At 66.7% G+C, this 56,033-nt stretch carries 56 protein-coding genes and 1 tRNA gene (2 of these 57 running past the window's edge); 36 read left to right on the forward strand and 21 right to left on the reverse strand.

What is annotated here, in order from left to right:
• The 6 genes from rsfS to upp form a co-directional block, all read right to left on the reverse strand.
• Window positions 1-440: the 5' portion of a ribosome silencing factor gene (gene rsfS / locus LGN17_RS23565; RefSeq protein ID WP_175951104.1), read on the reverse strand. It extends 13 nt beyond the left edge of the window; only the first 440 of its 453 coding nucleotides appear in the window; it begins with the start codon at window positions 438-440; its stop codon lies beyond the left edge, outside the window.
• 4 nt (window positions 441-444) lie between these two features.
• Entirely contained in the window at window positions 445-1,173 is a 729-nt protein-coding gene (locus LGN17_RS23570) for a nicotinate-nucleotide adenylyltransferase (RefSeq protein WP_226198825.1), read from the reverse strand.
• Between the two features lie 9 nt (window positions 1,174-1,182).
• Window positions 1,183-2,106 carry an oxygen-dependent coproporphyrinogen oxidase gene (hemF, locus tag LGN17_RS23575; RefSeq protein WP_175034434.1) on the reverse strand — a complete coding sequence of 308 codons (924 nt, stop codon included), beginning with the start codon at window positions 2,104-2,106 and terminating at the stop codon, window positions 1,183-1,185.
• A gap of 118 nt (window positions 2,107-2,224) precedes the next feature.
• A complete protein-coding gene (gene purD, locus LGN17_RS23580) occupies window positions 2,225-3,502 on the reverse strand; it encodes a phosphoribosylamine--glycine ligase (protein ID WP_226198826.1) in 1,278 nt (425 codons plus the stop codon).
• Window positions 3,503-3,606: 104 nt separating this feature from the next.
• Entirely contained in the window at window positions 3,607-4,335 is a 729-nt protein-coding gene (locus LGN17_RS23585) for a YebC/PmpR family DNA-binding transcriptional regulator (RefSeq protein WP_175951107.1), read from the reverse strand.
• Window positions 4,336-4,552: 217 nt separating this feature from the next.
• The gene (upp, locus tag LGN17_RS23590) at window positions 4,553-5,203 is read right to left on the reverse strand and encodes a uracil phosphoribosyltransferase (protein WP_011352740.1); all 651 of its coding nucleotides are present in this window, start codon (window positions 5,201-5,203) and stop codon (window positions 4,553-4,555) included.
• 230 nt (window positions 5,204-5,433) lie between these two features.
• On the opposite strand from upp, the gene LGN17_RS23595 reads away from it, so the two are divergent.
• The gene (locus LGN17_RS23595) at window positions 5,434-6,213 is read left to right on the forward strand and encodes an SDR family oxidoreductase (protein ID WP_175951108.1); all 780 of its coding nucleotides are present in this window, start codon (window positions 5,434-5,436) and stop codon (window positions 6,211-6,213) included.
• Window positions 6,214-6,267: 54 nt separating this feature from the next.
• Window positions 6,268-6,660: a methylglyoxal synthase gene (locus LGN17_RS23600; protein WP_226198827.1), complete on the forward strand. Its 393-nt coding sequence runs from the start codon at window positions 6,268-6,270 to the stop codon at window positions 6,658-6,660.
• A 94-nt stretch (window positions 6,661-6,754) separates the two neighbouring features.
• On the opposite strand, the gene LGN17_RS23605 is transcribed toward LGN17_RS23600, so the two are convergent.
• Entirely contained in the window at window positions 6,755-7,162 is a 408-nt protein-coding gene (locus tag LGN17_RS23605) for a hypothetical protein (protein WP_226198828.1), read from the reverse strand.
• 267 nt (window positions 7,163-7,429) lie between these two features.
• On the opposite strand from LGN17_RS23605, the gene LGN17_RS23610 reads away from it, so the two are divergent.
• From LGN17_RS23610 to LGN17_RS23675, 14 genes are all read left to right on the forward strand, one after another.
• Window positions 7,430-8,404: a quinone oxidoreductase family protein gene (locus LGN17_RS23610; protein WP_226198829.1), complete on the forward strand. Its 975-nt coding sequence runs from the start codon at window positions 7,430-7,432 to the stop codon at window positions 8,402-8,404.
• Between the two features lie 311 nt (window positions 8,405-8,715).
• The gene (gene kdpF / locus LGN17_RS23615; RefSeq protein ID WP_006752209.1) at window positions 8,716-8,808 is read left to right on the forward strand and encodes a K(+)-transporting ATPase subunit F; all 93 of its coding nucleotides are present in this window, start codon (window positions 8,716-8,718) and stop codon (window positions 8,806-8,808) included.
• On the forward strand, window positions 8,805-10,610 hold the full coding sequence (kdpA, locus tag LGN17_RS23620; RefSeq protein ID WP_226198830.1) for a potassium-transporting ATPase subunit KdpA: 1,806 nt from the start codon (window positions 8,805-8,807) through the stop codon (window positions 10,608-10,610). The genes kdpF and kdpA overlap by 4 nt, the downstream gene beginning before the upstream one ends.
• A 54-nt stretch (window positions 10,611-10,664) precedes the next feature.
• Window positions 10,665-12,749: a potassium-transporting ATPase subunit KdpB gene (kdpB, locus tag LGN17_RS23625; RefSeq protein WP_226198831.1), complete on the forward strand. Its 2,085-nt coding sequence runs from the start codon at window positions 10,665-10,667 to the stop codon at window positions 12,747-12,749.
• Window positions 12,750-12,774: 25 nt separating this feature from the next.
• Window positions 12,775-13,356 carry a potassium-transporting ATPase subunit KdpC gene (gene kdpC, locus LGN17_RS23630; RefSeq protein WP_175951112.1) on the forward strand — a complete coding sequence of 194 codons (582 nt, stop codon included), beginning with the start codon at window positions 12,775-12,777 and terminating at the stop codon, window positions 13,354-13,356.
• 162 nt (window positions 13,357-13,518) lie between these two features.
• On the forward strand, window positions 13,519-16,362 hold the full coding sequence (locus tag LGN17_RS23635; protein ID WP_175951113.1) for a DUF4118 domain-containing protein: 2,844 nt from the start codon (window positions 13,519-13,521) through the stop codon (window positions 16,360-16,362).
• Window positions 16,355-17,053 (forward strand): two-component system response regulator KdpE, encoded by a 699-nt coding sequence (kdpE, locus tag LGN17_RS23640; RefSeq protein ID WP_175951114.1) that lies wholly within the window; start codon window positions 16,355-16,357, stop codon window positions 17,051-17,053. The genes LGN17_RS23635 and kdpE overlap by 8 nt, the downstream gene beginning before the upstream one ends.
• Before the next feature lie 158 nt (window positions 17,054-17,211).
• A complete protein-coding gene (locus LGN17_RS23645) occupies window positions 17,212-17,496 on the forward strand; it encodes a DUF333 domain-containing protein (protein WP_226198832.1) in 285 nt (94 codons plus the stop codon).
• Between the two features lie 145 nt (window positions 17,497-17,641).
• Entirely contained in the window at window positions 17,642-17,962 is a 321-nt protein-coding gene (sugE, locus tag LGN17_RS23650) for a quaternary ammonium compound efflux SMR transporter SugE (RefSeq protein ID WP_226198833.1), read from the forward strand.
• A 211-nt stretch (window positions 17,963-18,173) separates the two neighbouring features.
• Window positions 18,174-18,791 (forward strand): DUF4126 domain-containing protein, encoded by a 618-nt coding sequence (locus LGN17_RS23655; protein ID WP_175971471.1) that lies wholly within the window; start codon window positions 18,174-18,176, stop codon window positions 18,789-18,791.
• Complete coding sequence (locus tag LGN17_RS23660; protein ID WP_226198834.1) at window positions 18,788-21,403, forward strand: ABC transporter permease; 2,616 nt, start codon at window positions 18,788-18,790, stop codon at window positions 21,401-21,403. Before LGN17_RS23655 ends, LGN17_RS23660 begins: the two co-directional genes overlap by 4 nt.
• A 43-nt stretch (window positions 21,404-21,446) precedes the next feature.
• Entirely contained in the window at window positions 21,447-21,857 is a 411-nt protein-coding gene (locus tag LGN17_RS23665) for a group II truncated hemoglobin (protein ID WP_175971469.1), read from the forward strand.
• 106 nt (window positions 21,858-21,963) lie between these two features.
• Window positions 21,964-22,695: an alanyl-tRNA editing protein gene (locus tag LGN17_RS23670; protein WP_226198835.1), complete on the forward strand. Its 732-nt coding sequence runs from the start codon at window positions 21,964-21,966 to the stop codon at window positions 22,693-22,695.
• Window positions 22,692-23,309, forward strand: coding sequence for a DUF924 family protein (locus tag LGN17_RS23675; RefSeq protein WP_226198836.1), 618 nt, complete (start codon window positions 22,692-22,694; stop codon window positions 23,307-23,309). Before LGN17_RS23670 ends, LGN17_RS23675 begins: the two co-directional genes overlap by 4 nt.
• A 181-nt stretch (window positions 23,310-23,490) precedes the next feature.
• On the opposite strand, the gene LGN17_RS23680 is transcribed toward LGN17_RS23675, so the two are convergent.
• The 11 genes from LGN17_RS23680 to LGN17_RS23730 all read right to left on the reverse strand — a co-directional run bounded on the left by LGN17_RS23680 (window position 23,491) and on the right by LGN17_RS23730 (window position 32,982).
• A complete protein-coding gene (locus LGN17_RS23680; RefSeq protein ID WP_226198837.1) occupies window positions 23,491-25,383 on the reverse strand; it encodes an ArnT family glycosyltransferase in 1,893 nt (630 codons plus the stop codon).
• A 230-nt stretch (window positions 25,384-25,613) separates the two neighbouring features.
• Window positions 25,614-26,375 (reverse strand): SDR family oxidoreductase, encoded by a 762-nt coding sequence (locus LGN17_RS23685; protein ID WP_226198838.1) that lies wholly within the window; start codon window positions 26,373-26,375, stop codon window positions 25,614-25,616.
• A 22-nt stretch (window positions 26,376-26,397) separates the two neighbouring features.
• Window positions 26,398-26,979 (reverse strand): TIGR00730 family Rossman fold protein, encoded by a 582-nt coding sequence (locus tag LGN17_RS23690; RefSeq protein WP_175951124.1) that lies wholly within the window; start codon window positions 26,977-26,979, stop codon window positions 26,398-26,400.
• Complete coding sequence (locus LGN17_RS23695; RefSeq protein ID WP_226198839.1) at window positions 26,976-27,734, reverse strand: TetR/AcrR family transcriptional regulator; 759 nt, start codon at window positions 27,732-27,734, stop codon at window positions 26,976-26,978. The genes LGN17_RS23690 and LGN17_RS23695 overlap by 4 nt, the downstream gene beginning before the upstream one ends.
• 204 nt (window positions 27,735-27,938) lie before the next feature.
• Window positions 27,939-28,475 (reverse strand): diacylglycerol kinase, encoded by a 537-nt coding sequence (locus tag LGN17_RS23700; protein WP_226198840.1) that lies wholly within the window; start codon window positions 28,473-28,475, stop codon window positions 27,939-27,941.
• A complete protein-coding gene (locus LGN17_RS23705) occupies window positions 28,472-29,506 on the reverse strand; it encodes a glycosyltransferase family 4 protein (RefSeq protein WP_226198841.1) in 1,035 nt (344 codons plus the stop codon). Before LGN17_RS23705 ends, LGN17_RS23700 begins: the two co-directional genes overlap by 4 nt.
• Window positions 29,507-29,534: 28 nt before the next feature.
• Window positions 29,535-30,473: a UDP-2,3-diacylglucosamine diphosphatase gene (locus tag LGN17_RS23710; RefSeq protein WP_226198842.1), complete on the reverse strand. Its 939-nt coding sequence runs from the start codon at window positions 30,471-30,473 to the stop codon at window positions 29,535-29,537.
• Between the two features lie 225 nt (window positions 30,474-30,698).
• The gene (locus LGN17_RS23715; protein ID WP_226198843.1) at window positions 30,699-31,205 is read right to left on the reverse strand and encodes an RDD family protein; all 507 of its coding nucleotides are present in this window, start codon (window positions 31,203-31,205) and stop codon (window positions 30,699-30,701) included.
• Window positions 31,206-31,211: 6 nt separating this feature from the next.
• Window positions 31,212-31,970, reverse strand: a complete 759-nt coding sequence (locus tag LGN17_RS23720) for a DUF3106 domain-containing protein (protein ID WP_226198844.1) — start codon at window positions 31,968-31,970, stop codon at window positions 31,212-31,214.
• 26 nt (window positions 31,971-31,996) lie between these two features.
• Window positions 31,997-32,422, reverse strand: a complete 426-nt coding sequence (locus LGN17_RS23725; RefSeq protein ID WP_226198845.1) for a DUF3619 family protein — start codon at window positions 32,420-32,422, stop codon at window positions 31,997-31,999.
• Window positions 32,419-32,982, reverse strand: a complete 564-nt coding sequence (locus LGN17_RS23730; RefSeq protein ID WP_226198873.1) for an RNA polymerase sigma factor — start codon at window positions 32,980-32,982, stop codon at window positions 32,419-32,421. Before LGN17_RS23730 ends, LGN17_RS23725 begins: the two co-directional genes overlap by 4 nt.
• A gap of 355 nt (window positions 32,983-33,337) precedes the next feature.
• Between LGN17_RS23730 and LGN17_RS23735 the strand changes: the two genes are divergently transcribed.
• From LGN17_RS23735 to LGN17_RS23760, 6 genes are all read left to right on the forward strand, one after another.
• Window positions 33,338-35,101, forward strand: coding sequence for an acetolactate synthase 3 catalytic subunit (locus LGN17_RS23735; protein WP_226198846.1), 1,764 nt, complete (start codon window positions 33,338-33,340; stop codon window positions 35,099-35,101).
• 112 nt (window positions 35,102-35,213) lie between these two features.
• Complete coding sequence (gene ilvN / locus LGN17_RS23740) at window positions 35,214-35,705, forward strand: acetolactate synthase small subunit (RefSeq protein WP_011352712.1); 492 nt, start codon at window positions 35,214-35,216, stop codon at window positions 35,703-35,705.
• Between the two features lie 95 nt (window positions 35,706-35,800).
• Window positions 35,801-36,817 (forward strand): ketol-acid reductoisomerase, encoded by a 1,017-nt coding sequence (gene ilvC / locus LGN17_RS23745; protein ID WP_174942625.1) that lies wholly within the window; start codon window positions 35,801-35,803, stop codon window positions 36,815-36,817.
• A gap of 127 nt (window positions 36,818-36,944) precedes the next feature.
• Window positions 36,945-37,589, forward strand: a complete 645-nt coding sequence (locus tag LGN17_RS23750) for a phosphatidylserine decarboxylase (protein WP_011352710.1) — start codon at window positions 36,945-36,947, stop codon at window positions 37,587-37,589.
• Between the two features lie 15 nt (window positions 37,590-37,604).
• Complete coding sequence (gene pssA, locus LGN17_RS23755) at window positions 37,605-38,477, forward strand: CDP-diacylglycerol--serine O-phosphatidyltransferase (protein WP_069747452.1); 873 nt, start codon at window positions 37,605-37,607, stop codon at window positions 38,475-38,477.
• Between the two features lie 315 nt (window positions 38,478-38,792).
• A complete protein-coding gene (locus LGN17_RS23760; RefSeq protein WP_226198847.1) occupies window positions 38,793-40,337 on the forward strand; it encodes a 2-isopropylmalate synthase in 1,545 nt (514 codons plus the stop codon).
• 71 nt (window positions 40,338-40,408) lie between these two features.
• On the opposite strand, the gene LGN17_RS23765 is transcribed toward LGN17_RS23760, so the two are convergent.
• From LGN17_RS23765 to LGN17_RS23775, 3 genes are all read right to left on the reverse strand, one after another.
• Window positions 40,409-41,959 carry a SulP family inorganic anion transporter gene (locus LGN17_RS23765; RefSeq protein WP_226198848.1) on the reverse strand — a complete coding sequence of 517 codons (1,551 nt, stop codon included), beginning with the start codon at window positions 41,957-41,959 and terminating at the stop codon, window positions 40,409-40,411.
• 36 nt (window positions 41,960-41,995) lie between these two features.
• Window positions 41,996-42,637 carry a carbonic anhydrase gene (locus tag LGN17_RS23770; RefSeq protein WP_175951132.1) on the reverse strand — a complete coding sequence of 214 codons (642 nt, stop codon included), beginning with the start codon at window positions 42,635-42,637 and terminating at the stop codon, window positions 41,996-41,998.
• 382 nt (window positions 42,638-43,019) lie between these two features.
• Window positions 43,020-43,532, reverse strand: a complete 513-nt coding sequence (locus LGN17_RS23775) for a hypothetical protein (RefSeq protein ID WP_226198849.1) — start codon at window positions 43,530-43,532, stop codon at window positions 43,020-43,022.
• Window positions 43,533-43,705: 173 nt separating this feature from the next.
• Between LGN17_RS23775 and LGN17_RS23780 the strand changes: the two genes are divergently transcribed.
• The 14 genes from LGN17_RS23780 to nuoG form a co-directional block, all read left to right on the forward strand.
• Window positions 43,706-44,965, forward strand: coding sequence for a branched-chain amino acid ABC transporter substrate-binding protein (locus tag LGN17_RS23780; RefSeq protein WP_226198850.1), 1,260 nt, complete (start codon window positions 43,706-43,708; stop codon window positions 44,963-44,965).
• Between the two features lie 107 nt (window positions 44,966-45,072).
• The gene (rpsO, locus tag LGN17_RS23785) at window positions 45,073-45,342 is read left to right on the forward strand and encodes a 30S ribosomal protein S15 (protein WP_006398792.1); all 270 of its coding nucleotides are present in this window, start codon (window positions 45,073-45,075) and stop codon (window positions 45,340-45,342) included.
• A gap of 290 nt (window positions 45,343-45,632) precedes the next feature.
• Window positions 45,633-47,780 carry a polyribonucleotide nucleotidyltransferase gene (gene pnp, locus LGN17_RS23790; protein ID WP_226198851.1) on the forward strand — a complete coding sequence of 716 codons (2,148 nt, stop codon included), beginning with the start codon at window positions 45,633-45,635 and terminating at the stop codon, window positions 47,778-47,780.
• Window positions 47,781-47,931: 151 nt separating this feature from the next.
• Window positions 47,932-48,951, forward strand: a complete 1,020-nt coding sequence (locus LGN17_RS23795; protein WP_175951135.1) for an NAD(P)H-quinone oxidoreductase — start codon at window positions 47,932-47,934, stop codon at window positions 48,949-48,951.
• 141 nt (window positions 48,952-49,092) lie between these two features.
• Window positions 49,093-49,848, forward strand: coding sequence for a triose-phosphate isomerase (gene tpiA, locus LGN17_RS23800; RefSeq protein ID WP_226198852.1), 756 nt, complete (start codon window positions 49,093-49,095; stop codon window positions 49,846-49,848).
• 72 nt (window positions 49,849-49,920) lie between these two features.
• A complete protein-coding gene (secG, locus tag LGN17_RS23805; protein ID WP_011352700.1) occupies window positions 49,921-50,298 on the forward strand; it encodes a preprotein translocase subunit SecG in 378 nt (125 codons plus the stop codon).
• A 112-nt stretch (window positions 50,299-50,410) separates the two neighbouring features.
• Window positions 50,411-50,495: transfer RNA gene (locus LGN17_RS23810), tRNA-Leu, on the forward strand.
• A 154-nt stretch (window positions 50,496-50,649) separates the two neighbouring features.
• The gene (locus LGN17_RS23815; RefSeq protein WP_006398798.1) at window positions 50,650-51,009 is read left to right on the forward strand and encodes an NADH-quinone oxidoreductase subunit A; all 360 of its coding nucleotides are present in this window, start codon (window positions 50,650-50,652) and stop codon (window positions 51,007-51,009) included.
• A gap of 62 nt (window positions 51,010-51,071) precedes the next feature.
• Window positions 51,072-51,551, forward strand: coding sequence for a NuoB/complex I 20 kDa subunit family protein (locus LGN17_RS23820; protein WP_006398799.1), 480 nt, complete (start codon window positions 51,072-51,074; stop codon window positions 51,549-51,551).
• Between the two features lie 21 nt (window positions 51,552-51,572).
• A complete protein-coding gene (locus LGN17_RS23825) occupies window positions 51,573-52,175 on the forward strand; it encodes an NADH-quinone oxidoreductase subunit C (protein ID WP_006478264.1) in 603 nt (200 codons plus the stop codon).
• Window positions 52,176-52,184: 9 nt separating this feature from the next.
• Window positions 52,185-53,438: an NADH-quinone oxidoreductase subunit D gene (locus LGN17_RS23830; protein WP_009694120.1), complete on the forward strand. Its 1,254-nt coding sequence runs from the start codon at window positions 52,185-52,187 to the stop codon at window positions 53,436-53,438.
• Window positions 53,439-53,610: 172 nt separating this feature from the next.
• Window positions 53,611-54,096, forward strand: a complete 486-nt coding sequence (gene nuoE / locus LGN17_RS23835; protein ID WP_175951137.1) for an NADH-quinone oxidoreductase subunit NuoE — start codon at window positions 53,611-53,613, stop codon at window positions 54,094-54,096.
• Complete coding sequence (nuoF, locus tag LGN17_RS23840; RefSeq protein ID WP_006478267.1) at window positions 54,093-55,403, forward strand: NADH-quinone oxidoreductase subunit NuoF; 1,311 nt, start codon at window positions 54,093-54,095, stop codon at window positions 55,401-55,403. The genes nuoE and nuoF overlap by 4 nt, the downstream gene beginning before the upstream one ends.
• 82 nt (window positions 55,404-55,485) lie before the next feature.
• Window positions 55,486-56,033, forward strand: the 5' portion of a protein-coding gene (gene nuoG, locus LGN17_RS23845; RefSeq protein ID WP_226198853.1) for an NADH-quinone oxidoreductase subunit NuoG. It continues 1,783 nt past the right edge of the window; 548 of the gene's 2,331 nt are visible here — the first part of the coding sequence; the start codon lies at window positions 55,486-55,488; its stop codon lies beyond the right edge, outside the window.

Raw genomic sequence — 56,033 nt, forward strand, 5'->3', positions numbered from 1 at the left:
GCGGCCGTCTTGCGCGCCGGGCGTGCGGGCGCGGCTTCCTCTTCCTCTTCGTCTTCGCCGCCTTCGCTGGCCGTGGCGAAGCCGTTCCCCTTGCCGCCGCCGAGCTTCATCCGCACGGGCTTGTCGCCCCAGATTTCCTCGAGGTTGTAGTACTGGCGCAGGGCCGGTTGCAGGATGTGCACGACCGCGTCGCCGCAGTCGACGAGCACCCATTCGCCGGTGTCTTCGCCTTCGGAGCTGACGATGTCGCCGCCGGCTTCCTTGACCTTGTCACGCACGCTCGACGCGAGCGCCTTGGTCTGGCGGTTGGAGGTGCCCGAAGCGACGACCACGCGGTCGAACAGTTCGGTCAGGTGGCTGGTGTTGAACACCTTGATGTCTTGCGCCTTGACGTCTTCGAGGGCGTCGACGATCACGCGCTGCAGTTTGCGAATATCCATGGATTCAGGAATGGTAGAGGCGATGTTGAAGAATATAGGCCCATACGGCGGCCGGTACATGCTCGGCCGATGCGTCGGGCATTTGCGCGTGGCGCGCGATGCATTCGCGCAGGTGGGCGCGGATGTCGGTCGCGGCAATGTCGAACGAAAGGGTCGTATCGATCAGCAGACGGCCTGCCGGCGTGGCCTTCAGCACGTCGGCGCCGGCCTGCCGCGCGGCGATTTCCTGCGCGACGTCCGGCGGCGCCGCGCCGAGGTCGAAACCCGGGCGCGTCGACACGCAGATGTGCGCGTAGTCGAACAGCTTGCGCCAGTCGCGCCACGTGTCGAGGCGCACGAGCTGGTCGGCGCCGATCAGCAGCGACAGCGACGCGTCCGGGCCGATCCGCTCGCGCCAGCGCGCGAGCGTCTCGACCGTGTAGGTCGGGCCGGCGTGCTCGATCTCGTCGGTGGCGACGGTCACGCTCACGCCCGGCACGGACAGCGAGCCGGCGGCCGCGCGCGTCATCGCGAGCCGATGCTCGGCGGCCGACACGTCGCGCTTCTGGTACGGCTGCCCGGCGGGCAGCAGTACGAGTTCGGTCAGGCCGAGCAGTTCGGCGAACCGGCGCGCGAGCGCGAGATGGCCGTCGTGGATCGGGTCGAAAGTGCCGCCCAGCAAGCCGATACGACGCGGCAGCGGGGCGGGGCGGGCGGTGGTGTCCAGAAACGCGTCCTTTTCTTGAAGCAGCACGCGTGCGGGTCAGACCCAGTCGCGCGGCACGATGAAGTCGCTGTACAGGCGCGCTTCAGGCGTTCCCGGCTCGGGCTGCCAGTTGTAGCGCCAGTTCGCGACCGGCGGCATCGACATCAGGATCGACTCGGTCCGGCCGCCGCTTTGCAGGCCGAACAGCGTGCCGCGGTCGAACACGAGGTTGAATTCGACGTAGCGGCCGCGGCGGTAGGCCTGGAAGTCGCGCTCGCGCTCGCCGTACGGCAGCTCGGCGCGCCGTTCGACGATCGGCAGGTAGGCCTGCAGGAACGCGTCGCCGACGCTTTGCATCATGTCAAACGAGCGTTCGAAACCGGGCTCCGAGAAATCGTCGAAGAAGATCCCGCCGATGCCGCGCATCTCGTTGCGGTGCTTCAGGAAGAAATACTCGTCGCACCATTTCTTGAAGCGCGGATAGAGTTCGACGCCGAACGGGTCGAGCGCATCCTTGCAGGTCTGGTGGAAATGCCGGGCGTCGTCCTCGAAACCGTAAACCGGTGTCAGATCCATGCCGCCGCCGAACCAGAACACGGGCTCCTCGCCCGGTTTCGTCGCGATCAGCATCCGCACGTTCATGTGCACGGTCGGGCAATACGGATTGCGCGGGTGCAGCACCAGCGACACGCCGAGCGCCTCGAAGCCGCGGCCCGCGAGCTGCGGGCGCGCCGCGCTCGCCGACGGCGGCAGCGCATCGCCCGCGACGTCGGAAAAGCCGATCCCCGCGCGTTCGAACACGCGGCCGCCTTCGAGAATCCGCGTGCAGCCGCCGCCGCGCAGGCGTTCGGCCGGCCCGCGCTGCCATGCGTCGGTCGCGAGCGGCGTGCCGTCGAGCGCGCCGAGCGCGTCGGCGATGCGTGTCTGCAGGCCCTGGAGGTACGTGCGCACGCGCGCTACGTCGTAGGTCGAATCGGTCATGTCTGGACTGGGTGCCCCCACCCGAAGCGGGGGCCGTAAAAAAGGCCCCTGCCGGGCATTCTAACGAACCCCGGCAGAGGAGCCGCCGCCGCACGAGGGCGGGGCGGCGATCGCGACGTCAAGCGTTCTTGCGGTTGAGCGCGCGGAAGCCGATGTCGCGGCGGTACTGCATGCCTTCGAAATTGATCTGGTTGATCGTCTCGTACGCATGCTGCTGCGCTTCGCGCACCGAATCGGCGAGACCGACCACGCACAGCACGCGGCCGCCGGACGTCGTCAGCTTGTCGCCGTCGAGCGTCGTGCCTGCATGGAACGTGACGGCCTGTTCGGTCTCGGCCGGGATCCCGTTGATGCGGTCGCCCTTGCGCGGCGCGTCCGGATAACCGTGCGCGGCCAGCACGACGCCCAGCGCGGTGCGGCGGTCCCAATCGAGCTCGACCGTGTCGAGCGTGCCCGCGATCGCCTGCTCGACGACCTTCGAGAAATCGCTCTTCAGGCGCGCCATGATCGGCTGCGTTTCCGGGTCGCCCATCCGGCAGTTGAACTCGAGCGTGCGCGGATTGCCTTCCTTGTCGATCATCAGGCCCGCATACAGGAAGCCCGTGAAGCGGATGCCGTCCTTCTCCATCCCGCGCACGGTCGGCATGATGATCTCGCGCATCACGCGTGCATGCATCTGCGGCGTGACGATCGGCGCGGGCGAATACGCACCCATGCCGCCGGTGTTCGGGCCGCGATCCTCGTCGAGCAGGCGCTTGTGGTCCTGGCTGGAAGCCAGCGCCAGCGCGTGCTTGCCGTCGACCATCACGATGAAGCTCGCTTCCTCGCCATCGAGGAATTCCTCGATCACGACGCGCGCGCCGGCGTCGCCGAGCTTGTTGCCCGACAGCATCATGTCGACGGCTTCGTGCGCTTCTTCCAGCGTCATCGCGACGACGACACCCTTGCCGGCCGCGAGGCCGTCGGCCTTCACGACGATCGGCGCACCCTTCGCGTCGATGTACGCATGTGCGGCGGCCACGTCGGAGAACGTTTCGTACTCGGCGGTCGGGATGCCGTGGCGCTTCATGAACGCCTTCGCGAAATCCTTCGAGCTCTCGAGCTGCGCGGCTTCGCGGGTCGGGCCGAAGACCTTCAGGCCGCGCGCGCGGAACAGGTTGACGATGCCGGCCGCGAGCGGCGCTTCCGGCCCGACGAGCGTGAACGCGACGCCTTCGCGTTCCGCGAAATCGGCGAGTTCGTCGAGCGCCGTGATGTCGACGTTCTTCAGGCGCTCGTCCTGCGCCGTGCCGCCATTGCCGGGTGCGACGTAGACCATCTGGACGCGCGGCGACTGCGCGAGCTTCCACGCCAGCGCATGTTCGCGGCCGCCGGAACCGACGACGAGTAGTTTCATGGGATTCCCCGCAGACTAGAAAACAGGGCGGCCGGCACGCTCAGGCGCGCCGGCCGCGGATTCGGTCGGGCCGCCGCCGCGACAGGAGCACGGCGGCCGGCACATCATTCCTCGACGATGACGGCGTTCGTATACACGTCCTGCACGTCGTCGAGGTTCTCGAGCGCGTCCAGGAGCTTCTGCATCTTCGCCGCGTCGTCGCCGGTGAATTCGACTTCGTTCTGCGGCTTCATCGTCACTTCGGCGAGTTCGGCCTTGAAGCCGGCGGCTTCGAGCGCGTCCTTCACCGCCGAGAATGCCTGCCAGTCGCACAGCACTTCGATCGAACCGTCGTCGTTCGTGTTCACGTCGTTCGCGCCGGCTTCGAGCGCGGCTTCCATCAGCGCGTCTTCCGACGTGCCCGGTGCGAACAGGAACTGGCCGACGTGATCGAACATGAACGCGACCGAGCCGTCGGTGCCCATGTTGCCGCCGAACTTCGAGAACGCATGGCGGACTTCCGCGACCGTGCGGGTGCGGTTGTCGGTCAGCGTGTCGACGATGACAGCCGCGCCGCTGATGCCGTAGCCTTCGTAACGGATTTCCTCGTAGTTCGCGCCATCCGCGCCGCCAACGCCGCGATCGATCGCGCGCTTGACGTTGTCCTTCGGCATGTTCGCGTCGGCCGCCTTGTCGACCGCGAGACGCAGGCGCGGGTTCGAGCTGACGTCGCCGCCGCCGAGGCGCGCCGCGACCTGGATTTCCTTGATGAGGCGGGTCCAGATCTTGCCGCGCTTCGCGTCGGCCGCTGCCTTCTTATGCTTGATGTTGGCCCATTTCGAATGACCAGCCATACCTTTCTCCGTGCCCGGGCGCGCTGCGCGGGCGATTGTTTCAATGTGTCGTTGAATCGGCGGCCGTTTCGGCGGGCATGAAGCCGCGGGGCCGCGCGTGTCGAGTGGATCGAGATTTTATCACGCGGCGACCGCCTGATCGGGGCCGCCGCGCATGGCCGGACGGCCAGGCAGGCCGCCGCGAGCCGGGCCGCGCGCCGCGCGGCCGTGCCGGTGCTCAGTTCTTGGTGCCGAACAGGCGGTCGCCCGCGTCGCCGAGGCCCGGCACGATGTACGCATGCTCGTTCAGGTGCGAATCGAGCGACGCGACGAACAGCTTCACGTCCGGGTGCGCGTCCTGGAACACCTGCACGCCCTCGGGGGCGGCGACCAGCGCGACGAACATGATGTTCGCGGCCGGCACGTTGCGGCGCTTGAGCACGTCGACCGCGTGCACGGCCGAGTAGCCGGTCGCGACCATCGGGTCGCACAGGATGAAGATGCGGTCTTCCAGGTCCGGCAGGCGCACCAGGTATTCGACCGGGCGGTGGTCGTCGGCGCGGTACACGCCGATGTGGCCGACGCGCGCCGACGGAACCAGGTCGAGCAGGCCGTCCGACATCCCGATGCCCGCGCGCAGCACCGGCACGATCGCCAGTTTCTTGCCCGCGATCACCGGCGCGTCGACCTCGACGAGCGGGGTTTCGACCCGCTTGGTCGTGATCGGCAGGTTGCGGGTGATCTCGTAACCCATCAGCAGCGTGATTTCGCGCAGCAGTTCGCGGAACGTGCGCGTGGACGTGTCCTTGTCGCGCATGTGCGTGAGCTTGTGCTGGATCAGCGGGTGATCGGTGATGAAGAGATTCGGGAAACGGCTGTCCTGTTTCATGGCGGGGGCGCCTTGGCGGCAAAAGAGGATCGGGGGCGGCGGCGGGCGCAAGCCGGCCGCGCGCTTATGCCCGCAATTTTACCAAGGCGCGCCGCACGATCCGGATAATATCGACGTCTCACGACAATCCGCGCACCCGTGCCCGCCCGATTGCCCGCCTGACCCGCCCGGGGTCCATGCGCCGGCGCGACGGGGCCGAGCCGGCGTGTGTCGCCACCAAGGAGTCGACGATGGATCTCGGTATCGAAGGAAAGACCGCGCTCGTGTGCGCGGCAAGCAAGGGGCTCGGCCGTGGCTGCGCGCAAGCGCTGGCCGCCGAGGGCGTGAACCTCGTGATCGTCGCGCGCACGCGCGCCACGCTGGAGGAAACCGCGGAGGAGATCCGCGCCGGCGCGAACGTGTCGGTGACCGCGGTCGCCTGCGACATCACGACGCCGGACGGGCGCGCGGCCGCGCTCGCCGCGTGCCCGCAGCCGGACATTCTCGTGACGAATGCCGGCGGCCCGCCGCCCGGCGACTTCCGCGACTTCTCGCACGACGACTGGATCCGCGCGCTCGAATCGAACATGCTGACGCCGATCGAGCTGATCCGCGCGACCCTCGACGGGATGATCGCGCGCGGTTTCGGCCGGATCGTCAACATCACGAGCTCGGCCGTGAAGGCGCCGATCGACGTGCTCGCGCTGTCGAACGGCGCGCGCTCGGGGCTGACCGGCTTCGTCGCGGGGCTGTCGCGCAAGGTCGCGGGGCAGGGCGTGACGATCAACAACCTGCTGCCGGGCCTGTTCGACACCGACCGGATCGCGACCACGCTCGCCGCGTCGGCGAAGGCGCAGGGCGTGAGCGTCGACGAGATGCGTGCGCGGCGCACGAAGGACATCCCGGCCGGCCGCCTCGGCACGCGCGAAGAGTTCGGCGCGGCGTGCGCGTTCCTGTGCAGCGTGCATGCCGGCTACATCACCGGGCAGAACTGGCTGCTCGACGGCGGCGCGTATCCGGGCACGTTCTGACGCGCCCCCTCGCATCACGATCACGACCACAACCGAACGACGAAGGAACCGGAGATGAGCAAACCCCGCATCGCACTGATTGCGCACGACGCGAAGAAGGACGAGATCGTCGCGCTCGTGGGTCAATTTCGCGCGACGCTCGCGCAATGCCGGCTGGTCGCGACGGGCACGACGGGCGGCCGCATCGCGGCCGCGCATGGGCTGGAGGTCGAGCGCAAGCTGTCGGGGCCGCTCGGCGGCGACCTGCAGATCGGCGCCGAGCTGGCCGAAGGCCGCGTCGACATCGTCGTGTTCCTGCGCGACCCGATGACCGCTCAGCCGCACGATCCCGACATCACCGCGCTCGTGCGCGCGTGCGACGTGCACGACGTGCCGATCGCGACCAACGTCGCGACCGCGCGGATGCTGCTCGACGATCTGGCTCGGAACATGGAGGACGTTTGCTAGGCGCCGGCCTCGCCGCCCGCTGCTCGAACGATCGCGACGATGCGGTCGTCGGCTGCCGTTCGTACGTTTTCAGGGTTGAATCGCCGCGGGTGAATCAGTTGACCGTCTGGATCAGCAGGGTGGCTTGCCCGGTATTGTCAGAGCAGGCGTCGTCGGTAACGAAGCCCCAAAGGGTGAGGACGCTCGCTACGGGGGGCACGTCGACGATGATCGGCTGCTTCGTCACCGACACGCCCCATCGCGAAGTGCCCATGCCGCCGACCACATGCAGGCTGTCGATCAGGCAACCGCTTCCGCCTGTGCAACTCATGGTGTTCGCCGACAGCGACATTACGTAGCGGCCGGGGGCGAGCTGAAAGGCAGCTGAATTTCCGTATGACGGGCCTGGCGTGATCGCGTTTTGAAGGCAGTTCTGCTTCGCGTCGATCATGACCGAAGTGGCGGCTTGCGCGGTGTTGGAGACCAGGGCAAGCAAGATGGATGCAACGACGGGAATGCGCATGACTCGGATCCTCGATTTGATTGTGATTGAAGTTGGACGGCACATTTGCACATCGGCGTGATTGGCCGATCTCTTTCTTTACGGCATACATAAGCCTGTCTTTATGCTTTCATGCGGATTTTTTGGGCGGGCCTGTTTGATGGATCGCAGCTAGCCGCCTCGCTGCCTTTCCGACGCGAGCAAGGAATTCGCCGACGCGCGACAATCATGTGTTCCGTCCTCAGACGGTCGACTCTCCCTTGAACATCCCATCCAGGAGTACGACGCATGCCGAAAGCAATCCGTTACGCCCAGCCGGGCGGCCCCGACGTGATGAAGTGGGTCGATGTCGAGGTCGGCGAACCGAAGGCGGGTGAAGTCCGTATCCGGCAGCACGCGGTCGGCCTCAACTACATCGACGTCTATTTCCGCACCGGCCTTTACCCGCAAGCGCTGCCCGGCGGCCTCGGGATGGAGGCGGCGGGCGAGGTGACGGCCGTCGGCGAAGGCGTGACCGCGCTCAAGGCGGGCGACCGCGTCGCGTACGTCGGGCAGCCGCCGGGCGCGTATGCGCAGGAGCGCGTGATGCCGGCCGAGCGGCTCGTGAAGCTGCCCGACGGCATCAGCTACGACGACGCGGCGTCGGTGATGCTGCAGGGCCTGACCGCGCACTACCTGCTGCGCCGCACGTATCCGGTGAAAGCCGGCGACGCGATCCTGATCCACGCGGCGGCCGGCGGCGTCGGCCTGCTCGTGTGCCAGTGGGCGAAGGCGCTCGGCGCGACCGTGATCGGGACGGTCGGCTCCGACGAGAAAGCCGCGCTCGCGAAGGCGCACGGTTGCGACCATCCGATCGTGTACACGCGCGAGAACTTCACGCAGCGCGTGAAGGCGATCACGAACGGCGCGGGCGTGCCGGTCGTCTACGACTCGATCGGCAAGGACACCTACATCGGCTCGCTCGACAGCCTCGCGCCGCTCGGGATGTTCGTCAGCTTCGGCAATGCGTCGGGCCCGCTGCCGCCGATCGATTCGAAGGAATTCTCGTCGCGCGGCTCGCTGTTCTTTACGCGGCCCACGCTGTTCTCGTACATCGCGAAGCGCGCCGATCTCGAATCCGCCGCCGCCGAGCTGTTCGACGTGCTGCTGTCGGGCAAGGTGAAGACGAGCATCAACCAGCGCTATCCGCTCGCGGAAGTCGGCCGCGCGCATGAGGATCTCGAAGCGCGCAAGACCACCGGCTCGACGATCCTCGTTCCCTGAGCTGCCTTTTCGTGCCGGCGCCCCGCCGGCACGCGCTTCTCCGGACGGCGCCACGGCGCCGTCCGTCCTGCCTCACGGTTCCTGCCGTTCTCCCCTGGATTCCGCGTTTACGCGTTTTTTATACGCGCCCCGATACCTTTGACCCGTCCTTTACGTGCGTTCCCATAAGGTTCTAGTCGTCTGACTTCGACGACGGAGAACACAAAAATGGATGGGGTTTTTATCGGCGCCCTGGTGCTTTTCACCGCGCTGATCCTCGGTTTGATTGCCGGTTGCGAGAAGCTCGTGCAATACGGTCGCGGGGGGCGAGCATGACCTGGATGCTTTGGCTGGCGGGCGCCTCGACGGCCCTGCTGTTCGCGTACCTCGTCTTTGCGCTGCTGCGCGCGGAGGACATCGAATGAACGCGAACAACCTGTTGCAATCGCTGCTGTTCATCGTCGTGCTGCTGGCGGCGGCCGTTCCGGTCTCCCGCTACCTGACGGCGGTGATGGATGGCAGTTCGCGCGTCGTGCGCGTGTTCGGGCCGCTCGAACGCGCGCTGTACCGCATCGCCGGTGTCGATGCCGGCAGCGAGATGAACTGGAAGCAGTACGCGGTCGCGACGATCGCGTTCAACGCGCTCGGCGCGTTGTTCCTCTATGGCTTGCTGCGCCTGCAGGGCTTCCTGCCCGGCAACCCGCAGCAATTCGGCGCGATGACGGTCGATGGCGCGTTCAACACGGCCATCAGCTTCGTCACCAACACGAACTGGCAGGACTACACGCCGGAGCAGACCGTCAGCTATCTGGCGCAGATGCTCGGCTTCACCGTGCAGAACTTCCTGTCGGCAGCGACTGCCATCGCGGTCGTGGTTGCACTGATCCGCGGCTTCGCGCGACATACGTCGCAGACCATCGGCAACTTCTGGGTCGACCTCACGCGCGTGACGATGTACGTGCTCGTGCCGATGTCGATGATCATCGCCGCGCTGCTGATGAGCCAGGGCGTGATCCAGAACATGAAGGCGTACCAGGACGTGCCGGTGCTGCAGGCGAGCACCTATGCGGCGCCGAAGCTCGACGCGCAGGGCAACCCGGTGAAGGACGACAAGGGCAACCCGGTGACGGTGCCGACCCCGCTCACGAAGCAGACGCTCGCGATGGGCCCGGTCGCGTCGCAGGAAGCGATCAAGATGCTCGGCACCAACGGTGGCGGCTTCTTCAACGCGAACTCCGCGCACCCGTACGAGAACCCGACGCCGTTCGCGAACTTCCTGCAGATCTTCTCGATCCTGATCATCCCGGCCGCGCTGTGCCTCGTGTTCGGCCGCGTGATCGGCGACCGCCGGCAGGGCATCGCGGTGCTCGCGGCGATGACGGTTGCGTTCGCGGTCGCGGTCGGCGTCGAGGTCAACGCCGAGCAGGGCGGCAACCCGACGCTCGCCGCGCTGCACGTCGACCAGTCGGCGAGCGCGCTGCAGCCGGGCGGCAACATGGAAGGCAAGGAAACGCGTTTCGGGATCGCGCAGAGCGGCATCTTCACGGTCGCGACGACGGCCGCGTCGTGCGGCGCGGTCGACACGATGCACGATTCGCTGACGCCGCTCGGCGGCCTCGTGCCGATGCTGCTGATGCAGCTCGGCGAGGTGGTCTACGGCGGGGTCGGCTCGGGGCTCTACGGGATGCTCGTGTTCGCGCTGCTCGCGGTGTTCGTCGCCGGCCTGATGATCGGCCGCACGCCGGAATACGTCGGCAAGAAGATCGAGTCCTACGAGATGAAGATGGTGTCGATCGTCGTGCTGCTCACGCCGCTGCTGGTGCTGGTCGGCACGTCGGTCGCCGTGCTCGCCGATGCGGGCAAGGCCGGCATCGCGAACCCGGGGCCGCACGGCTTCTCGGAAATCCTGTACGCGTTCAGCTCGGCCGCCAACAACAACGGCAGCGCGTTCGCGGGCCTGACGGTCGGCACGCCGTTCTACAACTGGACGACCGCGATCGCGATGTGGTTCGGCCGCTTCGGCACGATCGTGCCGGTGCTGGCGATCGCCGGCTCGCTGGCCGCGAAGAAGCGCATCGCGGCGACGAGCGGCACGCTGCCGACGCACGGTCCGCTGTTCGTCGTGCTGCTGCTCGGCACCGTGCTGCTGGTGGGCGCGCTGACCTACGTGCCGGCGCTTGCGCTCGGCCCGGGCGTCGAGCACCTGATGATGTGGCTGGGCGCGTGATGCGCGCCCGCATGGCGACACCTTGAAAAGACTGAAGAGATTGAAGAGATCGCAATGACTCAACATTCCGCAACACGGTCCATGTTCGATCCGGCGCTGCTGCGCCCGGCGATCGTGGACTCGTTCAAGAAACTCACGCCGCGCACGCAGTTCCGCAACCCGGTGATGTTCTGCGTGTACGTCGGCAGCATCCTGACCACGATCCTGTGGATCGCGGCGCTCGCCGGCCAGGCCGAGGCGCCCGCGGGCTTCATCCTCGCGATCGCGCTGTGGCTGTGGTTCACGGTGCTGTTCGCGAACTTCGCCGAGGCGCTCGCCGAAGGGCGCTCGAAGGCGCAGGCCGCGTCGCTGCGCAGCGCGAAGAAAGACGTGATGGCGAAGAAGCTCAACGAGCCGCACCCGAAGTCGCCGATCCGCATCACGACCGCGACCGAGCTGCGCCGTGGCGACGTCGTGCTCGTCGAGGCCGGCGACGTGATCCCGGCCGACGGCGAGGTGGTCGACGGCGTCGCATCGGTCGACGAATCGGCGATCACCGGCGAATCCGCACCGGTGATCCGCGAATCGGGCGGCGACTTCTCGTCGGTGACGGGCGGCACGCGCGTGCTGTCCGACTGGATCGTCGTGAAGGTCACCGCGAACCCGGGCGAGGCGTTCCTCGACCGGATGATCGCGATGGTCGAAGGCGCGAAGCGCAAGAAGACGCCGAACGAAATCGCGCTGACGATCCTGCTCGTCGCGTTGACTATCGTGATGCTGCTCGCGACCGCGACGCTGCTGCCGTTCTCGATGTTCTCGGTCGAAGCGATGAAGGCCGGCCACGTGGTGACGATCACCGCGCTCGTCGCGCTGCTCGTGTGCCTGATCCCGACGACGATCGGCGGCCTCCTGTCCGCGATCGGCGTGGCCGGGATGAGCCGGATGATGCAGGCGAACGTGATCGCGACGTCGGGCCGTGCGGTCGAAGCGGCCGGCGACGTCGACGTGCTGCTGCTCGACAAGACCGGCACGATCACGCTCGGCAACCGCCAGGCATCGACGTTCGTGCCGGCGCCGGGCGTGACCGAGGAAGCGCTGGCCGATGCCGCGCAGCTGTCGTCGCTCGCCGACGAAACGCCGGAAGGCCGCAGCATCGTCGTGCTCGCGAAGGAGCGCTTCAACATTCGCCAGCGCGACATGGGGCAGTTGCACGCGACGTTCATCGGCTTCTCCGCGCAGACGCGGATGAGCGGCGTCGACTTGCCTGGCCGCGAGATCCGCAAGGGTGCGGCCGATGCGATCCGCAACTACGTCGAGACACACGGCAGCCGCTTCCCGGAAGAAGTGCGCCGCGCGGTCGACGAAGTCGCGCGCCGCGGCAGCACGCCGCTCGTCGTGGCCGACCTGCATGAGGGTGCGGCTCGCGTGCTCGGCGTGATCGAGCTGAAGGACATCGTGAAGGGCGGGATCAAGGAGCGCTTCGCGGAACTGCGCAAGATGGGCATCAAGACCGTGATGGTGACGGGCGACAACCGGCTGACGGCCGCGGCGATCGCGGCGGAAGCAGGAGTCGACGATTTCCTCGCGGAAGCGACGCCGGAAACTAAGCTCGCGACGATCCGCGAGCACCAGGCGGCCGGGCGCCTCGTCGCGATGACGGGCGACGGCACCAACGACGCGCCGGCGCTTGCGCAGGCCGACGTGGCGGTCGCGATGAACACCGGGACGCAGGCGGCGAAGGAAGCCGGCAACATGGTCGACCTCGACTCGAACCCGACGAAGCTGATCGAGATCGTCGAGATCGGCAAGCAGATGCTGATGACGCGCGGTTCGCTGACGACATTCTCGATCGCGAACGACATCGCGAAGTATTTCGCGATCATCCCGGCCGCGTTCGTGACCACCTATCCGCAGCTGCGCGTGCTCGACATCATGCACCTGACGTCGCCGGCGTCGGCGATCCTGTCGGCGGTGATCTTCAACGCGCTGATCATCGTCGCGCTGATCCCGCTGGCGCTGAAGGGCGTGACGTACCGTCCGCTCGGCGCGGCATCGCTGCTGCGCCGCAACCTGCTGGTGTACGGCCTCGGCGGCGTGCTGCTGCCGTTCCCGTTCATCAAGCTGATCGACATGACGCTCGCGGCGCTCGGCTGGGCCTGAGCTGGTCGTATTTGAAGGAAACATCATGAAAACGTTGATTCGTCCGCTCGTCGTGATCTTTGCCGTGCTGGCCGCGGTGACGGGGCTCGCCTACCCGGCCGTGATGACCGTGTTCGGCCAGGCCGTGTTCCCGTCGCAGGCGAACGGCAGCCTGATCGAGAAGGACGGCAAGGCAGTCGGCTCCGCGCTGATCGGCCAGCAGTTCGATGCGCCGAAGTACTTCTGGGGCCGGCTGTCGGCTACCGCGCCGATGCCGTACAACGCGACAGGCTCCGGCGGCTCGAACCTTGGCCCGCTGAACCCGTCGCTCGCCGACCAGGTGAAGGGGCGCATCGCCGCGCTGCGTGACGCGGGCACCGACATGTCGAAGCCCGTGCCGGTCGACCTCGTGACGGCGTCGGCGAGCGGCCTCGATCCGGAGATCACGCCGGCCGCCGCCGCGTACCAGGTCGAGCGCGTCGCGAAGGCGCGCAACCTGGCGCCCGACGCGGTTGCGCAGCTCGTCGCCGCGAACACGACGGGCCGCCAGCTGGGCGTGCTCGGCGAACCGCGCGTGAACGTGCTGAAGCTGAACCTCGCGCTCGACGCGGCCCAGGCCGCGCACTGACCGCGCGTCCAGGCTTGCGGCGGCAAGCGGCGTCCGGCGCGGCCCGATTCGCGCCGGACGCGCTTTTTCCCGACGGCGCATGCGCCGTCTTTGCCTTTTGCGGCGATTTGGAACAACAATGCTGGTACTCGCGCGCATCCGGGCGCTCCGCCTTTCTGACGCATGAATCGTCCCGATCCAGACCAACTCCTCGACAAGCTGCAGCGTGACGAAGAAAAGCAGCGGCGCGGCCAGCTCAAGATCTTCTTCGGCGCATCGGCCGGTGTCGGCAAGACCTACGCGATGCTGCAGGCCGCGCGCCAGCGCCTGCAGGAAGGCGTCGACGTCGTCGTCGGCATCGTCGAGACCCACGGCCGCAGCGAAACCGCCGCGCTGCTCGACGGCTTCGACGTGCTGCCGCTCGCGCGCATCGACTATCGCGGCCGCACGCTCACCGAATTCGATCTCGACGGCGCGCTCGCGCGCCAGCCGCAACTGATCCTCGTCGACGAACTCGCACACTCGAACGTGCAGGGCGCCCGGCACCTGAAGCGCTGGCAGGATGTGTACGAGTTGCTCGACGCGGGCATCGACGTCTACACGACCGTCAACGTCCAGCACCTGGAAAGCCTGAACGACGTGGTCGGCGCGATCACCGGCATCCGCGTGTGGGAGACGGTGCCCGACCGCGTGTTCGACGCGGCCGACGAAGTCACGCTCGTCGACCTGCCGGCCGAGGAACTGCTCGAGCGGATGCGCGACGGCAAGGTCTATCTCGCGCAGCAGGCCGAGCGTGCGGTGCGCAACTTCTTCCGCAAGGGCAACCTGATCGCGCTGCGCGAACTGGCGCTGCGGCGCACGGCCGACCGGGTCGACGCGCAGATGCGCGAATACCGCGCCGACCGTTCGATCCAGCGCATCTGGCAGGCGCGCGAGCGGCTGCTCGTGTGCGTCGGGCCGGGCCCCGAGGCGCCGACGCTCGTGCGGGCGGCCGCGCGGCTCGCGGCGAGCCTGAAGGCCGACTGGATCGCAGTCTATGTGGAGACGCCGCGCCTGCAGCGGCTGCCCGATGCGCGGCGGCAACGCACGCTCGACGCGCTGAAGCTCGCGGCCGAACTCGGTGCGGAGACGGCCACGCTCGCCGGCGCCGACGCGGTTGCCGCGCTGATCGGCTATGCGAAGGTGCGCAACGTGTCGAAGATCGTCGCGGGCGGCTCGCCGAAGGTCGGACTCATGCGTCGCTTCGTGCGGCCGTTCGGCGAGAAGCTCGCCGAACGCGCGGGCGACGTCGACCTGATGCTGATCCGTGCGTCCGCGAGCGACGAGGCGCGCGCCGCACCGCTCGACGCGCGTGCGCGCGACTGGCGCGATGCGTTCGCGCAGTTCGGCACGCATCGTTCGCCGCCGCGGCACTACGTGTATGCGGCCGCGATCTGCGCGGCGATCACGGTCGTCGCGAGCCTCGTCTCCGAGCGGCTCGACCTCACGAACCTCGTGATGCTGTACCTGCTCGGCGTCGTGTTCTCGGCCGTGCGGCTCGGGCGCGGCCCGGGCGTGCTGCAGTCGTTCCTGTCGGTGGCCGCGTTCGATTATTTCTTCGTGCCGCCGCGCATGTCGTTCTCGGTCAGCGACACGCAATACCTGCTGACTTTCTTCGGGATGCTGCTGACGTCGCTCGTGATCAGCCACCTGACCTCGACGCTGACGCGCCAGGCGAGCGTCGCGCAGCGCCGCGAGCGCCGCACCGGCGCGATCTATGCGATGGCGCGCGAGCTGGGCGCGGCGCTGACGACCGAGCAGATCGTCGAGATCGGCAGCCGCCACGTGGGCGAGGTGTTCCGCGCGCGCGTCGCGTTCCTGCTGCCCGACAGCGCGGACAAGGTGCGGCAGAAGATCGAGGACCCCGACGCGGCCGTCACGCTGACGGGCGCCGATCTCGACAGCGACGTCGGCCAGTGGGTGTACGACCAGCAGAAGCCGGCCGGCCGCGGCACCGATACGTTGCCTGCGACGGTCGCGCTGTACTTGCCGCTGAAGGCGCCGATGCGCACGCGCGGGGTGCTCGCGGTTGCGTCGCGCGAGCCGCGCGAACTCGAGGTGCCGGAGCAGCAGCGGATGCTTGACGCATTCGCCGCGCAGATCGCGCTCGCGCTCGAGCGCGTGCACTACGTGGAGATCGCGCGCGACGCGCTGGTGAGCATGGAGTCCGAGCGGCTGCGCAACTCGCTGCTGTCGGCGATCTCGCACGACCTGCGCACGCCGCTCACGACGATCGTCGGCTTCTCGTCGATGCTCGCGAACGGGCGCGCGGCCGCGCAGGGCGGCGACGCGGCGGCGGCCGAGCGCTTCGCGCAGCGCGAGGGCGAACTCGTCGACGCGATCCACGACGAGGCGCTGCGGATGACGGGCATCGTCACGAACCTGCTCGACATGGCGCGGCTGCAGGCCGGCAGCCTGCAGTTGAAGCGCCAGTGGTCGCTGCTCGAGGAAACCGTCGGCGCGGCACTCGCCGCATGCAAGCGCGTGCTTGCGCGTCATTCCGCGCGCGTCGTGCTGCCGGCCGACCTGCCGCTGCTGCAGATGGACGCGGTGCTGATGGAGCGCCTGTTCACCAACCTGTTCGAGAACGCGGCGAAGTACACGCCGCCCGATACGCCGCTCGACATCGGCGCCGAGCGCGTGACCGAAGACGGGCTGCCGTTCGTGCGCGTGCTCGTCGACGACTACGGCCCCGGCCTGCCGGCCGGGATGGAAACGCGGATCTTCGACAAGTTCACGCGCGGCGAGAAGGAATCGGCGACGCCGGGCATCGGCCTCGGCCTCGCGATCTGCCGCGCGATCGTCGAGGCGCACGGCGGTAAAATCGGCGCGCTCAACCGCACCGCGCCCGACGGCCACGTGACGGGCGCGCGCTTCTGGTTCACGTTGCCGGTCGAGACGCCGCCTGCCGCGCCTGCCGTACCCGACGACGAACCCGACGTGCCGGGCGCGTCGTCCCCATCCGAATCATTGCCAGACCATGAGTGAACCCAGCCTGACCGTCGTCCTGATCGAGGACGAAAAGCAGATCCGCCGTTTCGTGCGCGCCGCGCTCGAGGAGGAGGACATCGCGGTGTTCGAGGCCGAGACGGGCAAGCAGGGGCTGATCGACGCGGCGACGCGCAAGCCCGACCTCGTGATCGTCGACCTCGGTCTGCCCGATACCGACGGCCTCGACGTGATCCGGGAATTGCGCGGCTGGTCCGAGGTGCCGGTGATCGTGCTGTCCGCGCGCACGCAGGAGGAAGAGAAGGTCGCGGCGCTCGACGCCGGCGCCGACGATTACCTGACCAAGCCGTTCGGCGTGTCCGAACTGCGTGCGCGGATCCGCGCGCAACTGCGCCGGCGCAACCAGGGCGGTGCGAACGAATCGCCGAAGGTGAGCTTCGGCACCGTGAGCGTCGATCTCGCGCTGCGCCAGGTGTGGCGCGACAACGAGATCGTGCACCTGACGCCGCTCGAGTACCGGTTGCTCGCGACGCTCGTGCGGCACGCGGGGCGCGTGCTCACGCACCGCCAGCTGCTGCGCGACGTGTGGGGGCCGTCGCACGTCGAGAGCCACCATTATCTGCGGATTTACATGGCGCACCTGCGCCAGAAGCTCGAGCGCGATCCGGCGCAGCCCGAGTACATCGTGACCGAGACGGGCGTCGGCTACCGGCTCGTCGGCGCCGCATGACGGGCCCGGCCGGGTCGCGGCGGCGCACGTGCGCGTGACGTCGCGCGCCCGCACGGTTGCGCTGGCGCGACAGTCTCGCGGCCGACGCGTGCGTTGTACACCCGGCGCTCATTCCCCGTTATCCTGACCGTTCCGCGAACGAAAACGAGGAGCGTGCAATGTCCGTCCGTCTGGTCGTCATCTGTGCGCTGGCGCTTGCTGCGTCTGGCGCGTTCGCCCAACCGCTGCCGCCCGGGCAGCAACCGTCGTCGTCCCAGCAGGCGATGGCCAATCCCGCGTCGGTCAATTGCGCCAAGCTCGGCGGTCGCCACACGATCCGCAACCTGTCGAGCGGGCAGGTCGGCATGTGCGTGTTCAAGGACGGTCGCGTGTGCGAGGAGTGGGCGCTGTACCGCGATGACCGCTGCGTCGGCGGCGCCGCGCCGAAGCGCGTATCGAACTGACCGGGCCCGGCCGGTCGCGCCCCCGATCGGCCGCCGGCCGCGCGCCGCGTCCGTAAGCATCTTGTTATACTCGGCGCCGCCCGGGGACGACCCCGGGTCATTCGTTTCAACGGGGACGGCCCCATCCGATACGGAGTACGTCGAGATGGCGTGGGTATGGTTGTTCATTGCCGGTTTGCTGGAAGTGGCCTGGGCGGCCGGCATGAAATCGTCGGACGGCTTTACGAGGCTCGGTCCGTCGGTGTTTACGATTGTGACTGCGCTGGCCAGCTTCGGGCTGCTCGCGGTCGCGATGCGCCAGTTGCCGCTCGGCACCGCGTACGCGGTGTGGACGGGCATCGGCGCGGTCGGTGCGTTCGTGTTCGGCATCGTGATGATGGGCGAGGCGCTGACCGTCGCGCGCGTCGCGAGCGCTGTGCTGATCGTCGCGGGGCTGATCGGCCTCAAGCTGTCGTCGGCTGCCTGACGAAGGCACCCGGGTGCCTTCGCGCCCGGGCGCCGCACTGCGGAATTGCGCCGGCCGCCCGTCCAGCCTGTCTATAATGGAATGCATTCGGGCCTGAATACCGTCGTGCTTTTTGCGGCACGCGGTGCCGGTCGCCACGCGCCGCGCGGCTGGTCTGTCCGCCTCGATCCGATCAATCGGCAAAGCGCACGGAAAGTGCAAGGAGAGGGCCATGATCGAAGCCATTTCGCTCGGCGCGGGGCTCGCGTGGGCGAGCGGCCTGCGCCTGTACCTGACGGTGCTGATCGCCGGCGTGCTGGCGCGGTTCGGCTGGCTCCACCTGCCCGACACGCTGGCCGTCCTGACGTCGCCGTGGGTCATCGGCGCCGCAGCCGTGCTCACCGTCACTGAATTTCTTGCCGACAAGATCCCCGCGTTCGACTCGCTGTGGGATGCCGTGCACACCTTCATCCGCATTCCGGCCGGTGCCGTGCTCGCAGCCGGCGCGCTCGGCCATGCGGATCCGACCGTGCTCGCGGTCGCGGGGCTCGCGGGCGGCTCGCTCGCCGGTGCCGCACATGTGGCGAAGGCCGGCACGCGCGCGATGATCAACCTGTCGCCCGAACCGATTTCGAACTGGATCGCCTCGTCGACCGAGGACGGCCTCGTGGTCGGCGGGCTCGTGCTCGCGTTCTTCGTTCCGCTCGCGTTCCTCGTGCTGCTGGCCGCCTTCATCGCGGCCTCCGCGTGGGCGCTCCCGCGCCTGTGGCGCGGCGTCTCCGGCGGCTTTCGCGGCATGGCGAACCACATGGTGTCGCGGCTGAACTCGATCGGGGGAAAGCGCGATTGAAGGAGCGGCAACATGCGGCACTGCCGCCGGCCGGGCAACCTGGTCATGAGGTGAGCGCGCATGCCGGCCGCTTCGGCCTGCACGACCTGGTCCGCCAGGCCGCACGCATGACCGCGCGCGACTGGCGCGCGGGCGAGTTGACGCTGCTCGTTCTTGCATTGGTGCTCGCGGTCGCGGCGCTGACGAGCGTCGGCTTCCTCGCCGACCGGCTGCGCCAGGGGCTCGAGCGCGACGCGCGCCAGATGCTGGGCGCCGATTTCGTCGTGCGGGCCGATCGCCCCGTCGATCCGTCGTTCGACGGGCAGGCCCGCGCGCTCGGCCTGCGTACCGCGACGACCGCGATCTTCCCGAGCATGATCGCGTCCGCCACCGGCGGGCAGGCGGCCGACGCTGCGCCCTCGCGCCTCGCGGCCGTGAAGGCCGTGTCCCCCGGCTATCCGTTGCGCGGCGCGGTCGAGATCCTGCCGGCCGGCGCTGCCGCCGCGCAGAAGGCCGCCGGGATTCCCGCGCCCGGCACCGTGTGGGCCGATCCGGCGCTGCTCGATGCGCTGCACCTGAAAGCGGGCGATACGGTGCGCGTCGGGCTGCGCGTGTTCAAGGTCGCCGCATCGATCTCCCGCGAACTCGATCGCGGTTTTTCCTTCGTCAATTTTTCGCCGCGGCTGATGATGCGCGCGGACGAGCTGGCCGCGACGGGGCTCACGGGCTATGGCAGCCGTGTCACGTACCGGCTGCTGGTTGCCGGCGACCAGCAGGCCGTCGCGCGCTTCGAAGCGTATGCGCACGCACGTGTCGACGGCGGGAAACTGCGCGGCGTCGGTCTGGAGTCGTTGCAGGAAGGCCAGCCGCAAGTGCGGCAGACGCTGGATCGTGCGCGTCACTTCCTGACGCTCGTCGCACTGCTCACCGCGCTGCTCGCGGCGGTCGCGATCGCGATGGCCGCGCAGCGCTACATGCGGCGCCATCTCGACGGCTGCGCGACGATGCGCTGCCTTGGCGTGAGCCGCCGCACGCTCGGCGCGCTGTTCGCACTCGAATTCGCCTGCATCGGGATCGTGTCCGGCGCCGCAGGCGCGGTGCTCGGCTACGGCGGCCACTGGGCGTTGCTGGCCGCGCTTGGCGGCCTGATCGACGTGGTGCTGCCGCCGCCCACGCTGTGGCCGGCGCTGATCGGCGTGGGTGTCGCGCTCGTGCTGCTGCTCGGCTTCGCGCTGCCGCCGCTCGTGCCGCTCACGCGCGTGCCGCCGGTGCGCGTGCTGCGGCGCGAGTGGGGCGACGCGTCGCGCACGGCATGGGCCGCGTATGCGATCGGTGTCGTGCTGTTCGCGGGGCTGCTGATCGCGGCCGCCGGCAACCTGAAACTCGGGCTGATCGTCACGGGCGGTTTCGCCGGCGCGCTGGTCGGTTTCGCGCTGATCGCGCGGCTCGTGCTGTTCGCCGCCGCGCGCGCGGTGCGCAATGCACGCGTGGCCGCGGGCATCGGCTGGCGCTACGCACTCGCGTCGCTGCACCGGCGCGGCACGGCCAGCGCGCTGCAGATCACCGCGCTCGCGCTTGGCCTGATGTGCCTGCTGCTGATCGCGATCACGCGCAACGACCTCGTCGCGGGCTGGCGGCAGTCGACACCGCCCGATGCACCGAATCAATTCCTGATCGACATCCAGCCGGACCAGCGCGCTGACGTCGCGGCCTACCTGAGCGCGCACGGTGTGCGCGACGCGGTGCCCGCGCCGATGGTGCGCGGCCGTCTCGTCGCGATCAACGGCAAGCCGGTGAATCCGGACGCGTATCCGTCCGAGGAGGCGCGCCGGCTCGTTGACCGCGAGTTCAACCTGTCTTATACGACCGAGCTGCCGTCCGACAACCGGATTGTCGAAGGCGGCTGGTTCGGCACCGCGGCCACGCCGCAGATGTCGATCGAGGCGGGCCTCGCGAAGACGCTGAACGTGAAGCCGGGCGACGTGCTGCGTTTCGACGTGACGGGGCTGACGGTCGACGCGCCGATCACGAGTGTGCGCAAGCTCGACTGGGGTTCGTTCCGCGTCAATTTCTTCGTGCTGATGCCGCCGCCGGTGCTGAAGGATTTCCCGGCCGTGTACCTGACGAGCTTCCATTTGCCGGCATCGGACGCCGCGCTGCTCGATCCGCTGATCGCGCGCTACCCGAACCTGACCGCGATCGACGTCGCGCCGATCCTCGCGCAGTTGCAGCGGATGATGCTGCAGGTGGTCGGCGCGGTGCAGTTCCTGTTCGCGTTCACGCTCGCGGCCGGCGTGCTCGTGCTGTACACGGCGCTGGCCGGCACGCGCGACGAGCGGGTGCGCGAAGCTGCGCTGCTGCGCGCGCTCGGCGCGTCACGGGCGCAGGTCAACGCGGTGCAGCGCGCGGAGTTCGTCGTGGTCGGCGCGCTGGCCGGTGCGCTGGCATCCGCAGGTGCGATCGCGGTCGGCTGGGTGCTTGCGTCGCGCGTGTTCGACTTCCAGCTCGCCGTCGATCCGTGGCTCGTGCCGGCCGGCATCGTGGCCGGCGTCGCGTGCGCCGGTGCGGCCGGCTGGTTGAGCCTGCATAATGTGTTGCGGCGCCCCGCGCTGCAGTCGCTGCGCGACGCATGAGCGTCGCCGGCGCCCCCGAAGATCCCGTTTTCCGACTATCCGTATGACCGATGTGAATGACGATGCGCCGTCGCAGCCGACGGCGTTCGAACTCGTGGGCGGTGAAGCCCGCGTGCGCGAGATGGTGGACCGCTTTTACGACCTGATGGACCTCGAGCCCGAGTTCGCGCAGATTCGCGCGCTGCATCCGGTATCGCTCGACGGTTCGCGCGACAAGCTGTTCTGGTTCCTGTGCGGGTGGCTCGGCGGCCCGGACCACTACATCAGCCGGTTCGGCCATCCGCGGCTGCGCGCGCGGCACCTGCCGTTCCCGATCGCGTCGGTCGAGCGCGACCAGTGGCTGCGCTGCATGGCGTGGGCGATGGACGACATCGGGCTGCCCGAGCCGCTGCGCGAGCGGCTCATGCATTCGTTCTACGACACGGCCGACTGGATGCGCAACCGGCCCGGTTGATCGACCGGTACGCCGCCGCCCGCGCGCCGGACGATCTGCGTCTGGGCGCGCGCGCCGAGCGGCGCGACACTGGCTGCTTCCCCTCAATCGATACGAGGCTCGCCCGATGACGACACCAGCGCTGTTTCGCGAAGACGCGTACCTCACCCAATGCGACGCGGTCGTCCTGGCCGTCGGCGACGACGGCATCCGGCTCGACCGCACCGTGTTCTATCCGCTTGGCGGCGGCCAGGCCGGCGACACCGGCACGCTGACGTTGCCCGACGGCAGCGCGATCGCAATTGCCGATACACGCAAGGCCAGGTTCGACGGCGCGACGCCCGACGACGCCGTGCACGTGCCCGCACCGGGGCAGGAGGCGAGTGTCGCGGCGCTCGTACCGGGTACGCGCGTGGTCGCGGAGATCGACTGGCTGCGCCGCTACCGCCACATGCGGCTGCATACGGCGGCACACCTGATGTGCGCGGTGCTGCCGTACGCGGTCGACGGCTGCAGCGTGACGGCCGACTACGTGCGGCTCGATTTCGCGACTTCCGACCCGATCGATCGCGATGACGTCGAGCGGCGCCTCGCCGGCCTGGTGGCCGGCGCACACCCGGTCACGACCGAATGGATCACCGACGACGAGATGGCCGCACGGCCGGACCTCGTGCGCACGATGAGCGTGAAGCCGCCGATGGGTCTCGGCCGTGTGCGGCTGCTGCGCATCGAGCAGGTCGACCTGCAGCCGTGCGGTGGCACGCATGTACGCAACACGTCCGAAATCGGCGCGCTGCGGGTCGCGAAACTGGAAAAGAAGAGTGCGCGCACCCGGCGCCTCGTGCTGGAGTTTGCATGACGGTTGATGCCACCCACGCGGGCGCGGCGGTGCTCGATCCGCAAGCGCGCGAGATTCTGGATTTCTGGTTCGGCGAGCCGGGTTCGGCCGAATTCGGGCAGAACCGCAAGGTCTGGTTCAACGGCGGCGCGGCGTTCGACGACGTGCTGCGCACGCGCTACGGCGCATTGCTCGACGCCGCGTGCGACGGCGCCTGCGATCACTGGGCAGGCTCGCCGTCGGGGGCGCTTGCGTTGATCGTCGTGCTCGACCAGTTCTCGCGCAATATCCATCGCGGCACCCCGCGCGCGTTTGCCGCCGATCCGAAGGCACTCGCGCTCGCGCGCCGCGTCGTTGCGGCCGGCTGGGACGCGCAGTTGCCGAGCGGGCATCACCGCGCGTTTGCGTATCTGCCGTTCGAGCACGACGAGTCGGTCGAGAGCCAGCGCGAGGCCGTGCGCCTGTGCGCGAGCATCCGGGACGAGGCAGGGTGCGAGCGCTATCACCGCTTCGCGTTGCTGCACGCGGCCGTCGTCGAGCGCTTCGGCCGTTTTCCGCACCGGAACGCGATTCTCGGTCGGGCATCGAGTGACGAGGAGACGGCGTTTCTTCGCGAGCCCGGTTCCTCGTTCTGACGATCCGGGCCGGCGGCGTGACGCGGGGGAGGGGACAGGCCCGCGGAGTCGTGCGGGCACAGTGTTAGCCGGGGCGCTGGGCGGCGGCGCGCACTTCCAAGTGGCTGTTCGTTGCTCAGGCGGTGGTGCCGGTTCTTCCACGCCCGGCATGAGGGCAAGCACGACGCCGTGCCTCCCCGCATTACTCCAAGTGCTGTTCGGGCGTGCGTACGTACACGCGCAGCAGTTCCTCGTTGTCGCCCGGGCGTGCGCCCGTCCAGAACAGTTTCCATTCGTTGCCGGGCGCCGGATCGACGGCCCGCACACCCTGGACGATCATCCAGGTGCAGCGCGTCGTCTTCGCGTCGGCGATCGGCGTGTGCTGGATGCCCGAGAAGTAGTACAGCATTGGCGCTTCCGATTCACCGAGCCCGTGCAGGCTCGCCATGCAGTCGCCGTCGTTCCATTCGAGCGCGAGGTGCGCGTTCAGGTCGTCGAACACCGAGCGGTAGCTCTTCGCGATGTCGAGCCACGGCAGCAGCAGCGTGTAAATGAGCCCCCATGCGACGAGTGCGCCGGCGCCCCACGACAGCGCGCCGCGCCAGACGCCCGTCGCGCGCAGCTTCGGCAGCAGCGTCAGCCAGCCGACCGTCAGCGCGAGTGCACCGATCACGAGCGCGGGTTCGATCGGCATCGTCCAGTCGAGCGGCAGCCAGCGGCCAAGCAGCGCGAGATCCTTGCGCGACGAGGCCGGATTGGCCATCACCGCCCAGATTGCCCATGCGAGCGCGGCGGCCGTGCCGAACAGGATGCGGCTCAGGTAGTCCCACGCGAGATGCAGTTGGCGCGGCAGGCGTTCGATCGCCTGCGCAGCCACCAGCGCGAGCGGGGCGAAGAATGGCAGGATGTAGAGCTGGCGCGACGTTGCGGACACTTGTAGCACGGCGAGCCCGATGCCCGCAAACATCACGGGCAGCGCGATGCGCGGTGTGCGCCAGTCACGCCACGCACCGCGTGCGAGCGCGGCGATCGCGAGCGGCGCGACCGGGAAGCCGACGAGCAGGAACGCGCGCAGGATGAAGAACGGCTTGTCGTTTTCCGCGCCCAGTTCGGGGACGGAGAAACCGAAGAAGCGGCCGACGTTGTTATCCCAGAACCACGTCATGAACAGCGTCTCGGAGCGCAGGAACAGCGCGGTCGGCCAGATGAGCGCGAACGGCGCGAACACCAGTGCGGCGACGCCGAGCGCGCGCGCGAACGAGCGGGTGCGGCAGGCCGGATAGAGCACCAGTGTGCCGAGGAGCGTGGCCGCAAACACGAGCGGCACGAACAGCCCCTTCGCCATCAGCGCGATGCCGACGCCCGCGCCGAAGAGCGGCGCGGCCCAGCGGCCCGACGGTCGGACCGGCAGCCCGTGCCGCATCTGCTGCGCGCGGGCGAGGTGCTGCATCACGAGTTCGAGCAACCCGCAGAAGCCGATTGCCGTGCCGGCGAACAGCGCGACGTCGGTCATCATGTCGTGTACGTGCTTGATGACGACGAGCGTGCCCGCGCTCAGCACGACGGGACCGATCACGCGCAGATCGAACCAGGAGTCTGCGCGGCTGGCGACGCGCGCCGCGCGCGCGATGAAGCCGAACGCCAGTGCGGCGAACAGCGCGCTCGCGAGCCGTGCCGCGTCGTGCAGCGGCATCACGCGCTGCAGCAGCCATGCGAGGCTGGTCGCGACCCACGCGTAAAGCGGCGGCTTTTCCATGAACGGCTGGCCGGCATTGGTCGGCACGACGAAGTCGCCGGTCTCGAGCATGTGCTGGATGATGCCGAACGTGTAGGTTTCGTCCTGCTTCCACGGATCGTGGCCGAGCACGCCCGGCAGCGTATAGGCGCAGATCAGCGCGGCAACGAACAGCCACGTGCGCCAGCCGAGCAGGAGCGAGCGTTCGCGCGTGGCGCTGGCTGCGGCGGTCGAGGCGGCGACGGGCGTGCCGGCGGCGTCGAGCATTGCAGTGAGGCCGGCGTCGGCGGTCGAGCGGGTGTGCTGGGCCGGGGCGGGCACGGACGTGCGTCGCCGGCTGGGCGCTGCGGTTCCAGGCATGGAAGGAATCTCGGGTCGAGTCGAGCCGGTCCGGCGACATGGGCAGGACCGATTAGGGCCATATCAAGGGGGTGGCGGACAGGTGTTTATGACATCTGTCTGAATGTCCGCTAGTAGACCACGGAATTGTTACGGAGGTTTACCGTTCGTGTCACGGAATTGTGGAGATTTGTGGTGTCGTGACGACGGATTGTTTCGGGCGGCGATTTTGAAGCGCCCGCTGGGCGGAATTACCGGCCGCCTCCGACGTCGAGCAGGGCGCCCGTCGTGTAAGACGCCGCGTCGCCCAGCAGCCAGATGATCGCTTCGGCGATCTCCTGCGCTTCGCCCGCGCGGCCGAGCGGCGTCGTTGCGCCGAGGCGGGCCGCACGGCCCGGCTGGCCGCCGCTCGCGTGAATGTCGGTCTCGATCAGGCCGGGGCGTACCGCGTTGACACGCACGCCGTACGGGCCAAGCTCCTTCGCCAGGCCGATCGTCAGCGAGTCGACCGCGCCTTTCGACCCCGCATAGTCGACGTACTCGTTCGGCGAGCCGAGCCGGGAGGCAATCGACGATACGTTGACGATCGCGCCGCCGTGGCCGCCGCGGTCGGTGGACAGCCGGCGCGCGGCTTCGCGCGCACACAGGTACGTGCCGAGCACGTTGGTGTCGAACATCCGCCGCAGCCGGTCGGCCGGCATGTCGGCGAGCGGCATCGACGGCGCGACGATGCCCGCGTTGTTGACGAGCGCGTCGACGCGGCCGAACGCAGCCGTCACGGTGTCGAACATCGCGACGACATCGGCTTCGTTCGCGACGTCGCCCGCGACGACGCACGCACGGCCGCCCGCGTCGCGGACGGCCTGCGCGGTGAGTTCGGCCGCCGCCGCGTCGCGCGCGTAGTTGATGCCGACGTCCCAGCCGCGTTCGGCCGCGAGTACGGCGGTCGCGCGGCCGATGCCACGGCTCGCGCCGGTGATGAGGACGGCCTTGCGGTCGGACGGTGCGGTCATCGCGTGCGGGTTCCGGTGACGATTATTTGGCTGCGTCGGGCGCCCACTTGTCGCGGGCGGGCGGCTGGTAGCGTCGCAGTCGCTCGATCAGTTCGACGGGTTCCGATTCGACGCACAGGGCGTCGAAATAGGCCGGACGCATGAAGCCCTCGTCGACCGTATGGCGCAGCAGCGCGATCAGCGGATCGTAGAACGAATCGATGTTGTAGAGCGCGACGGGCTTGCGGTGATAGCCGAGCTGCGCCCACGTGTAGACCTCGAAGAGCTCCTCGAGCGTGCCGGCGCCGCCGGGCATCGCGACGAACGCGTCGGACAGGTCGGCCATCATTTTCTTGCGGTGGTGCATGTCGGGCACGACGTGCAGTTCCGACAACCCCGTATGACCGACTTCCTTGTCGACGAGCAGTTCGGGGATCACGCCGACCGCACGGCCGCCGGCCGCCATCACTTCGTCGGCGATCACGCCCATCAGGCCGACCCGGCCGCCGCCATAGACGAGCGTGAGATCCGCATCCACGAGCGCGCGGCCGAATGCGCGCGCGGCGTCTGCATAGACGGGCCGCACGCCGGATGACGAGCCGCAGTAAACACACACTGCCTTCATTGCTTGGGATCCTTGGCGGGGGCTTGCCCAACGACGACCGGGCTGCCGGCGGGGCGCGGCGAGCCGTCGCGCGGCGGCAGGTAGTCGGTGAACTGGCGCTTCGGCAGCTTGCCGGAGACCAGGTCGTCGAACAACTGGCGCGAACGGCCGCGCAGGTAAGGTGCCATCACGGAGATCACGTGCATGCTGACCTGGTGCAGTTCCTCGCGGATCGCGTCCTGGTCGTTGTATTTGCGCGGATGCATCACGTACTGATACGACAGCCAGTACGTCGAAATGACGGCCATGTTGGTGGCGATGACCTCGATCTCGGCGGGCGTCGCGACCATCTCGGCATCGGACACGAGCAGTTCGCACATGTCGCGCGCGAAGCGCACCTTGTGGCTGATGATCTGCTTGAAGTGCGTCTCGAGCGTGCGGTTGCGGGCAAGCAGGTCGTTGAGGTCGCGATACAGGAACCGGTAGGTCCACATGAAATCGGCCATGTACTGCAGGTATGACCAGGTTTCGTCGATTGTCGGACGATGATCTTCGGGAAAGCGCAGCCGCCGTTCGATCTGCTGCTCGAACTGCGCGAAGATGCTGTTGATGATGTCGTCCTTGTTGCGGAAATGGTAGTACAGGTTGCCTGGACTGATTTCCATTTCCTCGGCGATCGTCGTGGTCGTGACGTTCGGCTCGCCGATCTCGTTGAAGAGTTTCAACGACAACTCGAGAATCCGTTCGCGGGTGCGGCGGGGAGGTTTCGCTTCCATGTCGTCCGGCCCTGTGTGTGCCGGACTGGCGGGCGCTGCAATCGATGCTGCGTGATTCGTCCGGCGCGGGTTGCTGTTCTATGTCTAGCGGACGATTATAAACCGGGGTTTCGCCACATCGGGGCATTTCGTGAGCGCAGCCCCGTGCGGCGCATGTTGCAGCGCCGCACGCTGGCGGTACATCAAGTACCCGCCGGGCAGTGCCTAGAAGCCGAGCCAGTGTGCGACGACCGGTCCGAGCACGAAGCCCCACGTCGTCACGCACGCGAACAGCGCGACCGTCACGGCTGCGCTGCCGAGGTCCTTCGCGCGCTTCGAGAGTTCGTGGCGCTCGAGCGAGATGCGGTCGATCGCGGCCTCGACGCTCGAGTTCAGCAACTCGACGATCAGCACGAGCAGCACCGACGCGATCAGCAATGCACGCGATGCGGCCGGCACCGGCGCGAACGCGCCGATCGGGAGCATCAGCGCGGCGAGCGTGAGCTCCTGGCGAAACGCGCTTTCCTCGCGGATCGCGACACGAAAGCCGTTCAGCGAATGCTTGAGGGCGTACCAGGCGCGCGTGATGCCGCGGTGGCGCTTGTACGGGTTCGGCGGCAGCGGCGCGAGCCGATCGTCGGGGCCGAGCGGCTCGTGCGCGTGCACGTCGGCGTCGGCGTGCGGCTCTTCCTCGTCGAACGGGCGGTGCCGTTGCGGCGTTGCGTCGGGGGGCGGGGTCTTGTCGTTCAGGTCTCGTTTCAAACGGCGGCACCTTCTGCTGGCGAGTACGCGGTCTTCGGCAGCGGCTTCAGATGCGACGCGAACTGCTCGGACGCCGCGCGCCACGAGAAGCGTTCGGCCCACGCGCGCGCAGTGGTGCGTTCGATCTTCAGCGCCTCGAGGCAGGCTTCCTGCAGGTCTTCGTGCATTGCGCCGGCGTCGCCATCGCCGAGCACGTCGATCGGGCCCGTCACGGGATACGCGGCAACCGGCGTGCCGCAGGCGAGCGCCTCGAGCAGCACGAGGCCGAACGTGTCGGTGCGACTCGGGAATACGAACACGTCGGCCGCAGCATACACCTTCGCGAGCTCGGCCTGTGACAGCACGCCGAGATAGTTTGCTTCCGGGTAGCGCGACTTCAGTTCCGCAAGCGCGGGGCCTTCGCCCGCGACCCACTTCGAGCCGGGCAGGTCGAGGCGCAGGAAGGCCTCGACGTTCTTCTCGATCGCAACGCGGCCCACGTACAGGAAGATCGGCCGCGCGGTATTGAGCACCTTCGATTCCATCGGCCGGAACACGTCGAGATCGACGCCGCGCGTCCACAGCACGACGTTCGTAAAGCCGAATTTCTCGAGATCCTGCTTGACGACCGGCGTCGGCGCCATCACCGCGAGCGACGGGCCGTGGAACCAGTGCAGGAAGCGGTAGGTGGCGGCGAGCGGGATGCCGAAGCGCGCCTGCACGTATTCCGGAAAGCGCGTGTGGTACGCGGTCGTGTACGGCAGTTTGCGCGAACGCGCGTAGCGTCGCGCGGCGAGGCCGAGCGGGCCTTCGGTCGCGATGTGCAGTGCGTCGGGCGCGAACGCATCGATCCGCGCGCGCAGCTTGCGGTACGGCAGGATCGACAGGCGGATCTCGGGGTAGGTCGGGCAGGGCACCGTGCGGAATTCCAGCGGCGTCAGCAGTTCGACGCGGTGGCCGAGCGCGGTGAGTTCGCGCGACGTGCTCTTCAGCGTGCGCACGACGCCGTTGACCTGCGGTTCCCACGCGTCGGTGACGATCATGATCTTCATCGCGGCTTTGTCCTGTAAGTAGGGGGTGTCAGGCAGTGGCCTTGGCCTTGCGCGACGTGGTCTCTGTCGGTGCGGTGCGCATCACCGTCCAGTAGACGATCTTCAGTTCGCCTTCCATCGTTTCGACGAGCGCGGACAGGCTTTCGACCCAGTCGCCGTCGTTGCAGTACAGCACGCCGTCGATGTCGCGGATCTCCGCCTTGTGGATGTGGCCGCACACGACGCCGTCGCAGCCGCGGCGGCGCGCCTCGTCGGTCATCACGGTCTCGAACTGCGAGATGAAGTTGACGGCGTTCTTGACCTGGTGCTTCAGGTACTGCGACAGCGACCAGTACTGGAAGCCGAGCCGGCTGCGGATCCGGTTGAACCAGCGGTTCAGCACGAGGATCAGCGTGTAGAGCGTGTCGCCGAGGTACGCGAGCCATTTAGCGTGCTGGATCACGCCGTCGAACAGGTCGCCGTGCACGATCCACAAACGTTTGCCCGCGAGCGTCGTGTGGAATGCCTCGCCGCGCACCTGGATGTCGCCGAACGCGAGGTCGCAGAACTGCCGCGCGCCTTCGTCGTGGTTGCCCGGGATGTAGACGACCTGCGTCCCCTTGCGTGCCTTGCGCAGGATCTTCTGCACGACGTCGTTGTGTGCCTGCGGCCAGTACCAGCCCTTCTTCAGCTGCCAGCCGTCGATAATGTCGCCGACGAGGTACAGGTACTCCGAATCGTTGTGGCGCAGGAAGTCGAGCAGGTACGGCGCCTGGCAACCGCTTGAGCCGAGGTGGATGTCGGACAGCCAGATGGTGCGGTAGTGGTGGGCAGACGAATCGGGATCGTCATGCTGCGTGGCGTGCCCGGCAGGCGGGTCTTGCGACACCAGCCCGTCGGTTGCGGCAGAACCGGACAGGAAAGCCGTGGCGGCGCGGGCGCCGATGGGGTGACGGAACAGTGAGGTCGCGGACGTTTTCTGGCCCATGCATGACTCGCGCCGGTTGACATTACCGGCATTCCGCCATGCGGGCGTGACTGTGCCGTGACAGTCACGAGACGTTCTTATTACGACTGCCGCAGGGTGTTTAGCAGTGAATGACGGGGCGTTGTGCAATCTGCCGTACGGAACGGCCGGCCGTTGTCCGGCACGGCTGTCAGGCCGGGCGGGAGTCGCCTCGGCGAGGTGTTTTCGTCTGGCGAATGCGGCGTGTCAACGTGGCATCGCAACGACGCGTGTGCGGGCGATCCGGTCGTGCGGAAACTGGCGGCCGGCATGCAGCCGCGCGGCGCCGGCCCACACGACGATCCATGCGGCGGTGAGCGCGAGCGTGACGGGGACCGATAGGCCGAGGAGCGGATGCAGCGCGAGCGGCGGCAGGAACCACAGCCAGCCGAGCGCATAGCGGATGAGCGCGTGACCCGCGCTCAGCGGCTGGCCGCTCGACGATTCGAGCCGCAGCCGCCAGGTCTTCATCGGCAGCGTCTGGCCGCCGTGGGTCCAGAACCAGACGAAGTACGCGCCGACCACGAGCGCGATCCAGGCGGCGAGCAGGTTGTGATGGACGAGGCCGTTGCGTTGCTGCGTGGCGAGGCTGAACGCGAGTCCGGCGAAGAACACCACGCCGAACAGCAGCACACCTTCGTAGAGCAGCGCGGCGAGGCGCCGCCGCACGGACGGCGCGGCGGCCGGGGTTTCGGGTGCGCGGGCGTTCGCCACGGCCGCTCAGGAGCCCTTGAACAGCGAGGGTGCGTCGGCTGGCGACACCGGCGCCACGGCAGCCGGTGCGGATGCGGCGCCGGCCGTCGACGACGCGGGCACCGGCGGCGCGACGGCGGCCGAGACGGGCGCCGGTGCGGTGGCCGGGCCGCTTGCCGGGTGTTCGTGCGAATTGACGAGGCGGCGGACATCCCGGTCGGCAACGGTCGGCGGCGCACTGACGACGCTCGGCCGGCGGCGGCGCTCGGCGGCCGCGAGACGTTCCTTCTGCTCTTCGGGGAGTTGCTGGTACGCCTTCCACGCACGCTCGCGCGCCTGTGCGGAAAGCTCCTTCGCACTCTGGTAATTCTCGCGCGCGACGCGGCGCTGCTCGGGCGTCATCCGCGCCCATTCGGTCATCCGGTCCTGCAGGCGTTTTTGGTCATCGGGCGTCAACTTCGAGAAACGCGACGCGATCTTCAGCCATTTTCGCTTGCGGGCGTCGCTGAAGCCGTCCCACTGGTCGGCGAACGGCGCGAGTGCCGCGTGCTGTGCCGGCGTGAGGCGCGCCCACGACAGCGGGCCGGTAGCGGCCGGCAGCGGCAGGGGGAGCGGGGGGAGTTCGGTGGTCAGCCCGGTCGCGGCCGACGCGGGCGTGGCAGCGCTGCTGGCCGCGGCGGTGGTCGTCGCGGGGGCCGGGTGGAATCGTGGGTAAGTGGCGACGTAGGAAACGGCGATCGCGATTACGCATCCGAAAAATACGGCCAGGCCGCGCTTCTGACTCACCCGTGCGATCCCCTCGTTATTGTCTGTTAGTGAGCGCGCGACAGATACGCGTTGAACCCATGATCGAGATATGCGTTGAGCGGCAGGTCGTCGCTGAGCATCGCCGCGTCGATGTCGGCGAGTTCGGCGGTGCGCTGCATGTCTTCCCAGTAGGCGATGCCGACGAGTCCCGCGAGCAGCAGCGCCAGCGGCCACGCGCGCAGCAGGCGGCGCGCGAGCGACGCCTGCGGGCGGCTCGCGGGCGCCGTGCCGTACGCACCGGCCGCGCCGGCGAAGGCCGGCACGAACACCGGCACGGTCGCGGCCTCGGGCTTCTTGCGCGCGAGCGCAGCCCGGCGGGCGACGGCCAGACGGTCGGTGGTCGCGGCAGGCAGGTCGGCCGCGCGCTCGTCCAGCGCGCGGCGCACCTTCAGCGCGAATTCGTATTCTCGATTTGCGGGAGCGGAGCTCATAGCGTGATTCCTTTGGCCTTGAGCGCGTGCGCCAGCGTGTGGGTGGCCCGTGAGCAGTGCGTCTTCACGCTGCCCTCGGAGCACCCCATTGCGGCGGCAGTCTCGGCGACATCCATATCTTCCCAATAACGCATCAGGAACGCTTCCCGTTGACGCGCCGGAAGCTTCTGGATTTCTTCGTCGATCAGGGCCAGAACCTGCTCTCGTTCGAGGCGGTGCTCGCTGCTCTCGACGCCCGCGTTGTCGTCCGCGGATTCGAGTGTTTCGAGCGGGTCGAAGTCGTCGTCGTCGGCGTTGTTCAGCGACGAGAAGAGCGTGACCCACGTGTTGCGGACTTTCTGCCGGCGGAACCAGTCGTGGATCGCGTTCTGCAGGATTCGCTGAAAAAGCAGCGGCAACTCGGCCGCCGGCCGGTCGCCGTACTTCTCCGCAAGCTTGATCATCGCGTCCTGCACGATGTCGAGCGACGCATCGTCGTCACGCACGGCGTACGCAGCCTGCTTGAACGCGCGCCTTTCGACGCCCGCCAGAAAGTCGGCGAGTTCCTTGTCTGATGCCATTCCGTGAAGGTATGCGCTGCGGGCCGCTGCGTGGTGTAAAAGGTCGAAAAATTTCGTAAAACCCGCGGATGCTATCAAATTTTCGCGCCGCTTGGCACCGGGTTGGGCGCCGCACGTTGCGCGCGAGCCGCGGCGGCGGGGTGCCGGGCGGCGCCCATGATGCGCTGCGGGATATTTTGCTTGACGACCCATTCGCGACCCGCTATCGTCAATGATTCGCAACATGAAGTGATAGTCACATTTGAGGCCGGCCCAAGAAGCCTGCCCTTCAAACTGGACGCGCCGCTTGAACCCGAGCCACAAGCCCGGCAGAGAGCACCCGATCAATTTTTTGCCGAAAATTCGAAAGGTCAACATGAACATGCCCAGCGCGGAATTCTCCACGTCGGAACCCCATTCCCCTCCCGATAGCGACTCCATCGGCGGCACCGTGCTCATGAAGGCACTGGCCGACGAAAACGTCGAATTCATCTGGGGCTACCCCGGCGGCTCGGTACTCTACATCTACGACGAGCTTTACAAGCAGGACAAGATTCAGCACGTGCTGGTGCGCCACGAACAGGCGGCCGTGCACGCAGCCGATGCGTATGCGCGTTCCACCGGCAAGGTCGGCGTCTGTCTCGTGACGTCGGGCCCCGGTGTCACCAACGCGGTGACCGGCATCGCCACGGCGTACATGGATTCGATCCCGATGGTCGTGATCAGCGGCCAGGTGCCCACGGCCGCGATCGGCCAGGATGCATTCCAGGAGTGCGACACCGTCGGCATCACGCGTCCGTGCGTGAAGCACAACTTCCTCGTGAAGGACGTGCGCGACCTCGCGGAAACCGTCAAGAAGGCGTTCTATATCGCCCGCACCGGCCGTCCGGGCCCGGTGCTGATCGACATCCCGAAGGACATCTCGAAGACGCCGTGCGAGTACGAGCCCGTCAAGAGCGTGTCGCTGCGTTCGTACAACCCGGTCACGAAGGGCCATTCGGGCCAGATCCGCAAGGCCGTGTCGCTGCTGCTGACGGCGAAGCGTCCGTACATCTATACGGGTGGCGGCATCATCCTCGCCGACGCGTCGCGCGAACTGAACCAGTTCGCGGACCTGCTCGGCTATCCGGTCACGAACACGCTGATGGGCCTCGGCGGCTATCGCGCGTCGGACAAGAAATTCCTTGGCATGCTCGGCATGCACGGCACTTACGAAGCGAACATGGCGATGCAGCACTGCGACGTGCTGATCGCGATCGGTGCCCGCTTCGACGACCGCGTGATCGGCGACCCGGCGCACTTCGCGTCGCGTCCGCGCAAGATCATCCACATCGATATCGACCCGTCGTCGATCTCGAAGCGTGTGAAGGTCGACATCCCGATCGTCGGCGACGTGAAGGAAGTGCTGAAGGAACTGATCGAGCAGCTGCAGACGGCCGAGCATGGCCCCGACACCGAGGCGCTCGCGCAATGGTGGAAGGACATCGAGGGCTGGCGCTCGAAGGACTGCCTGAAATACGACCGCGAAAGCGAGATCATCAAGCCGCAGTACGTGGTCGAGAAGGCGTGGGAGCTGACGGACGGCAATGCGTTCGTGTGCTCGGACGTCGGCCAGCACCAGATGTGGGCGGCGCAGTTCTACCGTTTCAACAAGCCGCGTCGCTGGATCAACTCCGGCGGCCTCGGCACGATGGGCTTCGGCCTGCCGGCAGCGATGGGCGTCAAGATGGCGCACCCGGACGACGACGTGCTGTGCATCACGGGCGAAGGCTCGATCCAGATGTGCATCCAGGAACTGTCGACCTGCCTGCAGTACGACACGCCCGTGAAGATCATTTCGCTGAACAACCGCTATCTCGGCATGGTTCGCCAGTGGCAGCAGATCGAATACAGCAAGCGCTATTCGCATTCGTACATGGATGCGCTGCCTGATTTCGTCAAGCTTGCCGAAGCGTACGGCCATGTCGGCATGCGGATCGAAAAGACCTCGGATGTGGAGCCGGCGCTGAAGGAAGCGCTGCGCCTGAAGGACCGCACCGTGTTTCTCGACTTCCAGACCGATCCGACCGAAAACGTCTGGCCGATGGTACAGGCCGGCAAGGGCATCACCGAGATGCTGCTCGGATCGGAAGATCTGTAACGGCGCGACGCGCGCCTGAGCCCGATGCGGCCGCCTTCACGAAGGGCGGTGCGGCACGCGGCAGCGCGCGGCGCGAGTGAATCGACACGGACACATTCTGGAAGAAGCGAACATGAGACACATCATTTCCGTCCTGCTGGAGAACGAACCGGGCGCGCTGTCGCGCGTGGTCGGTCTGTTTTCCGCACGCGGCTACAACATTGAAACCTTGACGGTGGCGCCGACCGAAGACCAATCGCTGTCGCGGCTCACCATCGTTTCCATTGGCTCCGACGACGTGATCGAACAGATCACGAAGCATCTGAACCGCCTGATCGAGGTGGTGAAAGTGGTGGACCTGACCGACGGTGCACACATCGAACGCGAGCTGATGCTGATCAAGGTACGTGCAGTGGGCAAGGAGCGCGAAGAAATGAAGCGGATGGCGGACATTTTCCGCGGCCGCATCATCGACGTGACCGAAAAGACCTACACGATCGAATTGACGGGCGCGAGCGACAAGCTCGACGCGTTCATCCAGGGGCTGGACGCGGGCGCGATCCTGGAGACCGTGCGCACCGGCAGCTCCGGCATCGGACGCGGCGAGCGCATCCTGAAGGTGTGATGCCAGGCAGGCACGCCGGGTGCGCCGTCAAGTCCCGGCCCGCAGTACTCCATCCGAACAAATTGTTGAATTTTTGAATTAGCGAAGGAACCATCATGAACGTTTTCTACGACAAAGACGCTGACCTCTCCCTCATCAAGGGCAAGCAAGTCACGATCATCGGCTACGGCTCGCAAGGCCATGCGCACGCGCTGAACCTGAAGGACAGCGGCGTCAACGTGACGGTCGGCCTGCGCAAGGGCGGCGCGTCGTGGAGCAAGGCCGAGAACGCCGGCCTGTCGGTCAAGGAAGTCGCGGAAGCGGTGAAGGGCGCCGACGTCGTGATGATGCTGCTGCCTGACGAGCAGATCGCCGACGTGTACGCGAAGGAAGTGCACGCGAACATCAAGCAGGGCGCGGCACTGGCATTTGCGCACGGCTTCAACGTCCACTACGGCGCGGTGATCCCGCGCGCCGACCTCGACGTGATCATGATCGCGCCGAAGGCGCCGGGCCACACGGTTCGCGGCACGTACTCGCAAGGTGGCGGCGTGCCGCACCTGATCGCGGTTGCGCAGAACAAGTCGGGCGCGGCACGCGACATCGCGCTGTCGTACGCGGCAGCGAACGGCGGCGGTCGTGCCGGCATCATCGAAACCAACTTCCGTGAAGAAACCGAAACCGACCTGTTCGGCGAGCAGGCCGTGCTGTGCGGCGGTACCGTCGAGCTGATCAAGGCGGGTTTCGAGACGCTGGTCGAAGCAGGTTACGCGCCGGAAATGGCGTACTTCGAGTGCCTGCACGAACTGAAGCTGATCGTCGACCTGATCTACGAAGGCGGCATCGCGAACATGAACTACTCGATCTCGAACAACGCCGAGTACGGCGAGTACGTGACGGGCCCGCGCATCGTCACGGAAGAGACGAAGAAGGCGATGAAGCAGTGCCTGACCGACATCCAGACGGGCGAGTACGCGAAGAGCTTCATTCTCGAGAACAAGGCGGGCGCGCCGACGCTGCAGTCGCGCCGTCGCCTGACGGCCGAGCACCAGATCGAGCAAGTGGGTGCGAAGCTGCGCGCGATGATGCCGTGGATCGCGAAGAACAAGCTGGTCGACCAGTCGAAGAACTAAGCACCGCGTGCTGTTCCGGCCCCTCGAATAGAGGGCCGGTACCAAAAAGCCGCCCGAAGGCAGCAGTGCCACGGGCGGCTTTTGCTATCCTACGGGCTTTGCAATTCACCGAACACAGAACGAATCCATGAACTATCCTCATCCGATCATCGCGCGCGAAGGCTGGCCGTTCATCGCGATTGCAGCCGTCATCGCGCTGTTGATCCATGCCGTCGGGGGCTTCGGCTTCGCGTGGCCGTTCTGGCTGCTGCTCGTCTTCGTCGTCCAGTTCTTCCGCGATCCGCAGCGCCCGATCCCGGCGCAGCCGAACGCGGTGCTGTGCCCGGCGGACGGCCGCATCGTCGCGGTCGAGACCGCGCAAGACCCGTACGCGAACCGCGAAGCGCTGAAGATCAGCGTGTTCATGAATGTCTTCAACGTCCATTCGCAACGTTCGCCGGTCGATGGCGCGATCTCCAAGGTCGAGTACTTCCCGGGCGCGTTCCTGAACGCGGCGATCGACAAGGCGTCGACCGAGAACGAGCGCAACGCGGTCGTGATCCAGACGGCGAGCGGCAAGACCGTCACCGCCGTGCAGATCGCCGGCCTCGTCGCACGCCGGATCCTCTGCTACGTGCGCGCCGGCGAGCCGCTGTCGCGCGGCCAGCGCTACGGCTTCATCCGCTTCGGTTCGCGCGTCGACGTGTATCTGCCGCTCGGCAGCCGCGCGAAGGTGTCGATCGGCGAGAAGGTCTACGCGTCGTCGACGATCCTCGCCGAGCTCGAACAGTAAGCGGCGGGGCGCACGATGGCCGCATTCAAACCACGCCGGCCGCGCAACGGCTCCGGCCAGACGCCACGCCCGTTCCGCCGCAACAAGGGGATGGCCGCCGATCCGGTACCCATCGAGAGCCGCCGCGCCGCGCGCCAGCGGTTTCTGAAGACGCGCGGCATCTACCTGCTGCCGAACGCGTTCACGACCGCCGCGCTGTTCTGCGGCTTCTTTGCGGTCGTGCAGGCGATGAACGTGCGTTTCGAGATCGCCGCGATCGCGATTTTCGTCGCGATGGTGCTCGACGGAATGGACGGGCGTGTCGCGCGCATGACGCATACGCAGAGTGCGTTCGGCGAGCAGTTCGACAGCCTGTCGGACATGGTGTCGTTCGGCGTCGCGCCCGCGCTCGTGATGTACGAGTGGGTGCTGAAGGATCTCGGCCGCTGGGGCTGGCTCGCCGCGTTCGTCTATTGCTCGGGCGCGGCGCTGCGGCTCGCGCGCTTCAATACGAACATCGGCGTCGTCGACAAGCGCTTCTTCCAGGGGCTGCCGAGTCCGGCCGCCGCCGCGCTGATCGCGGGCTTCGTGTGGCTCGCCACCGACAACCGCGTGCCGATGAAGCTCGGCTGGCTGCCGTGGGTCGCGTTCGTGCTGACGATCTACGCGGGCGTGACGATGGTGTCGAACGCGCCGTTCTACAGCGGCAAGGCGCTCGACGTGCGGCACCGCGTGCCGTTCGCGGCGATCCTGCTCGTCGTCGTCGCGTTCGTGCTCGTGTCGTCCGATCCGCCGCTGATGCTGTTCTGCCTGTTCGTGCTGTACGGGCTGTCGGGCTACGTGTTCTGGGCCTACATGGCTATCCGCGGGCGCGCGAATCCGGCCCGCTCGTCGCAGCGCGATCACTGACGCGCGCTTTTTTGCCCGGAAACGGCGGCCTGGGGCCGCCGTTTTCTTTTGCCCCTTTTTCGAACCGGGCCGCTGGAAGCCCCGGGTGCCGTCCGATTGCGCACCTAACGGAATGCCGCTATAGTCATCGGCATGACTGCATTTTCCCGCCTCTCCCTCCTTCTAGCCGGTGCGCCGCTACGCGCGCTAGCCTCGGCGCGCCTGCCGCGCTGACCGTTCTCGCTCCCCGTCAAGCCTCGTCTGTTGTTGAGCGTCGCCAGCGGTGGCGCGATCTCGTTACGTTTGACTTCCGTATAAAGAGCCCTGGAGCCCCCCATGACAGACAAGCTGATCATTTTCGATACGACGTTGCGTGACGGCGAGCAATCGCCCGGTGCGTCGATGACGAAGGAAGAGAAAATCCGCATTGCGAAGCACCTCGAGCGGATGAAGGTCGACGTGATCGAGGCTGGTTTCGCGGCCAGCTCGAACGGCGATTTCGACGCGATCCACACGATCGCCGGTCTCGTGAAGGACAGCACCATCTGCTCGCTGGCCCGGGCCAACGACAAGGATATCCAGCGCGCGGCCGACGCACTGAAGCCGGCCGAGAGCTTCCGGATCCACACGTTCATCGCGACGTCGCCGCTGCACATGGAAAAGAAGCTGCGGATGACGCCCGACCAGGTGTTCGAGCAGGCGCGCCTCGCGGTGCGTTTCGCGCGCAAGTTCACCGACAACGTCGAGTTTTCGCCGGAAGACGGCAGCCGCTCCGACCTGGACTTCCTGTGTCGCGTGCTGGAGGCCGTGATTGCCGAAGGTGCGACGACGATCAACATCGCCGACACGGTCGGCTACGGCGTACCGGAGCTGTACGGCAACCTCGTGAAGACGCTGCGCGAACGCATTCCGAATTCGGACAAGGCGATCTTCTCGGTGCACTGCCACAACGACCTCGGGATGGCCGTCGCGAACTCGCTCGCCGGCGTGAAGATCGGCGGCGCGCGTCAGATCGAGTGCACGATCAACGGTCTCGGCGAGCGTGCGGGCAATACGTCGCTCGAGGAAATCGTGATGGCCGTGAAGACCCGCAAGGACTACTTCGGCCTCGACGTCGGCATCGACACGACACAGATCGTGCCGACGTCGAAGCTCGTGTCGCAGATTACCGGTTTCGTCGTGCAGCCGAACAAGGCGGTGGTTGGCGCGAACGCGTTCGCGCACGCATCGGGCATCCACCAGGACGGCGTGCTGAAGGCGCGCGACACCTACGAGATCATGCGCGCGGAAGACGTGGGCTGGACCGCGAACAAGATCGTGCTCGGCAAGCTGTCGGGCCGCAATGCGTTCAAGCAGCGGCTGCAGGAGCTCGGCGTGTCGCTCGACAGCGAGAGCGAACTGAATGCCGCGTTCATGCGCTTCAAGGATCTGGCCGACCGCAAGGCCGAGATCTTCGACGAAGACATCATCGCGATCGTGTCCGAGGAATCGGCGCTCGCGCACGAGCAGGAGCACTTCAAGTTCGTGTCGCTGTCGCAGCACTCGGAAACGGGCGAGCAGCCGCACGCGAAGGTCGTGTTCGGGGTCGAAGGCAAGGAAGTGACCGGCGAGGCGCGCGGCAACGGTCCGGTCGACGCGACGTTCAACGCGATCGAGGGCGAAGTCGGCAGCGGCTCCGAGCTGCTGCTGTACTCGGTGAACGCGATCACGACCGGCACGCAGGCGCAGGGCGAAGTGACGGTTCGTCTGTCGAAGAGCGGGCGGATCGTCAACGGCGTCGGCACCGATCCGGACATCGTCGCCGCATCCGCGAAGGCGTACATCTCCGCACTGAACAAGCTGCATTCGAAGGACGACAAGGTCAATCCGCAGCGCTCGTAATCGCCGCGCGCTGCGCATCACCGAAACGCCCCGTGCGGCCCTGCGCCGCCGGGGCGTTTTTCATGCGTCGCTCATTCGGCGGCCGGCGCGCGGAACAGCCAGCGGCGCGTGGCCGTGCGCGGCGCCGGGCTGCGCCGCCGGAACTCGACTGTGATGCCGCGTCGCGGCGCATCGGCGACGAACGCGTCGAGCAGTTCGAGCACGTCGTGGTCGATGTAGTCGGCGCGCGTCGCGTCGATGATCACCGCGGCCCGGTCGGGAATGTGCCGCAGGTGGTGCTTGACCTGGACCTTGCCGAGAAACGACACGTCCTTGCGGAACGACAGCAGGAAGTGGTCGTCGTGCTGCGCGAGCGTGACGGGGCTCTTCAGGTTCGCGACGGCGACCGCCAGCACGCTGCAGGCAAGGCCGAGCGCGATGCCGAACAGCAGGTCGACCGCGAGCACGCCGGCAATCGTCGCGGCGAACGGGACGAACGCGGCCGGGCCCTGTTTCATTACCGAACGGAACAGCGCCGGTTTCGCGAGCTTGAAACCGGTGTGGATCAGGATCGCGGCCAGGCTCGCGAGCGGGATCAGGTTGATCAGGCCGGTGAGCGCGAACACGCTCGCGAGCAGCAGCATCCCGTGCACGATTGCCGACATCCGGCTTTGCGCGCCCGCATTGACGTTCACCGAGCTGCGCACGATCACCGAAGTGATCGGCAGCCCACCGACCACACCCGCGACAAGATTGCCGACGCCCTGAGCCTTGAGCTCGCGGTCGGGCTGGGTCGGCCGGCGCTTCGGATCGATCTGCTCGACTGCTTCGAGGCTCAGCAGCGTCTCGAGGCTTGCGACGACCGCAAGCGTGATCGCGACGCGCCACACGTCCGGATTGACGAGCTGCGCGAAGTTCGGGCCGAGCTCCGCATGCTTGAGCGACGCCGCGAAGGCCGCGAACGACCCGAGCTCGGGCAGCGTCACGCGATGGGCGGCACCCGGCGCAACCGACGGTGCGACGACGCTCAGCGCGAGCGTGGCGCCGATACCCAGCACGACCACGGCGAGCGGGGCCGGCACCGAGCGCACCAGCGCGAAGCGGCGCAGCGCGGGCGTGTCCCATGCGACCAGCAGTGCGAGTGACGCGAGCGCGATGGCTGTCGCGGCCCACGCGACCGGCAGGCCTGGCCAATTCGCAAACGATTGCGCGGCGGAGCCGCCGATGCCGAGTGCGAACGGAATCTGCTTCAGGATCAGCAGGAGCCCGATCGCGGCGAGCATGCCTTTGATGACGGGCGACGGCACATAGGCGGCGAAACGGCCGGCGCGCAGCATGCCGAACCCGAACTGCAGTACGCCGGACAGCAGGACCGCGAGCAGGAACGCGGAAAAGCTGCCGAGTTGCGCAATCCCTTCGACGACGATCACGACGAGGCCGGCGGCCGGCCCGCTGACGGACAGCGACGAGCCGCTCAGCAGCGCGACGACGATGCCGCCGACGATGCCGGACACGAGCCCGGCGAATGGCTCGACGCCGGAAGCATTGGCGATGCCGAGACAGAGCGGCAGCGCGACGAGGAAAACGACGACGCCGGCGACGATGTCGCGCGGCAGGGTGGACAGGCGCTCGTTCAGTTTCATGGTTGGGGCGATTTCATTGGCTTGGGGCGGGGTAGGTCAACCGAGCGCGCCGGCCGTCGCGGCCTGCACGGATTCGACGTCGACGGCCGGCGTGGTGTAGCCGGAATCGAGTTCCTGCAGGCGGCCGTCGGCGAGCGAAAAGATCCAGCCGTGCACGAGCGGCGGCCGTTCGCGGCCGTGCACGATCGGGGACGCGCGCAGCAGCCGCACCTGTTCGAGCACGTTGAGTTCGGCGAGGCGGTCTGCGGCGGCCGTGTCGTCGAGCCCGTCCAGCGCGTCGCGATGGCGCCGCGCGAGCGCGCACAGCGGCGCGATGCGGCGTGCGACGTGCGGCAGGTCGGCTGGTGGCGGCAGCAGCGATGCGCGTACGCCGCCGCATCCGTAGTGCCCGCACACGATCACGTGGTCGACCTGCAACACGCGCACCGCGTACTCGAGCACGCTGGCGGAATTGTCGTCGTCGGGATGGAACAGGTTCGCGATGTTGCGATGGACGAACAGCTCGCCGGGCGCGCAGTGCGTGATGGTTTCGGCCGGCACGCGGCTGTCGGCGCAGCCGATCCATAGCACGCGCGGGTTCTGGCCGCGCGCGAGCGCGTCGAAGAAGCCGGGCGTGTATTCACGCGTTTCGCGGGCCCAGGCGATGTTGGCAACCAGCATGCTCTTGGGGCGATTCATGAGGACTCCTTTTTGATAAAGGCAAACGGATATCGGCAGAAATGACGCAATGATATTCTTTCTAAATTGAAAGGTTTGGTTTTGACTGATATTAGGGGTATGCCCTAGTGCTTCGGGTGGGTTGAAACAATTTGTTTCAAATTGATTGGGCGTAGCGCATTGCGTGCACCAATTCGCCGCATGACATGCCCCGCGCGTGCCTGTTTTCGCGCAAAGGCCCGCATGACGGGGATGTCAGCGTGGTGCCATCGGAATGTCATCGATCGGAAAAGATTTCCGCCGAATTTTCCGAATTAATAGAGAGACGGGAAAAAGGAAATGGCCATTCACGCAATGATTCGTGAATGGCCACGGTGAAAGTTGCGCGTAAATGCGTAATCGGTCAGAACAGGTTGCGGCGGTCGGGGTCGTGCAGCGGGTCGGGCGTTTTCTGCGTGATACGCAGGATGCCCTGCGGATCGAAGTAGAAGCTGTACATCATGTACCAGACGTTGTCCTCGAGATACCGGTAGGTCCACACCTCGCGCTTCATCAGCGGGAAGTAGGACGTCTCGACGGGGCGTCCGAAGTTGACGAGGACGTCGGTCTTCGTCCATTTGCCGATCTCTGCGCGATAGAACTCGTTCGGCTGCAGGACCTGGCGCACGTTGACGATCTTGTGGGCCGCATCGACGTCGGCCGCGACGGTGATTTCTCCCATCGGCTGGGTCGGCCACATCAGGCGCTTGCCGCCGCCGGGCAGGTCGTAGATCTCGCGCGGCGGGCCCATGCGTGCGACGATCGCCGACTCGTCCTGGCCGGCCTGGTATTGCTGCCACGGTTGCGCGCAACCGGCCAGCAGCGCGGCGGCGCTGGCGAGCAGCACCGGCAGGCGCGCGGAAATGCGAATGCGCATGGGGATTCTCCAGAACACGGAAACAACAAGTCCCGTTTTATCACGGACGGCGCGCGACCGCGCATCGTGCGAAAAAAATTCGGTGCGGATCGCCGGGCGTGCCGCGCTTGCGGGCGGCGGGGGCGACGGCCTATGATCCGCGCTTCTCGGGCAGATTGAAGGGCAGGTGGCCGATGCAGGGATGGAAGCGATGTGCGCTCGCGTTGAGCGCGGGGTGGATGCTGGCGTCGTCCGCGTTTGCCGGCGGCGAGCCGGTGCGGATCGCGCTGATCGAAGGGATGTCGGGCCCGTTCGCGAATGCGGGCGCGGCGGTCGAGCGCAACCTGCGCTTCGGCGTCGAGCAGGTCAATGCGGCGGGCGGCGTGAAGCTGCGCGACGGCGCGCATCCGCTCGAACTCGTCGTGCTCGACAGCAAGGGCAGCCCCGAGGAAGCACTCGTGCAGTTGCGCGCGGCCGCGGACCGCCATATTGGCTTCATCGCGCAGGGCAACAGCTCGGCCGTCGCAGCCGCGCTGGTCGCGGCGCTCGACAAGCTGAACGCGCGCGATCCGGACAGCCGGATGCTGTTCCTCAACTATTCGGCCGACGATCCGGCGCTGACCGGGGCGCGCTGCAGTTTCTGGCATTTCCGCTTCGATGCGCACGCGGGCATGCGGATGGCCGCGCTCGCGGACGTGATGGCGCGCGACCGCGCGCTCCGCAAGGTCTACCTGCTGAACCAGGATTACAGTTTCGGCCACGACGTCAGCGCGCTCGCGCGGCAGGCGCTGGCCGCGCGGCGCCCGGACGTGGCGATCGCCGGCAACGAATTCCACCCGATCGGGCGAATCAAGGATTTCTCGCCGTACATCGCGAAGATCCGCGCGAGCGGCGCCGACGCCGTCGTGACCGGGAACTGGGGCAACGACCTCACGCTGCTCGTGAAGGCGGCGCGCGAGCAGGGGCTGAATGCGAAGTTCTATACCTTCTACGGCAACAGCCTGGGCGCGCCGGCCGCACTCGGCGATGCCGGCGTCGGGCGGGTCGTGGCCGTGGCGGACTGGCACCCGAACGCGGGCGGCGCGAAATCCGACGCGTTCTACCGCGCGTTCCGGAACCGTTTTCCGGCCGCCCAGGACGACTACCCGGTGCGACGGATGAGCCTGATGATCGAGATGCTGGCCGCCGCGATGAACCGCGCGGGTTCGGCCGACCCCGCCGCGGTCGCGCGCGCGCTGGAGGGCCTGTCGTTCGACGACGGCTTCCACGCGTCGCGCATGCGGGCGCAGGATCACCAATTGATCCAGCCCCTTTACGTGATGGAGATGGACAAGGTCGGCACGCCGGGCGTGCGCTTCGACAACGAGGGTTCGGGCTACGGCTTCCGGACGGTGCTCGCGGTGCCGGCGCAGCGCACCGAGATGCCGTCCGCCTGCTCGATGACGCGCCCGTGACAGGAGGCGGTAAGAACGGCGCGGAGTTGTGCTACAATGCGCGCCGGTTGTAAGTCACGGCACGGCCATTCTTCCGTGTCCGCCTGTTCAGTTAGAAAGGAAATCACATGTCTGTTGCAGATATCAAGAAGTCGGAAGTTGTTGCTCAGTTCGCCCGCGGTACCAACGACACGGGGTCGCCCGAAGTCCAGGTCGCACTGCTGACCGCACGTATCGTCGAACTGACGGGTCACTTCAAGACCCACGCGAAGGATCACCACAGCCGCCGCGGCCTGCTGCGCATGGTGAGCCGCCGCCGCAAGCTGCTCGACTACCTCAAGGGCAAGGATGCCGACCGTTACCGCGCACTGATCGAGAAGCTGGGTCTGCGTAAGTAATCGAGGCGATTGCCGCCAGCAAGATGCCTGTGTCAGTCCGCTGATACAGGCATTTTGTTTTTGCGCGGTGCGTAGCGTCACGCGCACCGCAGGCTGTCCGGCACGTAGGTGCGGGGCCGCCGCAACGACCGATACCGGGGCAGGATTTGTGTCATTCCAGCGCGTCGCTGCACGAGCGCCGCGCTGGAATGGCATAAAAAACACACCTTGCTCCGGGTGATTCGGTCGGGACGCCGCCGCGCGGGATGGCCGGCGCGGCGAATGAAATGCATGAATTCAAAGGAGCAACCATGTCCATGTTCAACAAGGTCGTGAAGGAATTCCAGTGGGGCCAGCACAAGGTGCGCCTCGAAACCGGTGAAGTCGCTCGCCAGGCAAGTGGTGCCGTGATCGTCGACGTCGAAGACACCGTCGTACTGGCAACCGTCGTCGGCGCGAAGTCGGCGAAGCCGGGTCAGGATTTCTTCCCGCTGACCGTCGACTACCTCGAGAAGACCTACTCGGCCGGCAAGATCCCGGGCGGCTTCTTCCGTCGCGAAGGCCGTCCGTCGGAGCACGAGACGCTGACGTCGCGCCTGATCGACCGTCCGCTGCGCCCGCTGTTCCCGGAAGGCTTCTACAACGAAGTCCAGGTCGTGATCCACGTGCTGTCCGTGAATCCGGAAATCCCGGCGGACATCCCCGCGCTGATCGGCGCATCGGCTGCGCTCGCCGTGTCGGGCCTGCCGTTCAACGGCCCGGTCGGCGCCGCACGCGTTGCCTACATCGACAATGCATACGTGCTGAACCCGACGCGTGACCAGATCAAGGCATCGAGCCTCGACCTCGTCGTCGCGGGTACGGAACGTGCCGTGCTGATGGTCGAATCGGAAGCCGATCAACTGTCGGAAGACGTGATGCTGGGCGCCGTGGTGTTCGGCCACGAGCAAATGCAGGTCGCGATCGACGCGATCCACGAACTGGTGCGCGAAGGCGGCAAGCCCGAGTGGGACTGGCAGCCGGCACCGAAGAACGAAGCGCTGATCGCGCGCGTGACCGAGCTGGCACAGAACGACCTGCTCGCTGCTTACCAGCTCCGCGACAAGCAGGCACGCTCGGCGAAGCTGAAGGAAGTCTACGCAGCAACCTCGGCGAAGCTCGAGGAAGACGCGCAGGCGGCCGGTACGGTCGCGGCAGACAAGGCAACCGTCGGCAACGTGCTGTTCGACATCGAAGCCAAGATCGTCCGTTCGCAGATCCTGAACGGCGAGCCGCGCATCGACGGCCGCGACACGCGCACCGTGCGCCCGATCGAAATCCGCACCGGCGTGCTGCCGCGTACCCACGGCTCGGCGCTGTTCACGCGCGGCGAGACGCAGGCGCTGGTCGTCGCGACGCTCGGCACGAAGGGCGACGAGCAGATCATCGATGCGCTCGAAGGCGAGTATCGCGAGCGCTTCATGCTCCACTACAACATGCCCCCGTTCGCGACCGGCGAAACGGGCCGCGTCGGCTCGCCGAAGCGCCGCGAAATCGGCCACGGCCGCCTCGCGAAGCGTGCGCTGGTCAAGTGCCTGCCGAGCGCCGATGAATTCGGCTACTCGATCCGCGTCGTGTCGGAAATCACCGAATCGAACGGTTCGTCGTCGATGGCATCGGTGTGCGGCGGCTGTCTCGCGCTGATGGACGCCGGCGTGCCGATGAAGGCGCACGTCGCGGGTATCGCGATGGGCCTGATCCTCGAAGGCAACAAGTTTGCGGTGCTGACCGACATCCTCGGCGACGAAGATCACCTCGGCGACATGGACTTCAAGGTGGCCGGCACGGAGCAAGGCGTGACGGCGCTGCAGATGGACATCAAGATCCAGGGCATCACGAAGGAAATCATGCAGGTCGCGCTCGCACAGGCGAAGGAAGGCCGCATGCACATCCTCGGCAAGATGACGCAAGCCGTTTCCGGCGCGAACACGCAACTGTCGGAATTCGCTCCGCGCATGATCACGATCAAGATCAACCCGGAAAAGATCCGCGACGTGATCGGCAAGGGCGGTTCGGTGATCCGTGCGCTGACGGAAGAAACCGGCACGACCATCGACATCTCCGACGACGGCGTCGTGACGATCGCAAGCACGAACAGCGACGGCATGGCCGAAGCGAAGAAGCGCATCGAGAACATCACGGCCGAAATCGAAGTCGGCCAGGTGTACGAAGGCACGGTTCTGAAGCTGCTCGATTTCGGCGCGATCGTGAACCTGCTGCCGGGCAAGGATGGTCTGCTGCACATCTCGGAAATCGTCAACGAGCGTGTGAAGGACATCAACGACTACCTGAAGGAAGGCCAGCAAGTGAAGGTCAAGGTCATCCAGACGGACGAAAAGGGTCGCGTGCGTCTGTCGGCGAAGGCGCTGCTGAATGAAGCAGCGGCGGCGCCGCAGTCGGACACGCCGCCGCAGCAGTAAGCGGGCAGGCGGATCAACGGCCGGCAGTGCGAAAGCGTGCCGGCCGTTTTTTCTGTAGCATCGTTGTGCGGCGCAGCAGCGCCGGCCGGGCGCCCGTGCCGCGTGCGGGCGCGTCATCCGATTCCGACCTGATCCTGGAGCGACCACCACCATGAAAGCCATCGAAATCACCGAATTCGGTGCCCCCGACGTGCTGAAGCTTGCGGAGCGTTCGCGCCCCGAACCGAAGCGCGGCGAAGTGCTGATCAAGGTGGCGGCTTCCGGTGTGAACCGGCCCGACGTGTTCCAGCGCAAGGGCGCGTATGCGCCGCCGCCGGGTGCGTCGGATCTGCCGGGCCTCGAGGTCGCGGGCGAGATCGTCGGCGGCGATCTGTCGGACGCCGCGCTGAATCCGTTCGGCCTGAAGCTCGGCGATCGCGTGTGCGCGTTGCTCGCGGGCGGCGGCTATGCCGAGTATGCGGTCGCGCCGCTGCCGCAATGTCTGCCGGTGCCCGGCGGGCTCACCGATATCGAGGCCGCGTCGCTGCCCGAAACGTTTTTCACGGTGTGGAGCAACGTGTTCGACCGCGCGCAGCTCGGCGCGGGAGAGGGGGGCGAGCAGGAAACGCTGCTCGTGCAGGGCGGCTCGAGCGGCATCGGCGTGACGGCAATCCAGATCGCGCATGCGCTCGGTTTTCGCGTGTTCGCGACGGCCGGCACCGCCGACAAATGCCGCGCGTGCGAGGCGCTCGGTGCCGAACGCGCGATCAACTACAAGACCGAAGACTTCGTCGAGGTCGTGAAGTCGCTGACGCACGATCGCGGCGTCGACGTGATCCTCGACATGGTGGCGGGCTCGTACGTGCCGCGCGAACTGTCCGCGCTCGCGGATGGCGGCCGTCTCGTGCTGATCGCGCTGCTCGGCGGCGCGAAGGCCGATGTCAACCTGGGCGAGATCCTGCGTCGCCGGCTGACGATCACGGGTTCGACGCTGCGCCCGCGTCCGGTCGAGTTCAAGGCGCAGATCGCCGCGCAACTGAAGGCGCGCGTGTGGCCGCTGCTTGCCGACGGCCGCATCAAGCCGGTGATCTATCGCGTATTGCCGGCTGCGGACGCCGCGCAGGCGCACGCGCTGATGGAAAGCAGCGAGCACACCGGCAAGATCGTGCTCGATTGGGGTACGAACGCCTGACGGCCCGTGCGGCCGGGCTTGACATGCGCGGTTTGACCGGTTCAAGCCGCGCGCAGTAAAATCGCCGGTTTGCTTCGCCAGATCAAACCTGACGGCCGGATTCCGGCACGTTAATGACCAAGCGGTGACGAGACAGACACGATGTCGAAACAGAGAACTAAGCGTGTGATCGGCAACTGGAAGATGCACGGCCGGCTGGCCGGCAACCGGGCGTTGCTGAACGAAGTGGTGCAGGGCGCGGGCGCGGTGGCGGCCGAAACGTCGGTCGGCGTGTGCGTGCCGTTCCCGTATCTCGCGCAGGTTCAGGCGCAACTCGACGGCGGCCGTGTCGCGTGGGGTGCGCAGGACGTGTCGGCGCACGAGCAGGGCGCGTTCACCGGTGAAGTGGCGGCCGCGATGGTCGCGGAGTTCGGCGCACGCTATGCGATCGTCGGTCACTCGGAGCGCCGCGCGTATCACGGAGAACGCAACGAGACGGTCGCGGCGAAGACGCAGCGCGCGCTCGCAGCCGGGCTCACGCCTGTCGTGTGCGTTGGCGAGACGCTCGACGAGCGCGAGTCGGGGGCGACCGAGCAGGTGGTCGGTGCGCAGCTCGACGCGGTGCTGGCCGTGCTGACGGCCGATGAAGCTGCACGGATCGTCGTCGCGTACGAGCCGGTCTGGGCGATCGGCACGGGCAAGAGCGCGACGTCGGCGCAGGCACAGGACGTGCACGCGTTCCTGCGCGCGCGTCTCGCGGCAAAGGGCGCGGCGGACGTGTCCGTGCTGTACGGCGGCAGTGTGAAGCCGGACAACGCGGAAGAGCTGTTTGCGCAGCCGGACATCGACGGTGGCCTGATCGGCGGCGCGTCGCTGAAGGCGGAAGATTTCCTGGCGATCTGCCGGGCCGCACGTTGAGCGGTCTGCGATCGAATTGAACCATGACGGCGGCCGGTCGGTCCGGTCGCCTGATCCATTCGGGTGGGTGTGATGCTGTTATTCAAGACGCTGATTATTGTGGTGCAGGTGCTGTCTGCACTCGGTGTGATTGGTCTCGTGCTGTTGCAGCACGGCAAGGGTGCCGACATGGGCGCCGCGTTCGGCAGCGGCGCGTCGGGCAGCCTGTTCGGCGCAACGGGCTCGGCGAACTTCCTGTCGCGTACGACGGGCATTCTTGCGACGATCTTCTTCGTCGCGACGCTCGCGCTGACGTACCTCGGTTCGTACAAGTCGACGCCGTCGGCGGGCGTGCTGGGTGGGGTCGCGACCGCACCGGCATCCGCGCCTGCAGCATCGGCGCCGGCCGTTGCGGCATCCGCTGCCGCGGGTTCGGCTGCAAGCGCGCCGGGCCAGGACGTCCCGAAATAAAAAGTTAAAATTTTTGCGGTTGTGCGTTGAACAATTCTGGAAGTCAGGTTAGAATTTAATTCTTGAAGCGATTCGCGGGAAACAAGTAGTTACAACCCCGGTTGCATGCAGTGCCGACGTGGTGAAATTGGTAGACACGCTATCTTGAGGGGGTAGTGGCGAAAGCTGTGCGAGTTCGAGTCTCGCCGTCGGCACCAAAGTTACTCAATGCCAGCCGCTTCTAGTGGCTGGCATTTTTCATTTCTGGGGTGTGCTTGCGGTTGTCTTGCGATCGCATGCACTCCGAAATGATTCCTTCCGCCGGATGGTGGTATTCTCCGGACGCTCAGAACCAACCGATAGAGGATTGCCTTGAACCTCGCAGCCTATTACCCCGTCTTGTTGTTCCTCCTCGTGGGCACTGGTTTAGGTATAGCGCTGGTCAGCATCGGCAAGCTCCTGGGTCCCAACAAGCCGGACGTCGAGAAGAATGCACCGTACGAGTGCGGCTTCGAGGCCTTTGAAGACGCCCGGATGAAATTCGACGTCCGGTACTACCTCGTCGCTATCCTGTTCATCATCTTCGATCTCGAAACCGCATTCCTGTTTCCGTGGGGCGTCGCGCTCCGGGATATCGGCTGGCCGGGTTTCATCGCAATGATGATTTTTCTGCTCGAATTCCTGCTGGGCTTTGCCTATATCTGGAAGAAAGGCGGCCTCGACTGGGAGTGATGGGTTAATCGCCGGTTTGCATGGGCGGCCACGCTCGGTCGCTCGTCTGGAGTGGAAAGCAAATGAGTATCGAAGGGGTCTTGAAGGAAGGGTTTGTCACCACGACGGCTGACAAGCTGATCAACTGGACGCGTACCGGCTCGCTGTGGCCGATGACGTTCGGGCTCGCGTGTTGCGCCGTCGAAATGATGCATGCGGGCGCGGCCCGTTACGACCTGGACCGGTTCGGCGTCGTGTTCCGCCCGAGCCCGCGTCAGTCGGACGTGATGATCGTCGCTGGCACGCTCTGCAACAAGATGGCGCCCGCGCTGCGCCGCGTGTACGACCAGATGGCCGAGCCGCGCTGGGTGATCTCGATGGGATCGTGCGCGAACGGCGGTGGCTACTACCATTACTCGTACTCGGTGGTCCGTGGCTGTGACCGGATCGTGCCGGTCGACGTCTACGTGCCGGGCTGTCCGCCCACGGCCGAGGCGTTGGTCTACGGCGTGATCCAGCTTCAGGCGAAGATCCGCCGCACCAATACCATCGCCCGTCAATAAAGCCCCGAGCGTCCCCTCAATATGGCAAGCAAAATCGAGACTCTCAAGGCAAACCTCGAAGCCGCGCTCGGCGCGCGCGTGGTGAGCCTCACCGAAGCGATCGGTGAACTGACGCTCGTCGTGAAGGCGAGCGATTACCTCGAAGTCGCAAAGACACTGCGCGACGATCCGAAGCTCCGTTTCGAGCAGCTGATCGACCTGTGCGGCGTCGACTACCAGACCTTCGGCGACGGCGCCTACGACGGCCCGCGTTTCGCGGCCGTGTCGCACCTACTGTCGGTCACGAACAACTGGCGCCTGCGCCTGCGCGCATTCGCACCGGACGACGACCTGCCGATCGTGGCATCGCTGGTCGACATCTGGACCTCCGCGAACTGGTACGAGCGCGAAGCGTTCGACCTGTACGGCATCGTGTTCGAAGGCCACCCCGACCTGCGCCGCATCCTCACCGACTACGGCTTCATCGGCCACCCGTTCCGCAAGGACTTCCCGGTGTCGGGTTATGTCGAAATGCGTTACGACCCGGAAGAGAAGCGGGTCGTGTACCAGCCGGTGACGATCGAGCCGCGCGAAATCACGCCGCGCGTGATCCGCGAGGATCGCTATGGCGGTCTGAAACATTAAGGGGGCGTCATGGCAGAAATCAAGAACTACACGCTCAACTTCGGCCCGCAGCACCCGGCAGCGCACGGCGTGCTGCGCCTCGTGCTCGAGCTCGACGGCGAAGTCATCCAGCGCGCCGATCCGCATATCGGCCTGCTGCACCGCGCGACCGAAAAGCTCGCGGAATCCAAGACGTTCATCCAGTCCGTGCCGTACATGGACCGTCTCGACTACGTGTCGATGATGGTCAACGAGCACGGCTACGTGCTCGCGATCGAAAAGCTGCTCGGCATCGACGTGCCGGAGCGTGCGCAGTACATCCGCGTGCTGTTCGACGAAATCACGCGTGTGCTGAACCACCTGATGTGGATCGGTGCGCACGCGCTCGACGTCGGCGCGATGGCCGTGTTCCTGTACGCATTCCGCGAACGCGAAGACCTGATGGACGTGTACGAAGCGGTGTCCGGCGCCCGGATGCACGCGGCGTACTACCGTCCGGGCGGCGTCTACCGCGACCTGCCTGACGCAATGCCGCAATACAAGGCGTCGAAGATTCGCAACGAGAAGGCGCTCGCGAAGATGAACGAAGCGCGCAGCGGCTCGGTGCTCGACTTCATCGACGACTTCTTCACGCGCTTCCCGAAGTGCGTCGACGAATACGAAACGCTGCTCACCGACAACCGGATCTGGAAACAGCGTCTGGTCGGGATCGGCGTGGTCAGCCCGGAACGTGCGCTGCAGATGGGCCTGACGGGCCCGATGCTGCGCGGCTCGGGCATCGCCTGGGACCTGCGCAAGAAGCAGCCGTACGAAGTGTACGATCGCTTGGATTTCGACGTGCCGGTCGGCGTGAACGGCGATTGCTACGACCGCTATCTGGTGCGTGTCGAAGAAATGCGCCAGTCGATCCGCATCGCGAAACAGTGTATTGAGTGGCTCCGCAAGAATCCGGGCCCGGTGATGACGGACAATCACAAGGTTGCACCGCCGTCGCGCGTTGGCATGAAGACCAACATGGAAGACTTGATTCACCACTTCAAGCTCTTCACCGAAGGTTTCCATGTGCCGGAAGGCGAAGCGTACGCGGCGGTCGAGCATCCGAAGGGTGAGTTCGGCATCTACCTCGTGTCGGATGGTGCGAACAAGCCGTATCGCCTCAAGATTCGCGCACCGGGTTTCGCTCACCTGGCGTCGCTCGACGAAATGGCGCGCGGTCACATGATCGCCGACGCCGTCACGATCATCGGTACGCAGGACATCGTGTTCGGCGAAATCGATCGCTAATGGTTGCGCTGCCCGCGCGAGCGGGCGGCGAGCAGTAAGTCACACGCGATGCGCGCTGAACCGGCGCGGCTTCGCAAGCTGTCAACAGAGTGAGCGCCAGGTCTGCCGTCCATGCACCCCAGTGTGCGGCAGGTTGTTCGTTCGGTAGGAATTGAAAGAGTCGTGTCTGAAAATGATCTCAGCTGAAGGCCTGAAGGAAATCGATCGAGCGTTGACGAAGTATCCCGCCGATCAGAAACAGTCCGCCGTGATGTCGGCGTTGGCCGTTGCTCAGGAAGAGCACGGCTGGCTGTCGCCCGAACTGATGCAGTTCGTTGCGGACTATCTCGGCATGCCGGCCGTTGCCGTGCAGGAAGTCGCGACGTTCTACACGATGTACGAGCTCAACCCGGTCGGCAAGCACAAGATCACGCTCTGCACGAACCTGCCGTGCCAGCTGGGTCCGGACGGTGGCGCTGAAGCGACTGCCGACTACCTGAAACAGAAGCTGGGCATCGGCTTCGGCGAGACCACGCCCGACGGCAAGTTCACGTTGAAGGAAGGCGAATGCATGGGCTCGTGCGGCGATGCACCGGTGCTGCTGGTGAACAATCACAGAATGTGCAGCTTCATGAGCCGCGACAAGATCGACCAGCTGCTTGAGGAGCTCTCGAAATGACGTCCCTCCACGACCGTCACATCAAACCGCTGATCCTCGCTGGTCTGAACGGCGAGAACTGGCATCTCGAAGATTACGTCGCGCGCGGCGGCTACAAGCAGCTGCGCCGCATTCTCGAGGAAAAGATTCCGCCCGAGCAGGTGATTGCCGACGTCAAGGCGTCGGGCCTGCGTGGCCGTGGCGGTGCAGGCTTCCCGACCGGCCTGAAGTGGAGCTTCATGCCGCGCCAGTTCCCGGGGCAGAAGTATCTCGTCTGCAACTCGGACGAAGGCGAGCCGGGCACGTTCAAGGATCGCGACATCCTGCGCTGGAACCCGCACGCGCTGATCGAAGGCATGGCCATCGGCGCGTACGCGATGGGCATCACCGTCGGCTACAACTACATCCACGGCGAAATCTTCGAAGTGTATCGACGCTTCGAAGCCGCGCTCGATGAGGCGCGCGCTGCCGGGTTCCTCGGCGACAACATCATGGGCTCGGAATTCTCGTTCCAGCTGCACGCGCACCACGGTTACGGCGCGTACATCTGCGGCGAGGAAACGGCACTGCTCGAGTCGCTCGAAGGAAAGAAGGGCCAGCCGCGCTTCAAGCCGCCGTTCCCGGCGAGCTTCGGCGTGTACGGCAAGCCCACCACGATCAACAACACCGAGACGTTCGCGGCGGTGCCGTTCCTGCTGTCCATCGGGCCGCAGAATTACCTCGAGATCGGCAAGCCGAACAACGGCGGCACGAAGATTTTCTCGGTGTCGGGCGACGTCGAGCGTCCGGGCAACTATGAAGTGCCGCTCGGCACGCCGTTCGCGACGCTGATGGAGCTTGCCGGCGGGATGCGCGGCGGCAAGAAGATCAAGGCCGTGATTCCGGGCGGTTCGTCGGCGCCGGTGATCCCGGGCGACATCATGATGCAGACGGATCTCGACTACGATTCGATCGCGAAGGCGGGCTCGATGCTCGGTTCCGGCGCGGTGATCGTGATGGACGAGACGCGCTGCATGGTGCGCTCGCTGCTGCGCCTGTCGTACTTCTACTACGAGGAATCGTGCGGCCAGTGCACGCCGTGCCGTGAAGGCACCGGCTGGCTGTATCGCGTCGTGAACCGTATCGAGCACGGCGAAGGCCGCCAGGAAGATCTGGACCTGCTGAACTCGGTTGCCGAGAACATCATGGGCCGCACGATCTGTGCACTCGGCGATGCGGCGGCGATGCCGGTACGCGGGATGCTCAAGCACTACTGGGACGAATTCGCGTACCACGTCGAGCACAAGCACTGCATGGTCGGCGGCCACGCGCACGCGGCGGCTGCCTGAAGCGAACCCGGTTGCGGAATTTGAGCGCACGGTCGGGCGAAGGCGCGAACGGGCGGAAATAGGTTAAGGACCATTCACCATCATGGTTGAACTTGAAATAGACGGCAAGAAGGTCGAGGTGCCCGAAGGCAGCATGGTGATCCAGGCTGCGCACAAGGCGGATACGTACATTCCTCACTTCTGCTATCACAAGAAACTGTCGGTTGCGGCCAACTGCCGGATGTGTCTCGTCGAAGTCGAGAAGATGCCGAAGGCCGTGCCTGCCTGCGCGACCCCCGTGTCGGCCGGCATGATCGTCCATACGCAATCCGACAAGGCCGTGAAGGCGCAGCAGTCGGTGATGGAATTCCTCCTCATCAACCACCCGCTCGACTGCCCGATCTGCGATCAGGGCGGCGAATGCCAGCTGCAGGATCTGGCGGTCGGTTACGGCAAGTCGTCGTCGCGCTACTCGGAAGAGAAGCGCGTGGTGTTCCACAAGAACGTGGGCCCGCTGATCTCGATGGAAGAAATGTCGCGCTGCATCCATTGCACGCGCTGCGTCCGCTTCGGTCAGGAAGTCGCCGGCGTGATGGAGTTCGGCATGCTGGGCCGCGGCGAGCACTCGGAAATCACGACGTTCGTCGGCAA

Origin of the sequence: Burkholderia sp. AU30280 (genome assembly GCF_020420125.1) — a bacterium.
GTDB lineage: Bacteria > Pseudomonadota > Gammaproteobacteria > Burkholderiales > Burkholderiaceae > Burkholderia.

Excerpts from the sequence above, each read along its gene's own strand:
- hemF (WP_175034434.1), bottom strand. The coding sequence starts at position 2,106 with ATGACCGATTCGACCTACGACGTAGCGCGCGTGCGCACGTACCTCCAG.
- purD (WP_226198826.1), bottom strand. The coding sequence starts at position 3,502 with ATGAAACTACTCGTCGTCGGTTCCGGCGGCCGCGAACATGCGCTGGCG.
- LGN17_RS23585 (WP_175951107.1), bottom strand. The coding sequence starts at position 4,335 with ATGGCTGGTCATTCGAAATGGGCCAACATCAAGCATAAGAAGGCAGCG.
- upp (WP_011352740.1), bottom strand. The coding sequence starts at position 5,203 with ATGAAACAGGACAGCCGTTTCCCGAATCTCTTCATCACCGATCACCCG.
- LGN17_RS23595 (WP_175951108.1), top strand. The coding sequence starts at position 5,434 with ATGGATCTCGGTATCGAAGGAAAGACCGCGCTCGTGTGCGCGGCAAGC.
- LGN17_RS23600 (WP_226198827.1), top strand. The coding sequence starts at position 6,268 with ATGAGCAAACCCCGCATCGCACTGATTGCGCACGACGCGAAGAAGGAC.
- LGN17_RS23605 (WP_226198828.1), bottom strand. The coding sequence starts at position 7,162 with ATGCGCATTCCCGTCGTTGCATCCATCTTGCTTGCCCTGGTCTCCAAC.
- LGN17_RS23610 (WP_226198829.1), top strand. The coding sequence starts at position 7,430 with ATGCCGAAAGCAATCCGTTACGCCCAGCCGGGCGGCCCCGACGTGATG.
- kdpF (WP_006752209.1), top strand. The coding sequence starts at position 8,716 with ATGACCTGGATGCTTTGGCTGGCGGGCGCCTCGACGGCCCTGCTGTTC.
- kdpA (WP_226198830.1), top strand. The coding sequence starts at position 8,805 with ATGAACGCGAACAACCTGTTGCAATCGCTGCTGTTCATCGTCGTGCTG.
- kdpB (WP_226198831.1), top strand. The coding sequence starts at position 10,665 with ATGACTCAACATTCCGCAACACGGTCCATGTTCGATCCGGCGCTGCTG.
- kdpC (WP_175951112.1), top strand. The coding sequence starts at position 12,775 with ATGAAAACGTTGATTCGTCCGCTCGTCGTGATCTTTGCCGTGCTGGCC.
- LGN17_RS23635 (WP_175951113.1), top strand. The coding sequence starts at position 13,519 with ATGAATCGTCCCGATCCAGACCAACTCCTCGACAAGCTGCAGCGTGAC.
- kdpE (WP_175951114.1), top strand. The coding sequence starts at position 16,355 with ATGAGTGAACCCAGCCTGACCGTCGTCCTGATCGAGGACGAAAAGCAG.
- LGN17_RS23645 (WP_226198832.1), top strand. The coding sequence starts at position 17,212 with ATGTCCGTCCGTCTGGTCGTCATCTGTGCGCTGGCGCTTGCTGCGTCT.
- sugE (WP_226198833.1), top strand. The coding sequence starts at position 17,642 with ATGGCGTGGGTATGGTTGTTCATTGCCGGTTTGCTGGAAGTGGCCTGG.
- LGN17_RS23655 (WP_175971471.1), top strand. The coding sequence starts at position 18,174 with ATGATCGAAGCCATTTCGCTCGGCGCGGGGCTCGCGTGGGCGAGCGGC.
- LGN17_RS23665 (WP_175971469.1), top strand. The coding sequence starts at position 21,447 with ATGACCGATGTGAATGACGATGCGCCGTCGCAGCCGACGGCGTTCGAA.
- LGN17_RS23670 (WP_226198835.1), top strand. The coding sequence starts at position 21,964 with ATGACGACACCAGCGCTGTTTCGCGAAGACGCGTACCTCACCCAATGC.
- LGN17_RS23675 (WP_226198836.1), top strand. The coding sequence starts at position 22,692 with ATGACGGTTGATGCCACCCACGCGGGCGCGGCGGTGCTCGATCCGCAA.
- LGN17_RS23680 (WP_226198837.1), bottom strand. The coding sequence starts at position 25,383 with ATGCCTGGAACCGCAGCGCCCAGCCGGCGACGCACGTCCGTGCCCGCC.
- LGN17_RS23685 (WP_226198838.1), bottom strand. The coding sequence starts at position 26,375 with ATGACCGCACCGTCCGACCGCAAGGCCGTCCTCATCACCGGCGCGAGC.
- LGN17_RS23690 (WP_175951124.1), bottom strand. The coding sequence starts at position 26,979 with ATGAAGGCAGTGTGTGTTTACTGCGGCTCGTCATCCGGCGTGCGGCCC.
- LGN17_RS23695 (WP_226198839.1), bottom strand. The coding sequence starts at position 27,734 with ATGGAAGCGAAACCTCCCCGCCGCACCCGCGAACGGATTCTCGAGTTG.
- LGN17_RS23705 (WP_226198841.1), bottom strand. The coding sequence starts at position 29,506 with ATGAAGATCATGATCGTCACCGACGCGTGGGAACCGCAGGTCAACGGC.
- LGN17_RS23710 (WP_226198842.1), bottom strand. The coding sequence starts at position 30,473 with ATGGGCCAGAAAACGTCCGCGACCTCACTGTTCCGTCACCCCATCGGC.
- LGN17_RS23725 (WP_226198845.1), bottom strand. The coding sequence starts at position 32,422 with ATGAGCTCCGCTCCCGCAAATCGAGAATACGAATTCGCGCTGAAGGTG.
- LGN17_RS23730 (WP_226198873.1), bottom strand. The coding sequence starts at position 32,982 with ATGGCATCAGACAAGGAACTCGCCGACTTTCTGGCGGGCGTCGAAAGG.
- LGN17_RS23735 (WP_226198846.1), top strand. The coding sequence starts at position 33,338 with ATGAACATGCCCAGCGCGGAATTCTCCACGTCGGAACCCCATTCCCCT.
- ilvN (WP_011352712.1), top strand. The coding sequence starts at position 35,214 with ATGAGACACATCATTTCCGTCCTGCTGGAGAACGAACCGGGCGCGCTG.
- ilvC (WP_174942625.1), top strand. The coding sequence starts at position 35,801 with ATGAACGTTTTCTACGACAAAGACGCTGACCTCTCCCTCATCAAGGGC.
- LGN17_RS23750 (WP_011352710.1), top strand. The coding sequence starts at position 36,945 with ATGAACTATCCTCATCCGATCATCGCGCGCGAAGGCTGGCCGTTCATC.
- pssA (WP_069747452.1), top strand. The coding sequence starts at position 37,605 with ATGGCCGCATTCAAACCACGCCGGCCGCGCAACGGCTCCGGCCAGACG.
- LGN17_RS23760 (WP_226198847.1), top strand. The coding sequence starts at position 38,793 with ATGACAGACAAGCTGATCATTTTCGATACGACGTTGCGTGACGGCGAG.
- LGN17_RS23765 (WP_226198848.1), bottom strand. The coding sequence starts at position 41,959 with ATGAAACTGAACGAGCGCCTGTCCACCCTGCCGCGCGACATCGTCGCC.
- LGN17_RS23770 (WP_175951132.1), bottom strand. The coding sequence starts at position 42,637 with ATGAATCGCCCCAAGAGCATGCTGGTTGCCAACATCGCCTGGGCCCGC.
- LGN17_RS23775 (WP_226198849.1), bottom strand. The coding sequence starts at position 43,532 with ATGCGCATTCGCATTTCCGCGCGCCTGCCGGTGCTGCTCGCCAGCGCC.
- LGN17_RS23780 (WP_226198850.1), top strand. The coding sequence starts at position 43,706 with ATGCAGGGATGGAAGCGATGTGCGCTCGCGTTGAGCGCGGGGTGGATG.
- rpsO (WP_006398792.1), top strand. The coding sequence starts at position 45,073 with ATGTCTGTTGCAGATATCAAGAAGTCGGAAGTTGTTGCTCAGTTCGCC.
- pnp (WP_226198851.1), top strand. The coding sequence starts at position 45,633 with ATGTCCATGTTCAACAAGGTCGTGAAGGAATTCCAGTGGGGCCAGCAC.
- LGN17_RS23795 (WP_175951135.1), top strand. The coding sequence starts at position 47,932 with ATGAAAGCCATCGAAATCACCGAATTCGGTGCCCCCGACGTGCTGAAG.
- tpiA (WP_226198852.1), top strand. The coding sequence starts at position 49,093 with ATGTCGAAACAGAGAACTAAGCGTGTGATCGGCAACTGGAAGATGCAC.
- secG (WP_011352700.1), top strand. The coding sequence starts at position 49,921 with ATGCTGTTATTCAAGACGCTGATTATTGTGGTGCAGGTGCTGTCTGCA.
- LGN17_RS23820 (WP_006398799.1), top strand. The coding sequence starts at position 51,072 with ATGAGTATCGAAGGGGTCTTGAAGGAAGGGTTTGTCACCACGACGGCT.
- LGN17_RS23825 (WP_006478264.1), top strand. The coding sequence starts at position 51,573 with ATGGCAAGCAAAATCGAGACTCTCAAGGCAAACCTCGAAGCCGCGCTC.
- LGN17_RS23830 (WP_009694120.1), top strand. The coding sequence starts at position 52,185 with ATGGCAGAAATCAAGAACTACACGCTCAACTTCGGCCCGCAGCACCCG.
- nuoE (WP_175951137.1), top strand. The coding sequence starts at position 53,611 with ATGATCTCAGCTGAAGGCCTGAAGGAAATCGATCGAGCGTTGACGAAG.
- nuoF (WP_006478267.1), top strand. The coding sequence starts at position 54,093 with ATGACGTCCCTCCACGACCGTCACATCAAACCGCTGATCCTCGCTGGT.